Source organism: Riemerella columbina DSM 16469, from assembly GCF_000374405.1.
In the GTDB taxonomy this organism is placed as follows: domain Bacteria; phylum Bacteroidota; class Bacteroidia; order Flavobacteriales; family Weeksellaceae; genus Riemerella; species Riemerella columbina.
The window spans coordinates 1-47,533 of record NZ_KB894224.1; the positions used below are offsets into that span (position 1 = coordinate 1).

At 35.6% G+C, this 47,533-nt stretch carries 44 protein-coding genes, 2 tRNA genes and 1 pseudogene; 27 read left to right on the top strand and 20 right to left on the bottom strand.

Annotated elements, in window-relative coordinates:
* Positions 1 to 131: pseudogene (locus tag C237_RS14490) on the top strand (IS1595 family transposase); the annotation flags it as partial.
* A gap of 44 nt (positions 132 to 175) precedes the next feature.
* Here C237_RS14490 and C237_RS0103675 read toward each other — a convergent pair.
* The 13 genes from C237_RS0103675 to C237_RS0103740 all read right to left on the bottom strand — a co-directional run bounded on the left by C237_RS0103675 (position 176) and on the right by C237_RS0103740 (position 11,913).
* Positions 176 to 1,054: a helix-turn-helix domain-containing protein gene (locus C237_RS0103675; RefSeq protein ID WP_018675144.1), complete on the bottom strand. Its 879-nt coding sequence runs from the start codon at positions 1,052 to 1,054 to the stop codon at positions 176 to 178.
* A gap of 66 nt (positions 1,055 to 1,120) precedes the next feature.
* A complete protein-coding gene (locus C237_RS0103680) occupies positions 1,121 to 3,151 on the bottom strand; it encodes a TonB-dependent receptor (protein ID WP_018675145.1) in 2,031 nt (676 codons plus the stop codon).
* A 29-nt stretch (positions 3,152 to 3,180) separates the two neighbouring features.
* A complete protein-coding gene (locus C237_RS0103685; protein WP_018675146.1) occupies positions 3,181 to 4,074 on the bottom strand; it encodes an urea transporter in 894 nt (297 codons plus the stop codon).
* A 25-nt stretch (positions 4,075 to 4,099) separates the two neighbouring features.
* Positions 4,100 to 4,777: an urease accessory protein UreH domain-containing protein gene (locus tag C237_RS0103690; RefSeq protein ID WP_245539696.1), complete on the bottom strand. Its 678-nt coding sequence runs from the start codon at positions 4,775 to 4,777 to the stop codon at positions 4,100 to 4,102.
* A gap of 27 nt (positions 4,778 to 4,804) precedes the next feature.
* Entirely contained in the window at positions 4,805 to 5,587 is a 783-nt protein-coding gene (locus tag C237_RS0103695; protein ID WP_018675148.1) for an urease accessory protein UreD, read from the bottom strand.
* Positions 5,588 to 6,229: an urease accessory protein UreG gene (gene ureG / locus C237_RS0103700; RefSeq protein WP_018675149.1), complete on the bottom strand. Its 642-nt coding sequence runs from the start codon at positions 6,227 to 6,229 to the stop codon at positions 5,588 to 5,590.
* 33 nt (positions 6,230 to 6,262) lie between these two features.
* A complete protein-coding gene (locus C237_RS0103705) occupies positions 6,263 to 6,952 on the bottom strand; it encodes an urease accessory protein UreF (protein ID WP_018675150.1) in 690 nt (229 codons plus the stop codon).
* A gap of 8 nt (positions 6,953 to 6,960) precedes the next feature.
* Entirely contained in the window at positions 6,961 to 7,473 is a 513-nt protein-coding gene (ureE, locus tag C237_RS0103710; protein WP_018675151.1) for an urease accessory protein UreE, read from the bottom strand.
* Positions 7,473 to 8,099, bottom strand: a complete 627-nt coding sequence (locus tag C237_RS0103715) for a hypothetical protein (protein ID WP_018675152.1) — start codon at positions 8,097 to 8,099, stop codon at positions 7,473 to 7,475. The genes ureE and C237_RS0103715 overlap by 1 nt, the downstream gene beginning before the upstream one ends.
* A gap of 60 nt (positions 8,100 to 8,159) precedes the next feature.
* Entirely contained in the window at positions 8,160 to 9,881 is a 1,722-nt protein-coding gene (gene ureC / locus C237_RS0103720; protein WP_018675153.1) for an urease subunit alpha, read from the bottom strand.
* A gap of 1 nt (position 9,882) precedes the next feature.
* Positions 9,883 to 10,251 carry an urease subunit beta gene (gene ureB / locus C237_RS0103725; protein ID WP_018675154.1) on the bottom strand — a complete coding sequence of 123 codons (369 nt, stop codon included), beginning with the start codon at positions 10,249 to 10,251 and terminating at the stop codon, positions 9,883 to 9,885.
* A 20-nt stretch (positions 10,252 to 10,271) separates the two neighbouring features.
* A complete protein-coding gene (ureA, locus tag C237_RS0103730) occupies positions 10,272 to 10,574 on the bottom strand; it encodes an urease subunit gamma (RefSeq protein WP_018675155.1) in 303 nt (100 codons plus the stop codon).
* Positions 10,575 to 11,160: 586 nt separating this feature from the next.
* Positions 11,161 to 11,913 carry a glycosyltransferase family 2 protein gene (locus tag C237_RS0103740; RefSeq protein WP_018675157.1) on the bottom strand — a complete coding sequence of 251 codons (753 nt, stop codon included), beginning with the start codon at positions 11,911 to 11,913 and terminating at the stop codon, positions 11,161 to 11,163.
* A 575-nt stretch (positions 11,914 to 12,488) separates the two neighbouring features.
* Between C237_RS0103740 and C237_RS0103745 the strand changes: the two genes are divergently transcribed.
* From C237_RS0103745 to C237_RS0103810, 13 genes are all read left to right on the top strand, one after another.
* Entirely contained in the window at positions 12,489 to 12,947 is a 459-nt protein-coding gene (locus C237_RS0103745) for a hypothetical protein (protein ID WP_018675158.1), read from the top strand.
* Positions 12,948 to 12,961: 14 nt separating this feature from the next.
* Positions 12,962 to 14,029 (top strand): hypothetical protein, encoded by a 1,068-nt coding sequence (locus tag C237_RS13880; protein WP_018675159.1) that lies wholly within the window; start codon positions 12,962 to 12,964, stop codon positions 14,027 to 14,029.
* Positions 14,030 to 14,150: 121 nt separating this feature from the next.
* Positions 14,151 to 14,543, top strand: a complete 393-nt coding sequence (locus tag C237_RS0103755; protein WP_018675160.1) for an HU family DNA-binding protein — start codon at positions 14,151 to 14,153, stop codon at positions 14,541 to 14,543.
* A 739-nt stretch (positions 14,544 to 15,282) separates the two neighbouring features.
* Entirely contained in the window at positions 15,283 to 18,108 is a 2,826-nt protein-coding gene (gene leuS / locus C237_RS0103760; RefSeq protein ID WP_018675162.1) for a leucine--tRNA ligase, read from the top strand.
* Positions 18,109 to 18,371: 263 nt separating this feature from the next.
* On the top strand, positions 18,372 to 19,238 hold the full coding sequence (locus tag C237_RS0103770) for a MotA/TolQ/ExbB proton channel family protein (protein ID WP_018675163.1): 867 nt from the start codon (positions 18,372 to 18,374) through the stop codon (positions 19,236 to 19,238).
* 80 nt (positions 19,239 to 19,318) lie between these two features.
* The gene (locus C237_RS0103775; protein WP_018675164.1) at positions 19,319 to 19,918 is read left to right on the top strand and encodes an ExbD/TolR family protein; all 600 of its coding nucleotides are present in this window, start codon (positions 19,319 to 19,321) and stop codon (positions 19,916 to 19,918) included.
* A gap of 8 nt (positions 19,919 to 19,926) precedes the next feature.
* A complete protein-coding gene (locus C237_RS0103780; RefSeq protein WP_018675165.1) occupies positions 19,927 to 20,475 on the top strand; it encodes a biopolymer transporter ExbD in 549 nt (182 codons plus the stop codon).
* A gap of 27 nt (positions 20,476 to 20,502) precedes the next feature.
* Positions 20,503 to 21,351 (top strand): energy transducer TonB, encoded by an 849-nt coding sequence (locus C237_RS0103785; RefSeq protein WP_018675166.1) that lies wholly within the window; start codon positions 20,503 to 20,505, stop codon positions 21,349 to 21,351.
* Positions 21,352 to 21,422: 71 nt separating this feature from the next.
* Positions 21,423 to 21,617: a DUF308 domain-containing protein gene (locus C237_RS0103790; protein WP_018675167.1), complete on the top strand. Its 195-nt coding sequence runs from the start codon at positions 21,423 to 21,425 to the stop codon at positions 21,615 to 21,617.
* Entirely contained in the window at positions 21,610 to 22,482 is an 873-nt protein-coding gene (locus C237_RS0103795) for a PstS family phosphate ABC transporter substrate-binding protein (protein WP_018675168.1), read from the top strand. Before C237_RS0103790 ends, C237_RS0103795 begins: the two co-directional genes overlap by 8 nt.
* A 68-nt stretch (positions 22,483 to 22,550) precedes the next feature.
* Positions 22,551 to 24,197, top strand: a complete 1,647-nt coding sequence (locus tag C237_RS0103800; RefSeq protein ID WP_018675169.1) for a tetratricopeptide repeat protein — start codon at positions 22,551 to 22,553, stop codon at positions 24,195 to 24,197.
* Between the two features lie 83 nt (positions 24,198 to 24,280).
* Positions 24,281 to 25,003 (top strand): bacillithiol biosynthesis deacetylase BshB1, encoded by a 723-nt coding sequence (bshB1, locus tag C237_RS0103805; RefSeq protein WP_018675170.1) that lies wholly within the window; start codon positions 24,281 to 24,283, stop codon positions 25,001 to 25,003.
* 37 nt (positions 25,004 to 25,040) lie between these two features.
* Positions 25,041 to 25,114: transfer RNA gene (locus tag C237_RS0103810), tRNA-His, on the top strand.
* 412 nt (positions 25,115 to 25,526) lie between these two features.
* Here the strand turns inward: C237_RS0103810 and C237_RS0103815 are convergent.
* The 5 genes from C237_RS0103815 to C237_RS0103835 form a co-directional block, all read right to left on the bottom strand.
* Positions 25,527 to 28,682: an efflux RND transporter permease subunit gene (locus tag C237_RS0103815; protein WP_018675171.1), complete on the bottom strand. Its 3,156-nt coding sequence runs from the start codon at positions 28,680 to 28,682 to the stop codon at positions 25,527 to 25,529.
* Between the two features lie 48 nt (positions 28,683 to 28,730).
* Positions 28,731 to 29,786, bottom strand: a complete 1,056-nt coding sequence (locus C237_RS0103820; protein WP_018675172.1) for an efflux RND transporter periplasmic adaptor subunit — start codon at positions 29,784 to 29,786, stop codon at positions 28,731 to 28,733.
* A gap of 12 nt (positions 29,787 to 29,798) precedes the next feature.
* Positions 29,799 to 31,148, bottom strand: coding sequence for a TolC family protein (locus C237_RS0103825; protein ID WP_018675173.1), 1,350 nt, complete (start codon positions 31,146 to 31,148; stop codon positions 29,799 to 29,801).
* 9 nt (positions 31,149 to 31,157) lie between these two features.
* The gene (locus C237_RS13600; protein ID WP_018675174.1) at positions 31,158 to 31,622 is read right to left on the bottom strand and encodes a hypothetical protein; all 465 of its coding nucleotides are present in this window, start codon (positions 31,620 to 31,622) and stop codon (positions 31,158 to 31,160) included.
* Positions 31,623 to 31,908: 286 nt separating this feature from the next.
* Positions 31,909 to 34,056 carry an outer membrane beta-barrel family protein gene (locus tag C237_RS0103835; protein WP_018675176.1) on the bottom strand — a complete coding sequence of 716 codons (2,148 nt, stop codon included), beginning with the start codon at positions 34,054 to 34,056 and terminating at the stop codon, positions 31,909 to 31,911.
* Between the two features lie 118 nt (positions 34,057 to 34,174).
* Here C237_RS0103835 and C237_RS0103840 point away from each other — a divergent pair, with 118 nt between their 5' ends.
* From C237_RS0103840 to nusG, 10 genes are all read left to right on the top strand, one after another.
* Positions 34,175 to 35,482 (top strand): sensor histidine kinase, encoded by a 1,308-nt coding sequence (locus C237_RS0103840; protein ID WP_018675177.1) that lies wholly within the window; start codon positions 34,175 to 34,177, stop codon positions 35,480 to 35,482.
* Positions 35,479 to 36,162, top strand: a complete 684-nt coding sequence (locus tag C237_RS0103845) for a response regulator transcription factor (protein WP_018675178.1) — start codon at positions 35,479 to 35,481, stop codon at positions 36,160 to 36,162. Before C237_RS0103840 ends, C237_RS0103845 begins: the two co-directional genes overlap by 4 nt.
* Before the next feature lie 18 nt (positions 36,163 to 36,180).
* A complete protein-coding gene (locus C237_RS0103850) occupies positions 36,181 to 36,591 on the top strand; it encodes a DUF2752 domain-containing protein (RefSeq protein ID WP_018675179.1) in 411 nt (136 codons plus the stop codon).
* A gap of 55 nt (positions 36,592 to 36,646) precedes the next feature.
* Positions 36,647 to 38,275 carry an acyl-CoA carboxylase subunit beta gene (locus tag C237_RS0103855; protein ID WP_018675180.1) on the top strand — a complete coding sequence of 543 codons (1,629 nt, stop codon included), beginning with the start codon at positions 36,647 to 36,649 and terminating at the stop codon, positions 38,273 to 38,275.
* Between the two features lie 40 nt (positions 38,276 to 38,315).
* Positions 38,316 to 38,942: a hypothetical protein gene (locus C237_RS0103860; RefSeq protein WP_018675181.1), complete on the top strand. Its 627-nt coding sequence runs from the start codon at positions 38,316 to 38,318 to the stop codon at positions 38,940 to 38,942.
* Between the two features lie 120 nt (positions 38,943 to 39,062).
* Positions 39,063 to 42,200, top strand: coding sequence for a UvrD-helicase domain-containing protein (locus tag C237_RS0103865; RefSeq protein ID WP_018675182.1), 3,138 nt, complete (start codon positions 39,063 to 39,065; stop codon positions 42,198 to 42,200).
* Positions 42,201 to 42,429: 229 nt separating this feature from the next.
* The gene (gene tuf / locus C237_RS0103870; protein WP_018675183.1) at positions 42,430 to 43,617 is read left to right on the top strand and encodes an elongation factor Tu; all 1,188 of its coding nucleotides are present in this window, start codon (positions 42,430 to 42,432) and stop codon (positions 43,615 to 43,617) included.
* A 63-nt stretch (positions 43,618 to 43,680) separates the two neighbouring features.
* Positions 43,681 to 43,751, top strand: a tRNA-Trp gene (locus C237_RS0103875).
* Positions 43,752 to 43,764: 13 nt separating this feature from the next.
* On the top strand, positions 43,765 to 43,968 hold the full coding sequence (gene secE / locus C237_RS0103880; RefSeq protein WP_018675184.1) for a preprotein translocase subunit SecE: 204 nt from the start codon (positions 43,765 to 43,767) through the stop codon (positions 43,966 to 43,968).
* Positions 43,969 to 43,990: 22 nt separating this feature from the next.
* Positions 43,991 to 44,533 (top strand): transcription termination/antitermination protein NusG, encoded by a 543-nt coding sequence (nusG, locus tag C237_RS0103885; RefSeq protein WP_018675185.1) that lies wholly within the window; start codon positions 43,991 to 43,993, stop codon positions 44,531 to 44,533.
* A gap of 54 nt (positions 44,534 to 44,587) precedes the next feature.
* On the opposite strand, the gene C237_RS13885 is transcribed toward nusG, so the two are convergent.
* A complete protein-coding gene (locus C237_RS13885; protein ID WP_018675186.1) occupies positions 44,588 to 44,989 on the bottom strand; it encodes a hypothetical protein in 402 nt (133 codons plus the stop codon).
* A gap of 106 nt (positions 44,990 to 45,095) precedes the next feature.
* On the opposite strand from C237_RS13885, the gene C237_RS0103895 reads away from it, so the two are divergent.
* The 3 genes from C237_RS0103895 to C237_RS12865 are packed head-to-tail and all read left to right on the top strand — an operon-like array spanning position 45,096 to position 47,339.
* A complete protein-coding gene (locus C237_RS0103895; protein ID WP_156809712.1) occupies positions 45,096 to 45,287 on the top strand; it encodes a hypothetical protein in 192 nt (63 codons plus the stop codon).
* 30 nt (positions 45,288 to 45,317) lie between these two features.
* Positions 45,318 to 46,958 (top strand): hypothetical protein, encoded by a 1,641-nt coding sequence (locus C237_RS0103900; RefSeq protein WP_018675188.1) that lies wholly within the window; start codon positions 45,318 to 45,320, stop codon positions 46,956 to 46,958.
* A 15-nt stretch (positions 46,959 to 46,973) separates the two neighbouring features.
* A complete protein-coding gene (locus tag C237_RS12865) occupies positions 46,974 to 47,339 on the top strand; it encodes a hypothetical protein (protein WP_245539697.1) in 366 nt (121 codons plus the stop codon).
* Here the strand turns inward: C237_RS12865 and C237_RS14190 are convergent.
* The coding region (locus C237_RS14190; RefSeq protein WP_185095099.1) for a transposase at positions 47,298 to 47,533 on the bottom strand (236 nt) is incomplete at its 5' end. The genes C237_RS12865 and C237_RS14190 overlap by 42 nt on opposite strands.

Sequence of the window (47,533 nt, forward strand, 5' to 3'; positions counted from 1 at the left end):
GTAATTACCACAAAATCAAAGGCAAATATCTTCAATTATACTTAAATGAATTTGTATACAAGCTAAACAGGCGATATTTTGGAGAACGATTATTCGATAGGGTGATTATAGCTGCTATAACAGGAAATTAGGTATAAAAACGGATATTCAATTAAAAAAATAAATGAAATTCACACTATTTTAATTTTTCACTTCGATAATCTTTTGGAGATTTTCCAACAACTTTTTTAAATACTTGGGAAAAGTGAGAAGGTGTTTGAAAATTTAGTTCATAAGCTATTTCAGCAATTGTTTTATCAGTTTGGAGGAGGTATTTACTATGATCAATATCTATCTCGTTTATCCACTGTTTTGGGCTTTTACCAGTTATTTTTTTTAGACATTTATTAAGGTAGTTTTCAGTTACCCCAATTTTATTAGCATAAAAAAAAACTTTTTTTTCATCCGTATGAAAATCATATAAAAGATTTCTAAATTGAAATGCGATATCCATAGTTCTAGTAGTTTCTTTTGGGGCTTCACTGGTTTGATTTAATATTTTAAGTAAAATAATTTTTAAAAAAGAAATTGTAATATTTTGATCTTCTTGAATTAATTCAAATTCCATTAGATTTAGTATTTTTATAATTTTTAAAAAATCAATTTCGCTATTTTTAATATAGGGAGCAATAAAAAATAATTTGGAAGGATTAATAGAAAAACTGGGGTTGCTGTATACCTCATTCTCATAGACAAGAAAGTAACCTTTTACTTCAGGATCAATCTCTAAGGTCGCAGTGATAGAACCTTGTCGGATATAAAGAATTTCCCCTTTTTTTACTAGAAAATCTTCTCCGTCCAAATGTTGCTTAATAGTTCCTTTTGTAACAAAAATAATAAAGTTGAAGGTAGTGCGATAGGGTTTGACAGGAATTAAGATATTTCTTAGGTAAAATTCTAATCGGTAGAGTTGTACAATAGCTTGATTATTCAATATTTCTTCTGAGATATTGGGTAAGAACAATTGTTTGTACTCTAAATTAGAAATTAAAGGAATATCTTTTTTTTCTTTCATTATTAAGATTTCATTTTTTTAGATGAGAAAGCACCAAAAGAATTTCTGGTGCCTTCAATGGTTAGGTTAAAATTTAAAATAAACACTTCCTTTGATAAAAAATGGTGTACCAGGAGTGTATGCTAGGTCTGTTATAGATTGTGGTTCTCCTCTAAGTTGTGTTTCTGTAGCAAATTGGGCTTCATTCCATTTCACATTGAAAAGGTTTTGTATTTGCATACTAGTACCCCAACGATCTTTCTCATAAGACAGAAGTAAATCATTCACGAAATATGACTTCGTTTTTATACTATTATCTTCGACTGCAGGATTCTCTCCCATCATTCGGTATTGCAAGTTTGCTGAAAATCCATTTAGGAAATCCCAACCAATACCTCCTGTACTTACCCAAACGGGAGCCAATGGAATAAGATTCTCTCCTTCAGGTTCATCAGTGAACTTTGCATTAGCATAACTGATATCTGCATTTAAGTATAGTTGCTCGTTAGGTTGATAGCGAATACCTAAGTCCATCCCCAATCTTCGAGTGCTTCCAGAGGGTTCTACTACTGCCTCATCTCCTACATATACAAACTCTTGCTGTAGATAGGTGTACCAAAGTGACGGAGTGATGATAAGACTTTGAGTGGGTTTTAATCGTACTCCAAAATCAGCACCGATACTATAAGGCAAAATTTCCTTTCCATCTTGAGCAATGACTACTCGGATATCATTTGAATGGAAACCCATACCTGATTTTAGAAACCACAATGTGCTAAGATTCGGTTGGTACGATAAATCTAATTTTGGACTTAGAATTCCTTTGCTTTCTGATTTTGCAACTGGTAAATCGTTATGAAGTTGGTCTTGTAGATTAAATATAAAGTAATCAGCTCTCAATGATGGATTAATCGTCCAATTATTATTTTTCCAAAGGAAATTGATATATGAATGCAGATTGGTTTCTTTACCAAATACATCCGATAATTTTCCTAAGAGTTCTTTGCGCTGATAAACGCGATTAAGTTGGAGTGTAAAAATATCATCATGCCGGAATCCCGCACCAGCTGTCCAAGTAGTATTCTCATTATTCTTAATCCATTTACTTTCTCCTCCAAAAATATTTCTTCCATCAGTCTGCTGAATCTCATCTCCTTTATCTGGATTTTCAAGAAAAAAAGTAAAATTTGAATACAAATTAAATTTGTAACGGCTATACCATAAATTGCTTTCTAAATATTCTCCGGACGACAGAGAGTGCTTGTATTGTAGCATGGCATTAATGCGTGAAGTACTCCCTCCTTCGGTAGGGTCGATACTTCCGAAGCGACCGATGATACCTTTTTCTACAGCTCGTGTAGGAATCTGCCCAGAGGCATTCCAAGAGGAGTTAAATACAGAAAATTGTAAATTGAGATATTGATGGTCGCTAATCCACTCATTGTATTTTCCAAAAACATTGACCCGATTGAAATCTTGTTTCACATCAAATGGACCATCGGTATAGTTATATTCTGAAGCGATATAGGCATAGCGACGAGCTTCCTCGTTATTGATAAGGTTCAGTTGGGTATAAAGTCGCTTGGTGTTAAAACTTCCTATCTCCATTTTTACCATACTGTTTTTTATAGAGTTATAGGTATGAAAATCAACATATCCCGCAGTGTTAAAATCCCCTTTTTCAGCATAATAACTTCCTTTTCCAAAATCAATATTATCTACCGTTTCTGGGATAATGAAATGCAAGTCAGAATAGCCCTGCCCATGAGCGTGAGAAACTATATTTACAGGCATTCCATCAGCATATACAGCCACATCCGTACCATGGTCTGAGTCGAAACCTCTTAAAAATAATTGTTCAGCTTTTCCACCACCTGCGTGTTGAGCTATAAAAAGTCCAGGAACTTTTCTTAGCAAATCTTGTGAAGTATTTACAGGAATCTTTTTCAAATCAATTTTTGCAATTTGTTTGGTAAAACTATTGCCTGTTAATACAACTTCTTTCAGGTGAACTGTTTTGTCTTTAGTCTGTAAACTGTCCTTTTTCTCCTGAGCTGAGATAGTGTTATTAAGTATTGAAGCAAAAAGTAAGGAACTAATTAAAATTTCTCGTTTCATTAATTATGATAAATAAGTTAGTAATTAAATTATTTTTCTGTTTTAGCAATGGGAATAAATTTTTGTAAAATAAGTGTAAGCCATGTGCCTGCTACGAAAGGAAAAGTGAATACCCCTCCGAAGGCATCTAAAATACCTGTATCAACCATAGCTATATCTAGTCCCCATGTGATGAGTACGGAAATCAAAACCCATACACCATCGATTTTTTTGATTCCTGCGAAAACGATGGCAGAAAGCACCAAATTGAAGCTAAAAAGCCCTAAATGTACACTCTCGGGAGCTTCCCCATAATGGTGAGAAAGAGAGGCCCCAAGAAGAGAGGCAAGAAGTCCATAAAGTGCCGCGATAGGGCTATTGATAAAAACCGCAACAAATATAATTAATCCTGATAAAAATCCTCCTTGAAAAATAACCTCCCCAAAACCATTAGTAGAGGTGGAAAAGTCATCTAAATCATCCAAAGGTGGGGCTGATGTTAATACATCTGAGGCTCCAATTTGAGTATATTTGTGGAGTAAAAATACACATATCCAAGTAACTAAGATAAAAGGTAGGGTAAAAACAGGGATTTTTTTTATGATAAAAAAATGCTGAATTATAGCAGCGATACTCCCACCAATCACAACCAACACCCAAATAAGCCATGTAGCTTGAAACAAGAAGGTTAGAGCCACTCCGACAAGGGCTGCACTAAACCCGTATAACCCTTGCTGAATTTGATTTTCATCATATTTTAGCAATTTTGCTGTTAGCGTACCAGAGGCAGTGGCTACGATGGCTCCTACGCCCATTTGCCAACTTCCAAGAAAAATTCCTACTAAGAATAAGATTCCTGTAAGAGTATTTTCTTGTAGCATAATCTGAGAGATTCCTTTTAGCGTACTGTCTAGAAAAGGAAGTTTTTTAAATAGATTTTCCATAGTTTAATATTCATTAGTTATAAAATTACCAGCTTAAAAATACCACCCCAATACCGCAAAGAGTTACTACTGCACCACTCACTACATTCATATAGCGTTCGAACTTATCTGTTTTGACTAAACTGTAACCGTACCTTCCTAATAATACCATAATAAGCATTGTAAGTATCGTTGTTAAGGTAAACACCACAATAAGAGTCACAATTTCTGTTACGGAGTGTTTAGTTCCTGAATAAAATAATAGAGGTATCAAAGGTTCACTTGGACCCATTACAAAAATGGCAAACATCACCAACGGAGTTACTTTCACTCTATTTTGAGGGAGAACCATTTCATCATGATTATGCTCATATACATAAATATCGTCTCCCATTACATCAAAGTGCTTATGAGTTTTATTTCTGTACATCTGTACAATAGCATAGATGAGGTATCCTATTCCAAAAATCAGCAAAAACCAACCTGAAAGATTCCCTTGTATATCCTGAAACCATGATATTTTATCCATCTGCCAACCTAAAAACACTCCTATAAGTCCTAATATTACAGAACTTAGAATATGTCCAAAGCCGCATAGAACTACCCAAAATATGGTCTTAGCTTGGCTCCATTTTTTGGATCGAGAGAGCACAATAAAAGGTAGATAGTGGTCAGGTCCTGAAGCAGTATGTATAAAACTGATAGAAATGGCTGTTATTATCAATGCCCATAAAGTTGAATCCATAATTTTCTATTTTTTATTCCAAAGTAATTCTTGAATTTTTAGAAAAAACTCATACATCTGTTCCCCCCCTTGACCTAAGGCTCTTACTACAAAACCTCCATCAATTAGCGAGACCCCTATTTGCATATTTTCCCATAAGGTTGATTCCTGATGAATCTGTTCCACCCATTCCGAAGGTTGATCCTCAGAATTTGAAGTAAAGAAAACAAGGGTTCCTTGGTGGGTATATTCCTCTAAAATACCGATACTATCAATAGGAATTTCTGCAGGGCGAAGTACAATATTGTCTTTCAATACCATTTTATTGTGATGCCAGATTTCCATAGCATTTTGAAAATGATTAAATTTAAAGAGTTCTCCGTGATGTTTTCTCCCGCAGGTAATGATTTCAGAGATAAGAACCCGACTTCTGTCTCCCACATGGATATTAGTTTTACTTTTAAAGGTGGAATTCTCATGAGGAACTACAGGATGAGGCACATACGCAAAGAAGGCATCATCTTCTACACTAATCTGTAATTGCTGAGTAGCCTCGGCATCCATATTAAAAAGTCTCTGATACGATTGGGATTGTACTTGTAGCCATGCTTGGTTCTCAACAGTCATCTTCAGATCGTAACAATCCCCACTCAAGATTCCAGGAGAGGAACTCATAATCATAAGGTATAACTTATTATCATTCATTCTTTGTCCTACTGGAACTACTCTAAAGGGGAGTGTAAGAAACACATCTTTTAGATATGACTTTTCATTTTTATATCCCGCTACAATATCCAATTTACACTTCATCTATCGTACCAATTTAGGTTCTTCAACCTCTTCTAATAGGGCATATTTTTTAATCCAACCAATCACAGAATCTACCCCTTCATCAGTTTTTAAATTAGTAAAAACAAAGGGTTGTCCTTCACGCATTTTTCGGGCATCTCGTTCCATTACTTCTAAGCTGGCTCCTACATAAGGCGCAAGATCTATCTTGTTGATTACCAATAGATCTGATCGTGTAATACCAGGACCTCCTTTTCTTGGGATTTTCTCTCCTTCTGCCACATCTATAATGAAAATAGTAACATCTGCCAAATCTGGACTAAAGGTAGCAGATAGGTTATCACCACCGCTTTCTATGAGGATTAATTCAATATCAGGAAAACGGTTTACTAACTCATCTACGGCTTCAAGATTCATACTTGCGTCTTCTCTAATAGCTGTGTGAGGACATCCTCCAGTTTCTACACCGATGATTCGTTCTTGAGGCAAAAGGCTATTTTTAGCCATAAATTCGGCATCTTCCTTGGTATAGATATCGTTAGTGATTACCCCTAAGTTGTAATCTTTAAGCATATGACGACTCAAACGCTCTAAAAGTGCTGTTTTACCAGAACCTACGGGTCCTGCTACTCCAACTTTTATATATTTTCTTTCTGAATTCATTTGTTTATTTTTTTTTAAGTTTAAAATTATTTTTTAGGACATATAGAGTCTTGAGTAGAGTCTTTCGTGTTGCATACATCGAATATCGAAAGCAGGGTTACAAAGACCTACTAAATCTCTATCTAGATCAAGGGTTTCTTCGGTAGTTTTTTGAATGATAGGCTGTAATCGGAATAAAATGTCCTGTCCATCCAATTGCCCTAAAGGAACTAGTTTGACCGCATTGGTAATCATTCCGACGGCTGAGGTATAGTAAAAAGCAAAAAGAGCTTCTTGTAGAGGAATTCCCATTAACTGTGAAAACATCCCAAATACTATGCAATAGTTGGTATCGGTTGTTTTCTTCTTAACGGATTCTTCATACTTTAACATCAAATCAAATTCTTTCTGTCTTCGGAATATTTTGATCACCCGAAGCCCTAATTTCTGGCTTGCCTCTCGAATCTCTCTAGGACATTTCAAGGCAGTACATTCTTGGTCTAAATCAAGAAGTGTTTGTAAATCATTCTTTTCTGTAGCTTCATAAGCCAATCGAACAAAAGCTCCATCGTTATATTTCAGATTGAACTCTATCATATTTTTAACGAAAGTCTCTGCTGTCGGTACATTTTTTACAATTCGTCTCTGCACATAAGTTTCCAGACCATTGGAATGGGTATATCCTCCAATGGGAAGGGTAGGGTCTGCTAGGTGAAGTAAACTCCCTAAAAATGATGTTTGCATAGTTTTTATTATTTTGATGATGCTAGATGTAGAATTTTTGTAAACAATGAAGTTCCACTATTGCTATTTCCGTGCTGATGGGGTTCTACATTAGATTTCAATAAATTCAACAATTTTACCGTTTCTTTTCTGGGTTGATATCCACTAGCTTCTAACCAGCGAAACATCGGGTGTTCAAAAGGCATTAGTACTTGATCGTTTTGAATAAAAAGAGGCATATGCTTGTTGCCTATTTCGTAGCATACCGTCCCCATTTCTAGCATAGATTTGGGGGTAAGCACAATGGCATCTGTAGGAAGTACATTGATGACAACAGCAGTTTGATCATCCATATAGAGAATATCACCTTCGTAGAGACGCTGTCCTTCTTTTAAAAATTTTATGGCGATATCTTTTCCACTACGGGTTTTCTTTCTTTGGATTCGTTTAGGGGTTTCAAACCACTGCAGATCCAAGTAGTCGATTTCCCTTGATTGAATATCTGTATGGGCAACATTGCCAATAGCTTCGTTAATAATCATTATTTATTTTTTCTAAGATTAAAGGTTTTAGAAATCCCAGTTCCGAATGTAGCACCACTTAGTCCAGCTACTTTGTCATTTGTCCATCCTTCGTTATTTTTGATAGATAATAGAGAAAGTTCTCCAAATTTAAATTTTAGAGCCCAACCATTACCCAACAAAATACCTAACATAGGATAAGCTCTAAGGCGATAACCTGTATAATTCTGATACTGGGCTTCTCCCCAAACATAGTGAGCATCTACTTGGGCAGTGAGTAAGAAATACGAACCTAACATCACTGAAGGACTGTACCAAATACCAAATTCATTCTGATGCTGGGTTTGTTTTCCATTAGTAGAGTCTTGAGAAAAGGCGTAGTTTACACCTATTAAATCATTATTGTTAATAAAATACCCGACACCAATAGGGATTCCTGCTCCAGGACTTGTACTAAAATTGCTGTGACTACCTTTCGGGGTATTGGTCTTTGAATAATCTAAGGAACCATATACCAATATATTTCCCTTAGGACCTAGCTCATCTGAATTTAAACGGTGTCCTAAGAATTGGGCATTAGAGTATTGAGAGGTAACCAAAGACAGAAGCATTAGCCCTATTATTTTAATATGATTTGTTAATTTCATTGGAATTATTTTGTAAAATAGAGCTCAGAGGAATTCCTCCGAGCTCTGTGGTTACTTATTTTAGAACAAGAAATACAATTGGCTAAGAGGTAATTTTTCTGCTGGTTCGCAGGTTACCCATTCTCCATCTACAGTTACTTTGTAATTTTCAGGATTTACCTCTATTGTAGGGGTCTTGTCATTATGAATCAAGTCCGATTTAGAGATGTTACGACAATTACTAACGGGAAGTACCATTTTTTGTAATCCGTATGAGGCAATTGAGCCATTGTCAATTGATGCTTGAGAAACAAAAGTAGCACAGATGCCAAATTTAGCTTTTCCATGAGCTCCAAACATATTTCTATAGATAATTGGCTGAGGTGTTGGAATAGAAGCATTTGGGTCTCCCATTTTACTTGCGATGACAAAACCTCCTTTTACAATCATCTCTGGTTTAGCTCCAAATAAAGCAGGTTTCCAAATTACCAAATCTGCAATTTTACCTACTTCGATAGAGCCTACATAGTTAGAGATTCCATGGGCAATAGCGGGGTTGATCGTGTATTTAGCAACATATCTCTTTACACGGAAGTTGTCATTTTCTTTTCCTTTATCCTCATCAAGTTCCCCCCTTTGGTCATGCATTTTGCTTGCAGTCTGCCAGGTTCTTGTGATAACTTCTCCAGGTCTTCCCATTGCTTGAGAGTCAGAACTCATAATACTGAATACTCCCATATCATGTAAAATATCTTCTGCTGCAATTGTTTCAGGTCGGATACGAGAATCTGCAAAAGCAACATCCTCAGGAATATTTTTACTCAAATGGTGGCACACCATTAACATATCTAGATGCTCATCTATGGTATTTACTGTATAAGGACGCGTAGGATTGGTAGAGGCTGGTAGTACATTGGGATACATTGCTGCTTTGATAATATCAGGTGCGTGACCTCCTCCTGCGCCTTCAGTGTGGAAGGTGTGAATTACACGCCCATCAATGGCTTTCATAGTGTCTTCTAAGAACCCTGCTTCATTTAATGTATCGGTATGAATCGCTACTTGTACATCGTATTGGTCAGCTACTTTTAATGCAGCATCAATTGTAGCAGGTGTAGCACCCCAGTCTTCATGTATTTTTACTCCTAAGGCTCCTGCTTCCACTTGCTCAGAAATAGGCTCAGTAGCAGAGCAGTTTCCTTTACCGAAGAATCCTAAATTCATTGGGTATTCCTCGGCAGCTTCTAACATTTTTTGAATATTAAATTTTCCAGGTGTACAAGTGGTGGCATTGGTTCCATCATTAGGACCAGTACCTCCACCAATCATTGTGGTAATACCGCTATATAACGCGGTTTCTATTTGTTGTGGACAGATATAGTGGATATGTGTGTCAATACCACCTGCGGTTACAATGTAACCATTACCGCCGTGTACTTCTGTAGAAGCTCCAATAACCATACCAGGGGTTACGCCATCCATTGTGTCGGGATTACCTGCCTTACCAATTCCTACAATTTTTCCGTCCTTGATCCCAATATCAGCCTTTACGATTCCCCAGTGATCGACAATCGTTGCACCTGTGATACAAAGATCTAAAACACCTTCATCTCTTTTAGCAGTTACATTTTGTCCCATACCATCACGAACCGTTTTTCCACCCCCAAAGATGGCTTCATCTCCGTAATGAACATAATCTTTTTCAATCTCAATGATGAGGTTGGTATCGCCCAATCTAATTTTATCTCCTGTTGTAGGACCTAATATATTGGCGTATTGTTTTCTATCTACTTTCAAACTCATTTTATAAGGTTTTAAAATTTAATCTTTTTCCTTTTTTGAGGCTTTCTTGTTTTTTAGAATCGGAACTAATCTCCCCATTTACCAAATTGTTGAAACCCATAATTTTTTTGTTTCCTCCAATTTCTACCAATTCCACTTCTTTTTCTTCTCCAGGCTCAAATCGTACTGCTGTACTTGCTACGATATTAAGGCGCATTCCAAATGCTTTTTCACGATCGAATTGCATGGCTTTGTTTACTTCAAAAAAGTGATAATGGGAGCCTACTTGTATAGGGCGGTCACCAGTATTGGTAACTTTTATTTTTGTAGTGGCTCTACCTTCGTTACAAATGATAGTACCTTCTTTTACGATAATTTCTCCAGGAATCATTGTTTTTGGATTTTTTAAGGTTAGCGAATAGGGTTATGAACAGTTACGAGTTTAGTTCCATCTGGGAAGGTGGCTTCAATTTGTACCTCGTGAATCATCTCAGGTACTCCAGGCATCACATCTTCTCGGGTTAGAACTTTGGCTCCATCTTGCATCAGTTGAGCAACTGATTTACCATCTCTAGCACCCTCTAATAGGTAACTACTAATTAAAGCAATAGACTCAGGATAGTTTAGTTTTACTCCTCGGTCTTTTCTTTTTTGTGCTAATTCTCCTGCAAAATGCAACATTAGCTTCTCGGTTTCTCTGGGTGTTAAATGCATATTCGTAAATATTTATTATTGATTAATGAATAGTTATACCCCTTACTTAAATAGGTAAGGGTTATTATTATGTTATAAAACTGGTTTTGGATTCTAATTTCTTGGTCTAACTATATAAAATAATATGAAGAAATGTTAAATATCTATGCTTTTTACAATAGATATCTATGAACTTACAACAGTTCAAGAAAATTTTTAGAATGTTTGTTATTGTAGTCTGTTGTGATATAAATTCAAACTTATTTTTTGTGTGATAAGAAAGAGATAGTAATGATTTATTTTTATTTTTAAAGCTAAACTCTTCGGCTTCAATTTCTTTTATATTATCAAAAATATTGACTTTTTTATGTGCTTTTTTCTCTATTTTATTAACGATGAAATGGTTAACTGGTTGATGGTTTTTGAAACTATATGAATTAAACTTACAGAATATTACACACGCTAATGTAAAAAATACAAAAGTTATAATAGGTTTTAATATGTAATATTTCTTCGTCATTATATATTACAAATTTACAACAGTGATATTTATTAGTTATGTCTTAAATAAAGTAATATCTATTCAAAATCGTTACACATCTAAAAATTAATTAAACCACTTGGAGTACTTAATAAAACCATTGATTGCCCAGTGGGTGGTGTAGTACAAGGATTTGAGCGTAGAAAATTTCATATAATCTTTGTAAACCAAGTATTGGTCTTTGATAATGCTGGTTTTCTTTCTAGAAACGCTCTGGCTATGCATACGGTATTTCGCCATAGTTTTGGGTAGTGGCTTACCTTCGGGGATTTTTTTGAGCAGGTTGAGCCACATCACATGGTCTTCTCTTTTGGTGCCTTCGGGAAAGTATTCTTTGCCTACCCTTTGGCTATCGTACATGGACGAAAGTAGCGACAAGCGACAGGTTTTAAGCAGGTTGTTAAAAGTGACGATGGTATCTGCTTTGAAGTCTTCGATTTGAGGTTCTAGTTGCTCGTTGCAGCGAGCGTAGTTGGAATAGGCGAGCTCAGCAGATTCTCGTTTCATAAAACCGACCATTTCTTCCAGAAATTCAGGTGTCCAGTAATCGTCGGCATCCAGAAAGGTGATGAACCGTCCAGAGGCTTTTTCTAATGCTAAGTTTCTAGCGCGCCCCGCACCATGGTTATCTTTGGATTCTATTAAGAGGATACGAGGGTCGGCATATTGTTTAATAATATCTACCGAATGGTCGGCAGAATAGTCGTCCGAAATAATCCATTCCCAATCTTGAAAAGTCTGTGCCAATACCGATTCTATGGTTTGAGCCAAGAATTTTGATGCGTTGTAACATGGGGTAATGATAGAGACCTCTGCCATAGACATTAATTTTTGCAAAGATAGAGAATTTATAGAGATTAGAGCTTAGATGTTAGAGTTTAGAATTGTAGAATGTACTAATGTAAGATGTACCAATGTAAAAAGTATTAATGTAAAGGTGTAAAGATGTACCGATGTAAAATGTATAAATGTACCAGTGATATAGAGATTAGAGGCTAGAAATTAGAATTTAGACAAGAACAGCAATAGGCAGTAGGCTTTAAGCAGTAAGCTACTCAAAACTCTTAACTCAAAAACTTTTAACTCTTCATTTTTAATTTAAAATCTATCATTTAGCATTTATAATTCTTCTAAAATTTAATTTCTAAATCCTCTTGCACAATAAAAAAATTATTGTACCTTTGTCGCCGTTATGACACGCAATATCAGCAACATAATTTTTTTTCAAAAAAACTACCCAAATAATTTGGTGGTTTCAGAAAATTGTGTAAACACACACACACACACACACACACACACACACACACACACAGGTTAATTCCTGCGTAGCGCGCGTATTATACAACTTTTTTTCGAAAAAAGAGATTAGAGGTGAGAGCTTAGAACTTAGTTTTTTGACGGCTATATGCCGTAGGCTAAAGGCTTTAGGCAATCACTTGATATTTGCTTTAGGCAGTAAGCAGAAAGCGACAAGCCACTCAAAACTTAAAATTTATCACTCCTTACTCGCTTTAGGCTTTAAGCCGAATGCAGGAACTCACTTATCACTTAACCCTTTTCACTTTTACCTTGCTGAAAGCCTAAAGCTTGAAGCTTACTGCTTATATGCAGCCCTTTCTTTGGCATTCCTTGCCATGGGCTGTAGCCCTGTCCTCATTTTCTTTAAGTTGTGTGTTATATATCTGGGGGCAGGGCGTTTTTTATGTGCTTTAAGCCGTAAGCCGAAGGCAGTAGGCAAAAGGCTTAGAGCTTTATGCAATAACTCATTACTTGCCACTGGCAATTTAAAACAATTGGTGCAATTCTTAGTTGCAGGCTTTAATCCTGTAGCTACTAGACAAATAAATTATTAACAAATTTAAATTTTATGAAAAAAATGATGAAACAATGGAGTGTGTTAGCCTTTTTAGGCTTAACCACAGCAGCATTGGCCCAAGAGGGGCGTGTAGGGATTAACACCACGGCGCCCAAAGCCACTTTGGAAGTGAAATCCAGTACGGCAAATGCCAACGCCACTACTAACGAGGGGATTATAGCACCAAAACTAACCAAAGCGCGCATTGCTCAGATAGCGGCACCTCAAGAGGGAACTTTGGTGTATGCTCTCAATACTACTTATAGCGGCACCAATAGTAAAGTAGCAAAAATTACCGAAAAAGGTTACTATTTCTACAACGGTACCGAGTGGGTAAAAGTACGAGATACCAACATTTACACGGAAAACGGCACGCTCTCTACCGACCGCATTGTAAACTTAGACAACAAAACCCTAACCTTTAGCGGTACTAATGCTCGGATAAAAGTCCCTAATATGCAGGAACAGACTTCTTCTATGGAAAATGTATCAAATGTAGTAATATCATCAATAGATGGAACACTGAGAAAGCGAACTGGATTTTGGAGATTGGGAGATGGTCCCATGCCTTCTGTTAAGGATATAAATGTTAGAAAATATATTTTAGATATAGGGGAAATTAATGTAGAAGCAGATGTTGTGAAAGTCAGAACTCAGTTTGAATTTGCCTGTGGAAATGATGCAAATCAAAGCCCTAAAACCTATAGGCATACATATCAAGGCCAGATAACAATCCCTAAAAGTGATTGGACATGGGTTTCTTTAAATAATCAGGAAGGTGTTCGTATCGATAATAATGGTTATTTGATTTTCTCTAAGCTGGAGAAAGGTATTGACAAAGACAATGTAGCTAAAAAATATTCTATGAAGAATGATGGAATATACCAACAATGTTGTTATAACAAAGATGAGAATTATAGTTCTGTATTTTGGCTATCTAGTACAAATGGAATACAAAATGGTGATATTAAGGGTGGTCGTGTTTTTGAAAATGAGTACAACCCTAGAGATCAACAATGTAAACAAAGTATGATTTATTTCAGTAGGCAAATAAGAGCAATTGAGTATGATATGAAATAGAAACTCTATATAAAAAAGGAGGGGTAATTATCAGATTTTATTAGTCAAGGTTGCCCCCCCTTTCTTGAAAGGGGAAAATAATACAAAATAAAAAGTTTAATTTTTTAAGAATTATAGAAACATGCCAGTAAAATACAATGTAGTGGAGCGTAAGAATCCGCAAAAGAGACAGGAGCCCGGCAAGTGGTATGCCAATGCCAAGGCAGATGGGGAGCTTACCCTTAAAGAAATAGCCGAGGAGATTTCTGGCGGCTCTACCACGGTGAGCGATACCGATGTTTTGGCAGTGCTTAATGAGATGATAAAGACCTGTACCCGCCATTTATCAGAGGGTAAAGTGGTGAAGTTTGGGGACTTTGGGAATTTCCAAGTCAGCCTTACCAGTGCCGGTGCAGAGACTAAGGATAAGTTTAATGACAGCCTAATTAAGGGGAACAAGATACAGTTTCGCCCAGGCGAGGCACTTCGCAAGATGCTCAAAACCGTGAAATACGAAAAATATAGCAAGAAGTAGAGTGTAACTTTTTATAAGTTCAGAGGGGGGAAGCCGTATGGGGCTATCCCCCTCTTTTTTTAGTATTATATATAAGGTATAAAATCTATGGGGTAGAAGATGAAAGCTTTTGCGTGGATTGATGGGATAGTTTGCGTGCGCCGATGGGAGCGTTCCCGTCGTGCGACGGGAACGCTCGCGTAGAGAGCTGCTTGCTTTTAGCCTTGGTCGGTAAAAAATTAGAGAGACATCACCGCTTTTTTATAGACTTCCAAACAACGCAGTCGGCTGGTTTTTACCTCCACCATAGGCTCGGGATATTGGGTAGTGCCAAACTTTTCGGTTATGAGTTACGCATAACCACGCAGTTTAGCAATATCACTTTTAATTTAAAATCTATAATTTGGCATTTATAATTCACTTAACACTTTTAACTCGACTAATTTATTGTTCTAACTAACAGATTCTGAAACAAGTTCAGGGTGACACGCTGAATAAATTTTGCCAAAGGCTATAAGCAACAGGCAGAAAGCCGTAAGCCACTCACCACTCAAAACTTTTAACTCTTCACTTTTAATTTATAATCTATAATTTAGCATTTATAATTCACTTAAAACTCATCACTCAACACTTTTAACTTCATTTACCCCTCCAAATTAAATGGTGGTTAGAAAAAATAGGGTTGAAACTCGTTATTTTGCAATCAAAGACTTAAATTTGTGGTTCGGAATGTTTAAAAGAATTAAATCTTATCAATTATATGTTTTATAATCATCAAGAAATAGAAAAGAAATGGCAAAAGTTTTGGAAGGATCACGAAACTTTTAAAGCAGAATATCCATCTGATAAACCTAAATATTATGTCCTTGATATGTTTCCTTATCCTTCTGGTGCGGGATTGCATGTGGGGCATCCACTAGGCTATATTGCGTCGGATATCTATGCGAGATTTAAAAGACACCAAGGTTACAATGTATTGCACCCCGTAGGCTACGACTCTTTTGGTCTTCCTGCCGAGCAATATGCGATACAAACAGGGCAACACCCTGCGATAACCACAGAACATAATATTACAAGATACGAAGAGCAGTTACGCAAAATTGGTTTTTCATTTGATTGGAGCCGAGAGGTACGCACTTCTGACCCATCTTACTACCGCTGGACCCAGTGGATTTTTATAGAATTGTTTCATTCTTGGTACAATAAAGCGACAAACCGTGCCGAATCTATTGATACCTTAGTTTCTCATTTTGAAAAACAGGGTACAAAAAACCTAGATGCCGAGCAAACCGAAGCTTTAGAGTTTACTGCTGAAATCTGGAATCGTGCGTCTGAAAAAGATAAACAAGATATTCTACTTAATTATAGAATGGCGTATCGTGCCGAAACTACGGTGAATTGGTGCCCTGCTTTGGGAACGGTATTGGCTAATGATGAGGTAAAAGATGGTAAATCTGAGCGTGGCGGATATCCTGTATTCCAAAAGAAAATGATGCAATGGAGTATGAGAATTACCGCTTATTCGGAAAGATTACTACAAGGTTTGCAAACTTTGGATTGGCCACAGCCACTTAAAGATAGTCAAGACTATTGGATAGGAAAATCACAAGGGGCGTTAGTAAAGTTTAAAGTTAAAGGCGAAGAACACCAAGATTTAGATGATATTTCGGTATTTACGACCAGACCCGATACTATTTTTGGTGTGGGCTTTCTTACTTTAGCACCAGAGCATGAGTTGGTAGACAAGATTACGACTCCAGAACAAAAAGAAGCGGTAGAAGCCTATGTAAAAGAAACAGCAAAACGCTCGGAACGCGATAGAATGGCAGATGTTAAAACCATTTCGGGAGTTTTTACGGGCGCCTATGCTGAGCATCCTATCACGGGAAAAGCAGTACCGATTTGGATTGGTGATTATGTATTGGCAGGCTATGGAACTGGTGCAGTAATGGCAGTGCCTGCAGGCGATGAAAGAGATTATGCCTTTGCTAAATATTTTGATATGCCGATTCAGAATATTTTTAACCAAGATATCTCTGAGAATGCTTATTATGCTAAAGAAGGGATGGTGTATGAAAATTCGGAATACTTAAATGGCTTATCTGATTTTAAAGAGGCGTCTAATCAAGTCATCGAAGATTTAGAGCAAAGAGGTAAGGGGGGTAGAAAAATTAACTACCGACAAAGAGATGCGATTTTCTCTCGCCAAAGATATTGGGGGGAGCCTGTACCTATATATTATAAGGATGGTATGCCTTATACTTTGCCAATTTCTGTATTGCCTTTAGAGTTGCCAGAAGTAGAAAAATATTTACCGACAGAAGATGGCGACCCACCATTAGGCAACGCTAAAGATTTTGCTTGGGACGAAACACAGCAAAAACTCGTTTCCGTAGATTTAATAGACAATAAAACTGTTTTCCCTTTAGAATTATCTACCATGCCAGGTTGGGCAGGAAGTTCTTGGTATTTCCTAAGGTATATGGATGCTCATAATGATGGGGCATTCTGTGCTAAGGAAAAATCAGACTATTGGGGACAAGTAGATTTGTATATTGGAGGTAGTGAACATGCTACGGGACATTTATTATATGCACGATTCTGGAATTTATTTTTAAAGGACAGAGGTTTTATCTCTCATGAAGAGCCTTTCCAGAAACTGATCAATCAAGGGATGATTTTGGGAATGAGTGCTTATGTCTTTAGGGTAGATGGCACCAACCAGTATGTATCTAAAAATCTAGCTAAGGATTATAAGACACAAAAAATTCATGTAGATGTGTCCTTATTAAAAGGAACGACAGACGAATTGGATATTGACGCCTTTAAACAATGGCGTGCAGAATTTGCTGATGCAGAATTTATCTTAGAAGATGGAAAATATATCACCGAGCGTGAAGTAGAAAAAATGTCGAAGTCGAAATATAATGTGGTTAATCCAGATGATATTTGTGAGGAGTACGGTGCCGATTGTTTAAGGCTTTACGAAATGTTTTTAGGTCCATTGGAGCAATCTAAACCTTGGAATACGCAAGGGCTTAGTGGCGTCTATGGCTTTTTGAAGAAATTCTATAATTTATATTTTAATGAGGATTCGTTTGAAGTATCCGATGAAGAACCTACTAAGGCAGAATATAAGATATTGCATACTTTGATTAAGAAAGTTTTGTTTGATATTGAGAACTTTTCATTTAATACTTCGGTGTCTTCATTTATGATTGCCGTGAACGAATTACAAAAAGCCAAATGCAATAAAAGAGCGATTTTGGAGCCTTTAGCGGTATTGGTATCGCCTTATGCACCACATATTTGCGAAGAATTGTGGGCGTTATTAGGACATACGACTTCTATTGAATTTGCCCCATTTCCAGCCCTTAATGAAGACTATTTAAAAGAGGATGAAATAGAATATCCTGTCAGCTTTAATGGTAAGATGAGATTTAAGATGCCTCTGTCCGCAGATCTTAAAAAAGAAGATATTGAGAAAATTGCATTGGCAGATGAACGCGTGAAGCAACAAATTGGAGATAATATGGTGAAAAAAATCATCGTTGTGCCAAAGAAAATCATCAATATTGTATTCTAATCGTCTTTAAAATCTATTTTTTAATATAAATTTAACATTTAATAGATTCAAAAAAAAGTAAAATAAATTTTTTATAAAATATAAGAAGGGTTTGTAATCTAAAATAATATGATAAAAATTATAAAAAAAATATTTACCAGACAATTTTAACGGCGGCGTTCTTGGGTTAGAATTTAGGCTTTTTAAAAATATTATTTGGTTTTTTAATTTTTTTAACTTTACTTTACAACCTGAAAAAATTAACAATTTAATTTAAGTTTAATATGGAAATGAATGTTTCAAACAAGGAAGAGCAAGTAATTGCTAGACAAAAGAGTGGGTTAAACCCAGCAATCGTACTACCTATATTGTATGTAGTTGCATTAAGTATTTACATCTTTATTTTAGGTAACCCAGGTAACTTTAAAGAAGATGCAAGAATCGCTGGTCAAGCATCAGTGGCGTTTGCAGATCTACCATCTAAAGAATTACATCCAGAATCTTTTATGGGAATTATCTACATGGGAGGACCAGTAGTACATGTTTTGATTTTATTTATGATTACCGTGATCGTTTTCTCATTCGAGCGTTTCTTCGTGATTAAGAAAGCACAAGGAAAAGGAAACTTGGATAACTTCGTACTTGAAATCAGAAGACTTCTTAACCAAAACAAAATCGACGAGGCTATCGTAAGATGCGACGAGCAACAAGGATCTGTTGGTAATGTGGTAAAAGAAGGTTTAGTAACTTACAAAGCTCTTGCTCATGACACTACTATGGATAAAGAGCAAAAAATGATTGCCCTAAACAAAGCTTTAGAAGAAGCAACTACTTTAGAAATGCCAATGCTTGAAAAGAATATGATGATTCTTTCAACTTTAGGTACTGTAGCAACATTAGTAGCGTTATTAGGTACAGTAATCGGGATGATTAAAGCTTTCTTTGCTTTAGGTTCTGGTGGAGGTACGCCTGACGCTGCAGCATTATCTATCGGTATTTCCGAAGCCTTGATTAATACGGCATTAGGTATTGGTACATCTGCAATCGCGATTATCCTTTACAACTTCTTTACATCTAAAATTGATGGATTAACTTACAAGATTGACGAAATCGGTATGTCTATCCAACAATCATTCGCAGAGTTCCACTAATCTGGAAATCTCAAAAGGAATGATAATTGCAATATAGATATTGCAGTGTAATAGAAGTTTAATTAAAAAATATAAGAACAATGGCGAGAGTCAAACCAAAAAGACACGGGGTAGTAACGGATATGACTGCGATGTGTGATGTTGCTTTCCTACTACTAACCTTCTTTATCTTGACCACTCAGTTTAAGAAACCTGATGTGGAACAGATAAAACCGCCATCTTCTATCTCTGAAACCTTGTTGCCAGATGCGAGTCTTATGACCGTAAATGTAACAAAGGATGGTAAATTCTACTTTCAACCCGTAGAAAATGGTACTGAAAGAATGCAGATACTTGAAAATATGGGTAAAAAATATGGACTGTCTTTTACCGACAAGGAAAAAGTAGCATTTACTAAAGTTCAGGCAGTAGGGGTTCCAATGGCTCAGTTAAAGAGTTTTTTGAACCTTAAGGAAGATGAGCAAAAAGCATTTAAAAGTCCTACGGGAGTGCCGTTGGATAGTACGAATAGACAGTTAATTGACTGGGTGGAGCAAAGTCTACTGGTTAATGGTGATTATAAGTTAGCCGTTAAGGGTGACGGGGAAACTAATTACCCAGAAATTAAAGAACTATTTGAAGGATTGAGAGATATTAATAAAACCAATTTTTGGTTAATTACAACACAAGAAGGTAAATAATAATAGAAATGGCAGAAGTACAAGTACAAGATAAAGGCGACAAGGGCGGCAAAGTCCGTTCCAAGAAGCAGTCTACGCGAGTAGACATGACCCCGATGGTGGACTTAGGGTTTCTATTAATTACATTCTTTATGTTTACTACTACTTTTAGTAAACCAAATGTAATGGATTTAGGACTTCCTGCGAAACCTAAGGATGAGAATGTGAAGCCACCTAAAACAGAAATTGATTTATCTAATTCTATTTCCTTAATAGTTGGTAAAGATAATAGAATATTTTATCACCAGTTAGATCAAGAAGGTTTAAATGACCAAACCTTACAAGAAACAACTTTTGATAAAGATGGTATTACGAAAGTAATTGAGAATGCGAAGAAGAGGGCTAAAGATCAGGAAAAATTTACTGTAATTATAAAGCCCACTGATGAAGCTGTATTTAAAAATTTTGTAGATGTACTAGACGAAATGGCTGTAACTAAAAATGAGAGATATGGGGTAACCGATATTAAACCTTGGGAGAAAGCTATTTATGATAAAAAAGTCGGTAATACAAAATAATTAGTTAACCCTTAAAAATTCATAAATATGTCAGATGAAAATTTAGGGTACAATCCAACTTTGGATGAGATTGTATTTGAAAATAGAAACAAGGCTTATGGTGCTTTCGATTTAAGAAGTAGTTATAGAAGAATCTTAACTAAGGCATTCTTAATCGGTACTGCATTGTTTTGCGTGTTGGCTGCTGTTCCCTTCGTTATGATGAAGATCAAGCAAATGACCGCAGATCCTACGGTAGATGTGGAAGCTAATTTAGTGGAAATTCTTCCTGAAGAAGAGCCTATTTTAGAGCAACCAAAAGAAGAAGAACCACCGCCGCCACCGCCACCACCACAAGAGGAAGAAAAAATTGAAGTTATTCAAAATGTGGTGCCAGAGCCGGTTAAGGCACCTAAGATTGAAACACCACCACCACCCGTTTCTGTACAAAAAGAAACCACGGTTGGGGTAGTTCCTCAAGAAGGCGTTAAAAAGCCTTCTTATACACCACCGCCACCGCCACCTTCTACAGGGACTAAGGCATCAACGGTGGAAGTAAAACCTCAGGTAAGCAAAACAGAGGTTTATGAAAGTGTAGACCAATTAGCAGAATTCTCAGGAGGTGGTGAGTCTGGATTTAGAAGAGCCTTCCAAGAAAACTTTGATACATCAGTAATGGATGGTGATGAAGGTACTCTAAAAACTAATGTTACATTCGTTGTTGAAATAGATGGATCTATTACCCAAGTAAAGGCTACAGGTTCTAACTCTACATTCAACAAAGAAGCGGAAAGAGCAATTAAATCTATCCGTGCGAAATGGAAACCAGGTAAGAAAAATGGTGAACCTGTTCGTTCTAGATTTAGAATGCCAGTAACAATGAATTTTGATTATTAGTATTTTTAAAATTCTGTTAAATTTATATAAAGAGAAGCGAAAGCTTCTCTTTTTTTATTATATTTGTTGCTATGTTTAATTATTTATCTATTTTCGCAGGTATTATTTATATCGTCTTAGGCGTAGTGGTATTAGTCTATAAATTTTTTGTAATTCCGCTAGAAGACTATGTAGCGTATCCATTAGGTATTTTGATGATTGTTTATGGAATCTTTAGAATCGTTAGAGCCATTTATAAAATTAAAAAAGAACGAAATAATGTATAAATATTCATTTTTATTTTATTTTATTATTGCGACCATGCTTTTTTCTTGTAAAAAAGGTGAAGAAGCCCAAAATCCGCAAAAAGGAAATATTGTTTTAGAATCTGATGAGTCTTTTAAAAATGTAACAGAGGCCTTGTCAGAACGCTATATGGCGTTTTATCCAGAAGCTAAAATCGATGTGGAATATAAAAAAGAGGATTCTGCACTTATCGATTTACTGGAGAATCGTGCACAGGTTATTGTGATGTCTAGACCTTTATCTGAAAAAGAGCAGAAACTTTATGAAAAAAAAATAGGGATGGATTACCAGCCAGCTAAATTTGCTGGCGATGCGGTGGTTTTTGTAGTGCCTAAAAATTCCAGCCGTGAGTACCTATCTATGCAAGAAATTGATAAATTATTAAATTCCGATACTAAAGATTTAATCTTTGATGGAACCAATGCGAGTAATCTTAATTTTGTAGCTCAAATGCTTCATAAAAAACCGTCGGATTTGAAATTTTCAGTTATAAGAGGTAATGAGAATATCATTAAAAATTTACATCAATATCCCAATAAAATAGGGGTGATTAGTTTAAATACCATCAGTAGGGAATATTCAAAAGAAATTCAGACACTTAAAGATCAAATTAAAATTCTATCGATTAGGACTCAAGATGGTAAAGCACATACGCCAGATTTGGCTAATATTAGAGATATGAGCTATCCCTTTACTCGAATTTTATATTTTTTGACCAATGAAGGCTTTTTTGGTGTAGGGAATGGTTTCATTAGGTTTTCGTGTACTCAATTGGGGCAAATTGTAGTGTCAAAACAAGGACTTCAACCTTATAACATTTATAAGCGAGAGGTACAAATGAGATAATTTTGGAATAATAATTGTTTAACAATCGTATAAATCATTCAATTAATTTAAAAATGAAATATAATATAATGAGAAAAAAAGTTGTGTTAGGAGTAGCGGTAGCGGCCCTAAGTTTGAATTTCGTAAATGCCCAAACCGTAGAAGAGGGGCTTCAAAATATGGATGCGCATAAGTATGCTAAAGCTAAAGAAGTTTTTAATCAATTGATACAAAAAGATCCATCTTCTGAAAATTATTTTTATATGGGTAATATTTATCTTACTCAATATGAACCTAATTTTGATAAGGCTAAAGAATACTTTGATAAAGGACTAGCAAAAGATAGAAGAGCGTATTTGGATAAGATTGGTTTGGCTACTATTAAATTAGGAAAAGGTAACAAAGCAGCCATTAATGAGATTAAAGAAATTGTTGAAGACTCAAGAGGTAAAGATGCGGAAGTTCTTTTCAGAGCAGGGGAAGCTTTAACGATGTTTGAAAATCATAATGCTCCTGATCTAGCAATTGATTATATCAACCAAGCTATAGAAAGAGCAGGAAAAAAAGGTAAGGTGCCTGCTAACTATTACTATTCTCTAGGGGATGCTTATCGTCTAAAAAAAGATGCGGGCAACGCTATGAACGCCTATGATAATGCGGCAATGGTAGCGAGAAATAAAGCGTCTGTATTTACCAGAATGGCTACACTTTGGATGGCAGCTAACCAATGGAAGTTAGCGGTAGAAAATTTAAATAAATCTTTGGCCGTAGATAAAACTTATGCGCCAGCTTATAAAGCATTAGCCAACTATAACATTAGATATCAAAAGCATGATGAAGCGGCAATTAACTTATTGAACTATCTTAAATATGCTGATGAAGATCCAGTAACTTTATTAGAAGTTTCAAAATTGTATTTTGCTAATGGTAACTATAAAGAATCTGAAGAAGTTTTAGCTAAAGTTTTTGATAAAGTAGATGATCCTATTAAATACAAACTTAGAGCATACTTATTGTATAGTGAGCATAAATATGACGAAGCGAAGAAAAATTTGGATCAATTTATTTCTCAGGTTGATGCGTCTAGAGTTCAGCCTGCTGATCAAGGCTTATTAGGCTTAATCTATGCAGGCCAAGCATACCAGTCCGAAGATGCAACGACAAAAGATAATCTCAAAAGAATGTCTCAAGAAAAAATTGCTTTAGCAAAGGCAGCAAAGGATCAAACTATGCAATGGGACGTAGAACTAGCAAAAATCAATAGTGGAGGAGGCGATTTGAAAGCGGCAGCAGAATCTGGACCTACAAGCCCAGAAGTAAATGCACTAAAGGCACAAGTAGCGGCAGATCCAAAAAACAGTGATAATATCTATAAATTAGCGATGGCTTATCAGGATGTTAAAAACTGGAATGGAGCGGCTTATGCATGGCAACAAATGATAAATTTACTACCAAATTGGGCACCAGCGTATTATAGCCAAGGTTACGCTTATCAGCAAGCAGGCAATAATGATTTAGCTAAGATGGCTTACCAATCATTTATAGATACTTTGGACAAGCAATCGGCTGAGGAGCGTGCTAAGAATCAAGAAACTTTAGCGTATGCTTATTTTGCAGTGGCTTACTTGGAAAAAGATTCTAATGTGGCTAAAGCTAAAGATTATGTATCTAAATCTTTGCAATTGAAACCAGACTATAAAGATGCTCAAAATCTTTCTCAGTCTTTGAATAAATAATATTTTCACAATACTATTCTTACTCCTTAGTCATTTGGCTAAGGAGTTTTTCTTATACTTTTTAAAATGCTTATCTTTGCTATATGAAAGTAGATATTTTAGCCATTGGCGCACATCCAGATGATGTGGAATTAGGTTGTGGCGGTACCCTTGCCAAATTAATTTCGGAAGGGAAAACAGCAGCGATTGTAGATTTGACCCAAGGGGAGCTAGGCACCCGAGGCACTAAAGACACCCGATACAACGAAGCAGCTAATGCCTCCAAAATATTGGGCATCCAGCATAGAGAAAATCTTAAAATGAAAGATGGTTTTCTTGTCAATTCCGAAGAATACCAAATGCGTATTGTAAAAATGATTAGAAAATACCGTCCAGAAATTGTGTTTGCTAATGCCATTGAGGACCGCCATCCCGATCATGCCAAAGCCTGCAAGTTAATTTCTGATGCTTGTTTTTTATCTGGATTGGTCAAAATTGAAACTCAATTGGAAGATGGCACTTTACAAGAGGCGTGGCGCCCGAAGCATATTTTTAATTATATCCAATGGAAAAATATTACTCCAGATTTTGTGGTGGATATTACAGATTTTATGGATAAAAAGAAAGAGGCCTGTTTGGCATATAAGACCCAATTTTACGATCCAAAATCCGAAGAACCCATGACGCCTATTGCGACAAAGGATTTTTTAGAGAGTTTGACATATCGAGCTCAAGACCTTGGGCGGCTTTCTGGTGTCACTTATGCGGAGGGCTTTACCACAGAGAAGTTGATCGCATTTAAAAATTTTGATTCAATAATTTTGTAAGTATTAAAAATAGTTTTATATTTGCACCCACAAAACGGTGGTTGTAGCTCAGTTGGTTAGAGCGTCGGATTGTGGTTCCGAAGGTCGCCGGTTCGAGACCGGTCATCCACCCTACAAAAGGTTACTTAGCAATAAGTAGCCTTTTTTGTTTTTTTATATTATTGAAAAAAGTTTTGAGTGATGAGTTTTGAGTAATAAGGGGGGCGGCTTACGGCATAAAGCCTACTGCCTATTGCAATTTAAAATGTTAAATTATAGATTATAAATGGAGGTAAAAGTGTTGAGTGAAGATGTTTAAGTTTGCTTGTTGCTTATAGCCTAATGCCTAAAGCATCTAGTCAATAAAAGCGTGTCACGCTGAACTTGTTTCAGCGTCTGTTTATATTAGGATGATAAATCAGTTGGGGGGGGAAGTTTTGATTGATAAGTTATTAGTTTGCCTAAAGCATAAAGTATTAAAGTTCCAAAATAAAAAGCCGATTTATAACTGCTATAAATCGGCTTTTTGAGTTTAAGAATTTTTTTAAAACTCTACTTCATCTTCGGGATGTAGATGTTCGTAGTCTGCTACCATTAGGGCGTCGTAGTCTTTTTTGTCGTGCTTAGAGAATTTTTCTTCTAATTTTACCACGATATAGTAAACTACGGGCACAATCACTAAGGTAAGGAATAAGGAGGAAAGTAGCCCTCCAATGATGACAATCGCCAATCCATTATTCATTTCCGATGCCGCTCCAGACGCCATCGCAATAGGCAACATACCAAATACCATGGCAATTGTGGTCATTAAAATAGGTCTTAATCTGGCATGGTTAGCTTGTAGTAAAGCATTGGTAATGGTTTCGCCGTGCTGTAATCTATGGTTGGCAAAGTCTACCAAGAGAATCGCATTCTTCGCTACCAATCCAATCAACATAATGATACCTAATATGGTAAAGATATTTAAACTTTGATTGGTTAATGCTAACGCCCATAATGCTCCAATAAAGGATAATGGGATAGAGAACAAGACAATGAATGGTTTTACAAAATCATCGTAAAGTACCACCATAATCATATAAACAAGCAAAATAGCGGCAAGCAATGCGTAACCTAAAGTACCAAACCCTTCGCTTTGGTTTGCCATATTACCTATCCATTTCCATTTAACCCCTGCTGGTTTTTGCATACTTTCCATGTCTTTCGTTAGTTCATCGGCAATAGCTCCAGTACTTCTACCCACATTCTGAGCATTTACTGTAACCGATGGTGAACGGTCGTAGCGTTCCAAAATGGCTGGCCCCGAAGAGTACTCAATATTGGTAAACTGAGCCAATTGGATTTTCTGACCTTGGTTATTGATGAAAGCCACATTTCTTACATCATCGATGCTGTTTCGGTTGGTTTCATCTAAAATAATATTCATATCGTACTCGTTGTTACCTGTACGGAATTTATTATCGGTATTTCCACTAAAGGCAATTCTCAGAGTTTGTCCCACCGTGGCTACATTAAGTCCTAGTGCTGTCATTTTATCTCGATCTACCGAAACCGAAATTTCTGGGCTTCCTTCTTCTACACTCAGTTTTATTTCCGTTGCCCCTTCTATGGTTCTCAGTTTATTTTCTATGGCTTTAGCATAGTCCATCGCGTCTTTTAGGGTATTTCCAGTTACTACCATTTGGATAGATGCATTATCGGCACCGAGTAATCCCATAGGTACAGTAGTCACTTTAGCACCTACCAACACTTTTTCGAGTTCGCGTTTTATTTTAGCCGCAAAAATATTACTGGCTTCATCACGCTTGGATTTATCCACTAATTTTACATTAATTTCGGATTTATTCGGTGTAGATTGTGCAGCACCTAGACCACTACTGGACTGTCCCACAGTAGTAATCATAGTTTCCACGAAAGGATTTTTCGCTAAATATTGCTCGGCTTTTCTCGTCATTTGATTGGTTTGCTCTATTGAAACATCTTTTGGCATTTCAAGTTGAACTAAAAACTCACCTTTGTCTGTTTTTGGGAAAAAGTCTGCCCCAATATAGCCCATCATTAAAAGCACGATAGAGCTTGCAAATAATAAAGCCGTTACGATAAAGGTTTTTATTTTATTTCTAAGGCACCATTCTAATAGATTAGACATAAAGTTGGTGAACTTCGTTAAGCCATCTTCAAACTTATAAATTACTTTTCCTAAAAGAGAAGTTTTACTAATCAATTCTAATTTACCAAATCTTGAAAATAACCAAGGCACTACGGTAAAGGATACCAATAAAGATAATAATGTAGAAATCACCACCGTAACACAGAACTGACGGATAATGTTCGGTACCATACCAGAACTTAACGCGATAGGTAAGAATACCACTACAATCACCATCGTAATTGCGGCTACGGTAAATCCAATTTCTTTAGACCCGTCGTAAGCGGCACGCACTTTATTTTTACCCATTTCCATATGGCGGTGGATATTTTCAATCACTACAATAGCATCGTCCACTAGGATACCTACCACTAAAGATAAGGCGAGTAAACTCATTAAGTTTAAGGAATAACCAAAAATGAGCATTCCAATAAAAGTGGCAATCAATGAAGTTGGGATAGACACCATTACAATCACTGCATTTCTAAAGCTATGAAGGAAAAATAACATCACAAAGGCTACTAAGGCAACCGCAATCAGTAAGTCGTGGGTTACGGAATCTGCCGCAGCTAATGTAAATATCGAAGTATCATTCGCTAGGTTGATTTTAATATTTTGGTCTTTGTATTGCGTTTCTATATCCTGCATTTTTTTCTGTACCAATTCACTTACTGTTACGGCGTTCGCATCGGTTTGTTTTTGGACTTGAAGTAAAAGGGTATTCTGCTGGTTAATTCGTGCAATTTTCTCTACTTTTTTCTGAGTGTCTTGAACTTCTGCTACATCCGAAAGGCGAATATTAATACCATTTTGAGAGGCAATCGTTAAGTTTCTAAGTTGGTCTATGGAAGCAATTTTACCCGAAAGACGAATCAATGTAGAATTGCTACGCGTCTGAAGGTTTCCCGTAGGGAAGTCCATATTCGAGGTAGTAATGATCTGCACCACTTGTGGAATGGTAAGTCCATAGCCTTCTAATTTTTCTTGATTTAGGTTGATGCGGATTTCGCGTTCTTGCCCACCGATAACATTTACTTTTGCTACCCCTGGGATTCTAGAAAATTCTGGCTGAATCTTTTGGTCTATCAAATCATAAAGTTCACTTTCCGAAAGGTTGGCAGTAATTCCCATGCTAACCACTGGCAAATCTGATAACGAGAATTGTGTTAACGATGGTTCTTTTGCATCATCTGGTAAATCCGAACGAATGGCATTGATTTTTCTTTGGGCATCGTTCATGGCGTAATTGACATCTACATCTTGATTAAATTCAATGATGACCGCCGAAAGACTTTCATAAGATTTGGCTTGGATACTTTTTACACCCTCTAGAGAAGATACAGCGTCTTCAATTTTTTTAGAAACCGTATTTTCTACTTCGGAAGGCGAAGCTCCTGGATATATGGTAGATATAGTGACCACTTTAATTTCCATTTTTGGGATTAGCTCGTAGTTCAGTTGTTTGTAACTGAATAGCCCACCCAAAATGAGTAGTACGAGCATCACAATCACGAGGCTGGGTCTTTTTATGGATACTTCTGCTAATTTCATAATTATGTTTTGTTCAAAATTGTTTTATAATAAAGTTTTAAATTGAGGTTACTTTATTACTTTTACTTTGGTTTTATCAACAAGGTTGATTTGTCCACTGGTGACTACAATATCACCTTCTTTTAATCCACCAGTTACGGCTACTTTATCACCATAGTTGGTGCCACTTTGGATTTTGGTTAGGTAGGCTACATTATCTCTTACCACAAACACCAAATTATCATTAATTCCGCCTACAAAGGCTTCTCTAGGAATCGTCAACACATCGCCATCACCACTGGTTTTGAATATAGCGGTGCCATACATTCCTGCTTTCAGTTGTTTAGTCGCATTGGCAATGGTAATTTCCACAGGAAATTTTAAGGCGCCATTAGAGCTTGGTGCAATAAAGGTGATGCGTCCATCTATGTTGCCATCAATTACACTTGGTTTTACTGCCACTGTATTTCCGATGGATAGTTGAGACACTAGAGACTCATCTACATCTACTTTTAGTTTGAGTGAAGAAATATCTACGACTTGGACAATCGGCGTCCCTGCACCGATCACACTTCCGAGTTCCACCATTTTTTTGTTTACCATACCACTGATTTTGGATACCACTCTCGTGTCGCCAGATTGTAATCTAGCCGATTGTACTTGGGCGCGGGCATTTTTTACTTGAAGTCTAGCTTGGTCGAGTTGTAGGGCAGTAACTCCCCCCGTTTTATAAGCGGCTTCGTATCTGCTAAGGGCAGAGAGGGCTTGGTCTAAGTTGGCTTGGGCATTGTTTACACTAACATTCAGTTGGTCACCTTTTAACTTGGCAATCACTTGTCCTGCTTTTACATAACTGCCTTCTTTTACATAGAGTGCCACTAATTGTCCGCCCATTTCCGCTGCAATATCGGCTTGTTTATTAGGTAAGAAAGTCCCATTAACGCTAAAGTCCCCACCGATGTGCTCTTTAGACACTTTGGCGACACGCACTGCAACATCGGCATTCTTTTTCGCTACGATGTCTACTTTCTCTTGGTTATTCTTTTTATTCTTTTGTAAGATAAAAAAGAAGCCTATCGCCGCAGCTACTACTACAATGATGGATATAATTGTTTTCTTATTCATATTTTTAAGTTTTTAGTTTTGATTTAAAGTTCTGAGTTTTCCTTGGGATTTTAAAAGTTCTATTTCTGCTAATTTATAATCCAGTTTAGATTTGGTTAAATTATTTTTTGCTTCGGCAAGGTCTTTTTCGGCATCTAAGATATCGTTCAGTGTGGCTAAACCATATTGATAGTTAGAGCGGGTGTTAGAAAGCACTTCTTCGGCTAACTTTACATTACTTTCTTGATTTTTAATGGTGATAAGCCCATTGGTAAGTTGGGTTTTAGCATTGTTGTAGGCTAAATCTAACCCCAATTGGGTTTCTTTTAAATCGGCTTTAGCTTTTTCTATTTCTATTAAATCTTTTTCAACTTTAGACTTAATGGCAAATCCATTAAAAATAGGAATGTTGATGCTTAGGGCAATAGAAGATAAATCTGACCAAAAGACCCCGTTGTCCTTACCATTCCAAAATGGAAATTTTTCCCCTTGTCCTAGCCAACCATAGTTAGCGACTAGTGCAGCGGAAGGATAGTATTCTGCTTCAGAGGCTTTTTTCTTCCAGTTAAGTAATTCTAGTTGTTTATTTAATAATTTTAGTTCGGTTCTTTCAGAAAAATTAGGTGTGTTTTCAGCCACTAAAATAGAAGGTTCAAAGGTGCCTTCAGGAAGTTCAATATCCTGTTGCATGGGCATGCCAATCATAAATTTTAAGGCATTTTCACTGAGTTGTACAGCATTGATGAGTTGTTGCTCATTGGCTTTTAGATTATTTACCGCTACGGAAGTTCTATCGTAATCAATTTTTTTCGCCAAACCTGCATCGTACAATCCTTTAATGATATTAATAGTCTGCTGGGCGATATTCAGATTATCTTTTAAATTATTCAGCATTTGCTGAGATTGATATACTTGGTAATATGCCTCAGCTACTTTTTGGATGATTTGTTCCTCTGTTAGCTGTGCATTAATAAAGTAAAATTCCTTAGTCGACTTAGCGGCTTTTAGTCCTGTAAACACCGATTGATTAAACAAAACTTGCTGCAACTGTACCATATTACTCGATTGCCATCTTTGCCCAAAAGAAACTTCTATTTTTTGCCCTGGAGCACCAAACATTTCCCCTGGTAGAAGGCTTTTTTGTAGTAGAGGGTTATAGGCTGTGTTGCTGGTTACAGAGATTTTAGGCAGCGCATTGGCTCTTACTTCTGCAATTTCAGTATCGCCTTTTCGGATGTTTAGTCGAGCTTTTTCGGCATCGGCTTTATTTTCTATGGCGTAGTCGATAGCTTGGGACAGGGTAAGCACGCGGGTTTGCTGTGCTGAGAGAGTCCCTTGTACAAATAAGGCGAGTAGCCCTATGATTTTAATGTATCTGTTCATATATTTGGGTTAAAAATTTTTCTTGGTTTGATTAAGTTTTTCAAGACCTTTTGGGGTTACTATGGCATTGAGATAAAAGATGATGATGCGTTGACAAAATTCGCTTCTGGATAGATTGTCCTCACTATCAAATAGCGGAGAATGGTCAAAGGCAAACATCAGTTCAAGAAAATATTTGCTGTACAATTTTTCATCAAAATCGGTTTTATATAATCCTAAATTTCTACCTTTTTCAATATTTGAAATCAACACTTCAGAAATGGTATTGTAAATGTCCAGAAGATGTTGATTGTAGGTGTCTGGATAATATTTGATGAGTTGTTTTATAAATATACTCTTGCTACTTTCGGAAATTTTTTCCATTTCAGAATTCCCGATGAGCATACTATCAATAGGGTCTGGATATTTTTTTTCGCCCTCTTTTAATTTAATTAATAAATCATCCAGCAAGTATTTCAATACTTCATCTAGCAACGTTTCTTTATTGCTATAATGCTGATACAGTGTTTTTTAGATATAGAAAATGCCTTAGCAATGTCGTCCATTGTTAAGGTTTTAGCACCATTTTCTAAAAACAGCTGGGTTACTTTGTCTAAAAAAATATTTTTTTCACTCATAATTCGGGTGCAAAATTAAACAAAAAAACTTAAAAACAAAAAAAGTTTCCAAGTTTTTACATGGGAATTTTATGGTAAAAAAAGTTAGCCTCTTTAATTAAAAAAAGCTAACCATCAATCTATGATCTATCGAGTTTATATTTCTACATTCTATTTTTCTCTTCGATGTCTTTAATTGTTTTGGTAGATTTTAATTTATGATTTCCAAATCGATGGGTCAGTTTTAAACTCAAACTTTGTGTGTCTTGATAATCTATAAAGTAATTATCTTGATTGGCGTACTTGGTTCTAAAAGTGGCTTTGTCTGTCCTAAATAGATCATTAACATAAAGACTGACTTCTAACTTTTTATCAAAAAACTTTCGGTTGGTCGCTAAATAAATATTGTGAGACGCACTTGCAGTCATATTTCCTTGAATCATGCCAGAGCTATACATATGCCCCAATTCAAGTTGCCAATCACTGGTTTTATCCAAAGTAAAAGTGCTGGAAATTTGAGTTCTGATTGACAATAAATGGTTTAGATAAATCTTTTGGTCAAGCCCCAAAAAATAGTTTTCATTATAAATTCCCGAGCTATAAACGCTGATATCCCAAAAAGAAGTAGGATGAAAAGTTTTATTAAATTCCATACCAAACGCTTGGTCTTTTTCTAAATTAGTATAGTGATATATCATCATTTTAGTAGCAGGGTTTTGATAAGATATTTCCATGGAAGGCGATATATTTTTATAATAAAACCCTTCGATATTCCAATTTTTATAAGTGTAGTTAAGATTAAAATGATGTGAAATGGTAGGCTTTAAATTCGGGTCGCCTTGGAAATAAGAAAATAAATTGAAATAAGATTTAGCAGGGTTTAAATATTGATAAGACGGACGACTGATGCGCTTGCTATAAGAAAATCCTAATTGATGTTTTGTTGGCGAAGTATATTGGATATACAAGGTGGGAAACCATTTCCAATAATGTTGTTGGTTGGTGGCATTTCGAGGTTGAGCCACGCCTTTTAATCCCGTGTATTCTGTTCTTAGTCCTGCTTTTAATTGCCAAGATTGCCATTCGTATTGTGCAGAGAGATAAGCCGCAAAGTTATGTTCTTTATAATCAAAATCGTTGCTTTTTTGTGGATGATGTACCAAAGTTTTTCCTTGAGTTTCTTGAAAATCCAATAATGCGTTGGTATGTACAAAACTATATTTACTACCCGTTTCTATGGTTAGGGCATTGGGTTTAAACTCGAAATCCACTTGGGTAGAGTAAAGATTAATACGAGCATCATCATCGGTGCTAAAATGATTTGTAGAAGCAGGTTGATTTTTAAAATTAAGAAAAGTTTCAATATCACTAAATGCATTCTTTCGATTGTTAATCCAATGATTTCGCCACGAAAATTTGTTGTTTTTATTCCATTTCTTATCCAGCTGGGTACTCAAACTTTGGCTGAAATATTTAGAGTAATGATCGTTTAGGGTTCTATAATTAGACACGGGCTGGTTTCCTCCATTTTCATAAATATAGGTAGGGACATCATACAAACCATAAACATTAGGAGAATGAGACAAGTGATAGTTGAGACTTAGCGTTGTCAAGCTATCCACCTCATAGTCGGTATTAAGATAGAAAGAGCGGGTTGGCTTCTGTGTATCTTTGCGATTTAGATTACTTTTCCAAGATTCATTAGCTTCTACATAATTTACCACATCTATATTTTCACGGAAGTAGTCACCAAAATTAGAATTGAATCCAGTAGATAATGTCCAACGGTTCTTTTTAAATTCGTGGCGTGTGCCTACATTTCCTTTGGCGTAGGTGGCTTGGGTATATCCTGTATAAACAGAGCCGCGATAACCTTTCTTTTTTATATTTTTCATTTTGATATTGATAATGGCGCTACCAGAGGCTTCGTATTTGGCTGGTGGATTACTGATGACTTCTACCGTTTGCATTTCCGAACCAGGTGTGTTTTCTAGGTAGTTTCTCAGTTCATCTGCGGTCATCATTATTTTTTTATCATTAATGGTTACTATAATATTTTGATTACCTTTAATGCTAAGATGGTTTCCTACGGCTGTAATCCCAGGTGTTTTCTTTAGAATTTCCCACGCATTTAGCGAAGCTAAGTTGGAATGTTCTACATTAAACTCCATACGGTCTATCTTTCTCTTAGTGATAGGATTTTTCTTGGTTAGTACCACTTCTTGTATGCTATCTACTTTTGTGGAGTCTTGAATTTGCGTCCATCCCATTAAAGGGAGGCTAATGCTAAGTAAAATAATAATCTTCTTCATTGGTTTTAACTTTTATTAGAGCAAAAATGAGGATTGTACTAAAGAATTTCGGTTAATAAAAGGTTAATGAAGGGTTAATATAACAATAGACTAAAGCGGAAGTTTTATATTTGCTCGTATGAAACTGAAGCATCGAACTTATTTCATATTATTTAGCGTTTTCTTTGTATTGTTATTGACGGTACAAGGCTATTATGTTTATAACCTCTGGAAATTAAAAGAAGGGGAATTACATAAAGAAATATCTGGTAAATTAAAAGACTTAGACAATATAAATTCTTTAAATTTGGTTGAGTTGAGTCGAGACAGTGAACTCACAAAATTAATTAGCGATTATAATATAGGAAAAACGAGTCTTAAAGAAATTAAATATTTTTTTAGCCAAAAAGAAAAAATAGGACAACCTAAAATACAACGCTATATAGATAGTCTTTTTGCCAATAGCGATTTTAAAGTGGGGGTTCACAAATTTTATTCTAAGATTTACTATGGGAAGGAGCATCAGTTACTCTTTAATAACCCGATGACGATTTACCAAACCCAACCACCAGTAAATAAAGGAACTATTTTTTATTCAGGTAGTTACAAAACAGAATACACTTCCCAAAGCGATGAAGTTACAAAAGACAATTATGAGATATACATAGAAGCCTATAGTTGTTCGGTGTATAAAATTTTTAATCTTAATGAAATTTTACTTCGTAGGTTATTGCCACCTATACTATTATCGTTTATGATTTTGGTAGCGGTATTGGTGTTATTTTTTCTTACGATAAGAAATTTTGAACGCCAAACTAAAGCCATTGCTGTACTTCATGATACGGTGGACACCATTTCTCATGAATTTAAAACCCCTGTTTCTACCATGAAGTTTGCCACGAAATTATTGCATACCCAGCAGCCAAATGACCATACATTACTACTTAATAGACAAGTTTTAAAACTGGAGTATTTACTGGGAAGATTGCATCAAGACCATTCCGAGCATCAACCTTTTTCAATAGAGAATACGCAATTGTTTTTAAATGATTTTATTGCAACACATCCTAATATTAAAATGGAGTATCATATAGGTAGTTCATTTCAGTTGTCGCTCTCTCAAAATGAATTTGAAATCCTTTTATCTAACTTACTAGACAACGCTATAAAGTATGGAGGAACTTATATAAAAGTGATTATAAATAAACTTTCTCAAAATGAAGTCTATATCAGTGTAAAAGATAATGGTAGAGGGATTTCGAAAGACCATCAAGATAATATTTTTGATAAATTCTATCGCGTATCCGAAGGAAATATACATACAACTAAAGGTTTGGGCATGGGGCTATATATTGTAAAACAATTGGTTAATCAATACCATGGCGAAATAGAAGTCCATAGTCATCACAAAGGGACAGAGTTTAAAATTAAATTCAAAAACTTATGAAATACAAAGTCTTATTAGTAGAAGATGATGAGGATTTTGGGCATGTGCTAAAGCAATATTTGGAGCTTAGCAATTTTGAAGTGTCTTGGTATCAAAATCCAGAAGAGGTGGCGCTGCTATTTTCGCATTGGGAATTTCATATAGGGATTTTAGATGTGATGATGCCGAAGATAGATGGTTTTACTTTAGCCCAAACGATTTTAAAAGAAAAGCCACAGTTTCCATTATTATTTTTAACCGCTAAAAATCAAAAAATTGATCGTATCACTGGACTCAAAATTGGTGCTGAAGATTATTTAGCCAAACCTTGCGAACCCGAAGAATTGGTACTGAGATTAAATAATATCCTTAAGCGCAGCCGATGGTCTAATCCCCAAGAGCCTATCGCGTTGGGTAGTTATACCTTACACCCCGAAACTTATATTTTAGAACACGCTCAACACTCCACTCGATTGACTAAAAAGGAAATACGATTGTTATTATTTTTGCTAAAACACAACCATAGTTTGGTGTCAAAAGAGGATATTCTCAATCAACTTTGGGAAGAAACCGATTATTTTTCTGGAAGAAGTTTAGATGTATTTATCAGTAGAATAAGAAAATATTTTCAGCACGAGCCTAAAACCTCAATAGATTCTGTAAGAGGCGTGGGATATCAGGTAGAGATTTTTACGGAATAAATTAGTACATTAGTCCAAGTGAAAAATTATAAATATAAAAAAACACTTTGGGTTTTAGACATAAGTATTGCACTTGCAATAGTGTTATGGCTCTACCGAGTATACAATCCCGCTGTTGAGACTTTTTTCCCTGCGTGTCCTAGTTATACTTGGTTTAAAATCTATTGTCCATTCTGTGGCGGTCAGCGGGCATTGCATCAATTGTTAAATTTCAATTTTATAGCGGCATTGCTGTATAATCCTTTGTTTATTATATCCTTACCGTTTGTATTCATTTGGCTCTACAATCTTTTATTTCAAAAAAATATAGGGCAGTCTATTACTAAATACCGTTATTTTTTAGAAATTATTTTATTGGTCTTGTTGGTATTTACGGTGTTAAGAAATTTGAATTGCGAAGCCGTTTTATTTTTAAGACCATTGCCGTAAAACATTTTTTATTTTAGTAAAAAATAGTATCTTTAGGCACTTAAAACAGCGAACTATGGATTTACAGTTTAATAAAAACGAAGATATTAATAAACTCAAACTATCGGAAATCAATCAAATTCTAGGTAAGATTAAAGAAGGCGGCGGAAAGAAGAGGCTAGAAAAAATCAGAAGTCAGGGAAAGATGACGGCGCGCGAGCGTATCGACTATCTTTTAGATGATAATAAAGACAGTATTGAAATTGGCGCATTTGCAGGATATGAAATGTATGAGGAACATGGCGGTTGTCCAGCAGGCGGTGTGGTGATAAAAATGGGCTATGTATCGGGCAGACAATGTTTAGTGGTTGCCAATGATGCTTCAGTAAAAGCAGGGGCATGGTTTCCTATTACGGGAAAAAAGAATTTAAGAGCCCAAGAAATAGCGATGGAAAATAAACTGCCCATTATCTACTTAGTGGATTCTGCGGGGGTGTATTTACCAATGCAAGACGAAATTTTCCCAGATAAAGAGCACTTTGGGCGTATTTTCCGAAACAATGCTAAGATGAGTGCGATGGGCATTATCCAAATTTCTGCGGTAATGGGTAGCTGTGTAGCAGGAGGTGCTTATTTACCTATTATGAGTGATGAAGCGATGATTGTAGATAAAACAGGCTCTATCTTTTTAGCAGGGAGTTATCTTGTAAAAGCGGCGATTGGGGAAAGTATTGATAATGAAACTTTAGGTGGCGCTACTACCCATTGTTCTATTTCTGGTGTTACGGATTATAAAGCGAAAGACGATAAAGATGCCCTCGACCGTATTAAAAATATTATGAAATCTATTGGCGATTATGATAAAGCAGGCTTTGATAGAATAGAAAGTGCCCCACCAAAAGAGAATCCAGAACATATCTTTGGTATTATTCCAGCCTCTCGTACGGAGCAATACGATACACACGAAATCATTAAATGCTTAGTCGATAATTCTGAATATGAGGAATACAAAGCCGACTATGGTAAATCTATTATCTGTGCCACGGCGAGGATAGATGGCTGGAGTGTAGGGATTGTAGCCAACCAAAGAAAATTAGTAAAAAGTGGCAAAGGCGAGATGCAATTCGGGGGGGTAATTTACTCGGATTCTGCGGATAAAGCCACACGATTTATTGCTAATTGCAACCAAAGAAAAATTCCATTGGTGTTTTTACAAGATGTAACGGGCTTTATGGTAGGTTCTAAATCAGAGCATGGCGGGATTATTAAAGATGGGGCTAAAATGGTTAATGCGGTATCAAATTCAGTAGTGCCTAAGTTTACGATTATTACAGGAAATTCTTATGGGGCAGGAAATTATGCCATGTGTGGAAAGGCTTACGACCCAAGATTAATAGTAGCATGGCCTTGGGCAGATTTGGCCGTTATGGGAGGCGCTCAGGCAGCAAAAGTATTGGTTCAAATTCAAGAAAGTACTCTTAAAAAACAAGGTAAAGAAATTACCGAAGAAGAGCATCAAAAAATATTAAATGACACTTCTAAAAAATATAAAAAACAAACCGAAGCAACTTATGCTGCTGCAAGAATATGGACAGATGCCATCATCAATCCGCTAGAGACCAGAACATGGATTTCTATGGGAATAGAGGCGGCGAACCATGCACCAATTACAGAGCGTTTCAATATGGGCGTGCTTCAAGTGTAAAAATTTTTGTAAATTTGTAGTTTAATCAAAAACTAAAACAATGAAAAAGTGGACACTATTATCGACTTTATTTTGTGCTTTATTATTTAATGCACAATGTACAATTAATGGAAAAAGCACGCTAAATATTGGTGAAACAGCTAATTACTCTGTGGATACAGAACTAGCACAATGTACAGATTGTCACCTATGGACTTATGCGGGTAATGGGATTAACCTAGAAGGGGACACAAGAAAAAATACAGTTACGGTTAGAGGGACTAATGGCGGTCGTGCTGTGGTATCAGTAACTTACCTATCTTCTATGGGTATTTCTCAATGTAGCAAGAACATTGATGTATTAGCATCTGGGGGGTATGCCGATAACAATGCAGGAAATACAAATCCTAGTCAAGTGAATTGTGATGTGCAGGTGGCTAATTTTAAAGAGGTAAAAGTAGACGATGGCGTGGTGAGTTTCTTTCCACAGGGTGATAATGGTAATTTTAATTATGAATGGACAGCCCTCTATGTGGATGGCAGTACCAAAACTTCTAAAGATAAAGTACCACAATTTACTTTTACACCAAATGTAGGAATATTAAAAATCAGTGCAAAAATTACCTCGAATATTTGCTATAAAACATTAAGCAAAACTTATGATGTAAATTATTGGAAGTCTTTTTAATAGTTTAATTTTTTCATTAGTATATTAGTCCTCAATAGAATATCTGTTGAGGATTTTTTTATTGAATGAGTTTAGATTTTAGAGAGATATTGTTTAAATTGCACTATTATTTTTTATCCTATGAAATATTCTTATAATGCCATCAGTGCCTCGGCAGGGTCGGGGAAAACCTATACCTTAGCTATGCGGGTACTTGCCATTTGTCTTAAAACGCCTAACTATAAGGAAATCCAACATATATTAGCATTGACTTTTACCAACAAAGCCGCTAATGAAATGAAAGAGCGTATTCTCTCTTGGCTTGAAAGTTTTACCAAAGACGACTATCAAAATAATGGTGAATTAAAATCCATTCAGAAGTTTTTAGCGAGTCAAGGTACGCGTTTGAGTTTAGAGGATTTACATCATAGGGCAAAAAAGGTGTTGGATTATATTTTACATCATTATTCTGTACTCAATATCAGTACGATAGATAAATTTAATTCTAAGCTGGTTCGTAGTTTTTCCTATGAATTGGGTTTAGCGCAAAATTTTAATCTAGAAATCAATAACGAACCTTATTTGATAGAAGCAGTAGAGCAATTGCTAGATAAAATTGGGGAAGACCAAAAAGTGTCGGATGCGTTTATGGATTTTGTGACTTATAACTTGGAACAGGAGGAACGCATCAATGTGAATGAAACGCTATACAGTAGAGCTAAAACTTTTGTAAATGATGTCCACTACGAAGAACTCAAAAAAAATGAAAACTTCGACTGGGCAGCGTATGAGCAGTTGAAAACTCAATTAAGAAAAGAAATCGAGCAATATAAAACGGAAAGTAAAGCCTTAGTCGCACAAACTTTAGAATTAATAAAGACTCAAGGCTTAGAGATTAAAGATTTTCAAGGAGGTGGACAGTCTGGACTGGGCAAATTTTTTAATGATGTATTGATGTATTATCAAGGCTTAAGAGATGGTTTCCCCATCCCTGCTGATGAAGAAAAAGCTTTAGAACGCTACCAAAAAGGGACCGCGTCCAAAGATGGTGCTATCATTGCAGCCGTAGAGGAAATTTTACCCCAATTATTGGACGCCCGACAGCAACTAATCACTTATTATATAGAGTCTGAGAAAAGAGATAAAGTGCTAAAGGAACTATTGCCTTTAAAAATCAATAAAGAAATTAGCGAACAATTGGCATTGATTGAAGCAGAAGATGATTTGGTATTGCTCTCTAAGTTTAATATTTTAATTAAAGAAAATCTAAGGACAGAGCCATCGGCTTTTATATATGAAAAAATAGGAACTAAATTTCATCACTATTTTTTTGATGAATTTCAAGATACTTCCAAATTGCAATGGGAAAATATTTTACCGCTAAGAGACCATGCGATTTATTCGGAAAATCACAGTTTTACTCTGGTGGGCGACCCTAAGCAAAGCATCTATCGTTTCCGTGGGGGCGATAGTGAACAGATGCTGGATATTATCAATAAAACAGAGCCACTTGGAGTAGAAATTAATATAGAAAATTTGGAGTACAATTGGCGAAGTGCAAAGAATATTGTGGATTTTAATAATCAGTTGTATGCTTTTATGGCGAAGGATTTATCGCCAGAGCATCATACGCTTTTTGCTGAACATGGAAGACAAACGCCTCAAAAGACGAATTTATTAGGTCGGGTTAAAGTAAACTTAATTGAATACGACCGTTCTAACTCAGTTTATTTTGATAGTGTAGCAGAGCAGATGCTGATGAATATTAAAGAATGTCTAGCAAATGGCTTTAACTTTTCGGATATCTGTATTTTGTGTCGTACCAAATCTGAGATTCAAGAATTATCGTTGAGGTTGGGGAAAGAACAATTAGAATATAAAGGCGAGATGGTTTTCCTTAAAACCCTTTCTGAAAAGGGATTGACATTAGATTTATCCAAAACCCTTTTAGCGGTGATGGATTATTTACGCTGGGAAAACGACCGCGATAACCGACAATATTTGGTGAGACTATTGTACCATTTGAATGATTTGGGACGCATTACAATTCAGAATTTTACGGAAGAAACCCTTTCGATTTTAGAGCATTCTTCGGATTCCGAAGTTTTAAAAATTTTAGACACGCAATTTGGAATACCATTTAGTGCCGAGCATGTGCTCAATTTTAACTTATATAATAGGATAGAACATTTGGTGAAGGTTTGTTCCGTAGAGGATAAGGAAACCGATTATCTTTTAAATTTCTTAGAAGAAGTTTATGCCTTTACTCAAAATGGGGGACGAAACATTAAGGATTTCATCACTTATTGGGATGAGGAAATTCGTTACCACTCGATACAAACTTCTGAAAATATTGATGCCGTTAAAATGATGACCATACACTCAGCGAAAGGGCTGGAATACCCCGTTGTATTCTTGCCGATGAAAAACTCGCATAAAGATGGCATGTTCCAAGAATGGTTTTCGGTAGATTATGAGGACTTGAAGTCGGTGAATCTGAGCCAATTTAAAAAAGAATTGATTCCTTATGATGAAACCTTGCAGCAATTTTCAGAGGAAAATATCTATCGAAATAAAATCGACCGTTTCTGTGTGCAATATGTGGCGACTACTAGACCCGTAGAGCAATTGTTTCTTTACCTTCAAAAACCTAGTAAGCCAGAACATAATAAACTAGAACTTTTAGATTTTGTACAACAATGTTCATCAGAAGACCATTTTGATATATATCCAGAAGTAGAAGGCTCATATAAAAAGCAATTGACCGAAAATCATACTTCAGAAGATTTACAAAAGGAACATATCGCTGCCTTTGGCGATAGAACTCCACATAAAGAGGCTATAAAAATTGCAACCCCTTCAAAACATTATCAAAATAAGAATGAAAAAGTGAAGCAGGGGATTTTTATTCACGAAATACTGTCTCAAATTTTAACGAAAGATGATATTAAAAAAGTGCTTAACACCTATTTAATCGAAGGACAAATCAGTAGAGCGGATTACGAGCAAATAAAGCATCAGATAAAAGCGGTGGTAGAACATCCTCAATATGCACCATACTTTGAAGAAGTGGATGAGGTAATTAATGAAAGGGATGTTTTGTATAATGGAGCGTTCTATCGTCCAGATAGAATTGTAAGAAAAGGCGAGGGGTATTATATTATAGATTTTAAAACTGGTGGCGAAGTCAAAAAGAACGAAACTCAGATAGGACATTATAAAACGATTTTAGAATCTATGGGTAAAACAGTTTTGGCAACAGAGATTATTTATCTTTAGTTTAGAATATGGTTTTATAGCTGATGGTATGGGATGGTATTTTTGATTTATGGAAATAAATTTGTATCTTTGTAGTCCTCTTTCATATCGTGAATATAAAAGTGCTAATTAGCAAAAAATCACTATCAAAATGATAAATTTTGATAAAAATATTTTTGTTATAAAAAAAATCACTATATTTGCAGACCGAAAAAGGTTAAATATATTAGTAAATTAAATAATTAAAATCATGGCAAAGGAAACGTTTAATCGTAACAAACCGCATTTGAACATTGGTACCATTGGTCACGTTGACCACGGTAAAACTACTTTGACTGCCGCTATTTCTAAAGTATTGTCAGACAAAGGTCTTGCACAAGTAAAAGATTTCTCTTCTATTGACTCTGCTCCAGAGGAAAAAGAAAGAGGTATTACTATCAACACTGCTCACATTGAGTATGAAACTGAAAACAGACACTACGCTCACGTAGACTGTCCTGGTCACGCTGACTATGTAAAGAACATGGTAACTGGTGCTGCGCAGATGGATGGTGCTATCTTAGTAGTAGCTGCTACTGATGGTCCTATGCCTCAAACAAGAGAGCATATCTTATTATGTCGTCAGGTAAATGTACCTAGAATTGTTGTTTTCATGAACAAAGTAGATATGGTAGATGACCCAGAATTATTAGAACTTGTAGAATTAGAGGTTAGAGATCTTCTTTCTACTTATGAATACGATGGTGATAACTCTCCAGTAATTCAAGGTTCTGCTTTAGGTGCACTTAATGGTGAAGCTAAATGGGTAGAAACTGTTGATGCTTTAATGGATGCAGTAGATACTTGGATTGAGCAACCAGTAAGAGATCAGGATAAGCCATTCTTGATGCCAATTGAAGATGTATTCTCTATTACAGGTAGAGGTACTGTAGCAACTGGTAGAATTGAATCAGGTGTAATCAACAGTGGTGAGCCAGTAGATATCGTAGGTATGGGAGATGAAAAATTAACATCTACTGTAACTGGGGTTGAAATGTTTAGAAAAATCTTAGATAGAGGTGAAGCTGGAGATAATGTAGGATTACTTCTTAGAGGTATTGAAAAGACTGATATCAAGAGAGGTATGGTTATCGCTAAGCAAGGTTCTGTAACTCCACACAAAAAATTCAAAGCAGAGGTTTATATCCTTTCTAAAGAAGAAGGTGGTCGTCACACACCGTTCCATAACAAATACCGTCCTCAGTTCTATGTAAGAACAACTGACGTTACAGGTGAGATCTTCTTACCAGAAGGTGTAGAAATGGTAATGCCAGGTGATAACTTAACTATTACTGTAGAATTACTTCAACCAATTGCTCTTAACGTAGGTCTTAGATTTGCGATCAGAGAAGGTGGTAGAACTGTAGGTGCTGGTCAGGTTACTGAAATCTTAGACTAAGATCTATAAATTATAACTTAAAGCTTCCGTATGGATTCTATTCTTCGGGAGCTTTAATTAACTACGGGCATCGTCCAATGGTAGGATACCGGTCTCCAAAACCGTTGATCTGGGTTCGAATCCTAGTGCCCGTGCAAATTTAATCAAATGAGTTTAGTAAGTTTTTTAAAAGATTCTTATATTGAGTTTAAAGATAAAGTAGAGTGGCCTAAATGGCCAAGTTTACAGTCTTCTACTGCGATTGTAGCTATTTCTACGCTTATACTATCCATATTTACATTTGGTGTAGATACTTTTTTCAGTAGATTAATCAATAATACTTTTAGTATACTTATCAACTTGTTTAATTAATACAATAAAAATAATTCTCCCAATGAGTGATCTTAAATGGTATGTGCTGAAAGCGATTAGTGGTCAAGAAAATAAAGTAAAGACCTATATAGAGAATGAAATCCAAAGACTGAATATGGGGGATTTTGTTTCTCAAATCGTGATTCCTATGGAAAAAATAATCCAGATGAGGAATGGTAAGCGCGTTCAAAAAGAGAAACCTTATTACCCAGGCTATCTCATGGTAGAAGCTAACTTAACAGGTGAGGTGCCTCATGTTATCAAAAATATTCCAGGAGTTATTTCATTCTTAAGCCTTACAAAAGGTGGTGATCCTGTGCCAATGAGAAAATCTGAGGTCAATCGTATGCTAGGAAGAATGGATGAATTATCCGAATTTGCATCCGATATCGAAATTCCATTTACTGTTGGTGAGAGTGTAAAAGTTATTGATGGTCCTTTCAATGGATTTAATGGGACGATTGAAAAGATTAATGAAGATAAAAAGAAATTAGAAGTAATGGTATTGATCTTCGGAAGAAAATCACCGTTAGAATTAAGTTATATGCAAGTAGAAAAAGTTTAATTTTACTTCAATATTTTATAATAAAAGAGATTGCAAAAGCAGTCTCTTTTTTCTTTAATGATATTTTTGTTTTTCTATATACTCTTTGAGGCTGTCAATTTCTTGTCTTAACAGTCTATTCTCCTCCAGAATCGCGACTTGTTTACGTAAAAGGTTAATTTCGGTATTGTTACTTGGTGCTTCTGATGATGAAAACTTTTGTGTAAAGTCGTTTTCATCTTGTTTAAACATTTTGCCTTTTCCAGTTTTAATCCAAACTTTATTTATATTTTTATCAATATTTGATAGGTTGTTAATAAATTTATCAGACAATGGAACTCTTCCATTTAAAATCTGTGAAAATGAAGATTTTTTGTATCCCATTATTTCTGCTATTTCTTTTTCGCTATCACCATAATCAGAAAAAATGAGCCATTTAATCATTTTCTTAACTCTCCATAACTCTTCTGTTTGCATACTAAATAAAATAATATTAAAAAAGTTTATATTTTATTTGTTTTTAATATAAACTTGGTTTATATTTGTGCCGTATAAAGGAACTAGAACGACAATTCCCAAAAGTATGAAAAAAAGAAACAACTACAATATAATAGTAGTTAAAAAAACAGCCGAAATATTTGGGTTTTCAGATAGATATATAAGAGCATGTCTTAAAGGCGATCGAAAAGGTATAATGGCTGACCAGATTATTAAACAGTATAAAGTATTTGTTTTAGAAATAGATAAATTAGTAGAAAATATAAAAAATCAATAAATTATTGAATATTATAAAAAAGTAAACATTATGAAGAAAAATTTATTAACATTATGTATTGCAGTTGCAACCGTATTTCCAGTTACAACATTAGCACAACAGGAGGTTGATAATTTGACTGTTAAAAAAGGGAATGAATTATCTAGGGAGTATTTGCGACCATCTATAAGCACACTTTATTTTACAGATGGAAGCAATGAAGCCAATCAAATTGTAAAATATTTACAATATATGGGTTCTGAGCAATTTGATGTAAATTCCTTAAAACAAACATTTGCCGAGGCTAATGCTTCAAATAGAGAGCAAGTGGATGAAATATTAAGAAATTGGAAAGTAGGAAATCAAATAATGCAAAATTGGTTTCCAGAATTTATAAATGAACAAGAAGGCTATTCCTTAAAAGTGTTAGAAAATCGTGGAAAATATGCGGCTACAGATGCTGATGTTCTAAGAGACGAAGCTAGCTATAGAAATTCAACTCTCAATAATTTAGGGGAAAAGTTAATTGATCGATCTTATATACAGGTGTACTATATTTATAGAGGCAAAACCAGTTTAGGAGATATTGTTCTAAGTGAAATGACAAAAAATAATAGGGTAGGGGTGAAAACCTATATATATAAATTAGATTTCAATGATGGAGTAAGAACTGATTTTTATGAGAATTATTTTAATAAACCTAATGGAATAGAAATGGCAGCGTTCCCATTAACCTTTGTATTGGAGCATGAAAAAAAAATTTCTATTTCTAAAGATGATGGTGGGAATGAAAATTATGCAACTACTGCAGGAAAAATCTTTAGTAAGATGGAGTATGAATTATCTAACAAAGTTAATGATTTCAAAGTTCGAACAGCGGTAATGCAAACTTCCCCTATTAGAGTTAAAATAGGTCGAAAAGAAGGAGTAAAGACTGATGATCGTTATGATGTAATGGAGTTAGTACTGAATCGAGAAGGTCATGAAGTGGCTCGGCGCAAGGCGGTAGTAAGAGTAGGAAATTATATAGCGGATAATCGCTCAGTAGCAACAGGTAGTACTACTGATATGACTAAGTTTTATAAATTTTTAGGAGGAAGTGTAAAAGAGGGGATGACGCTTGTAAAAAAAGGAGAATTAGGATTTAGTGTTTCTCCTTATGCGTCTCTATCGGGTATTGGAATGATGTTAGATTATAGAACAAAATTAATTCCAAGTTTTTTTGTTTATTTAAAAGGAGATTTACCAGTTGGAGAAGATAGTAAAGGGAAAAAAGGGATCAACTACATTTACTCTAAATTTACCTTTGATGGAAATGAAATAAAAGGAAGTGAGAAAGATGCTCATACACTTTTTAGAGCGGGATTTGGAGTAATGAAAGAATTTTATTTTGCTCGTAACTTAGTTGTGGGGGCAGGCGTAGGAGCAGGTCGTTTATTTGCAACTGAATCTGAGAATAATCAAAAGCTTGATTTTAAAGTGTTATATGGTGAAGCTATTGGACGTTTCGGTATACAGTTCTCTCCAAACTTCCAATTATTTGCACAAGCAGACTATAACTATTATTTTGGGGAAGGGATAGAGTACGGTATCAGCGGTTATGGTAAAACCGTTACACTCTATGATGGTGAATATTTTAATAAACAGCTAAGCCAGTTAGGTATAGGAGTAGGAGCTAAAATATCATTCTAAAAAAGTAAATGTATAATGAAAAAAATGACAATTATATCAGGATTGGTAATGCTTTCAATGGCATTCCAATCTTGCTCTACAAGCCAGGTTTCGTATGAATATGAAATGGTATGTATGGGGGTAGGTTCTCAGGGATCTAATTTAGTGAAAGTTTATTCCTATGCTTCTACTATGAATGAGGCAATTAAACAAGTGAAACGAGATGCCGTCCATGGAATTTTATTTAAAGGAATTTTAGGAGGTAACGGGTGTTCGTCTCAGCCTCCTATTGTAAGTTCATTAGAATTAGAAAATAATAGAAAATTTTTTGATAATTTTTTTGAATATCCGTTTTTATACCTAATTTCCTGTTATAGCAGCTATAATCACCCTATCGAATAATCGTTCTCCAAAATATCGCCTATTTAGCTTGTATACAAATTCATTTAAGTATAATTGAAGATATTTGCCTTTGATTTTGTGGTAATTACCTAATAAATTTCGTTTCGCATTACTTATAAATATATGAACCCATCGCAATGTCTCCTTTGTGGTTTCTTTGCTTGATTTTTCAGTCACATATATTTCAACATAAT

What these genes read in the sequence shown, in the direction of transcription:
- C237_RS0103675 (WP_018675144.1), bottom strand. Translation starts at nt 1,054, where the DNA reads ATGAAAGAAAAAAAAGATATTCCTTTAATTTCTAATTTAGAGTACAAA.
- C237_RS0103680 (WP_018675145.1), bottom strand. Translation starts at nt 3,151, where the DNA reads ATGAAACGAGAAATTTTAATTAGTTCCTTACTTTTTGCTTCAATACTT.
- C237_RS0103685 (WP_018675146.1), bottom strand. Translation starts at nt 4,074, where the DNA reads ATGGAAAATCTATTTAAAAAACTTCCTTTTCTAGACAGTACGCTAAAA.
- C237_RS0103695 (WP_018675148.1), bottom strand. Translation starts at nt 5,587, where the DNA reads ATGAAGTGTAAATTGGATATTGTAGCGGGATATAAAAATGAAAAGTCA.
- ureG (WP_018675149.1), bottom strand. Translation starts at nt 6,229, where the DNA reads ATGAATTCAGAAAGAAAATATATAAAAGTTGGAGTAGCAGGACCCGTA.
- C237_RS0103705 (WP_018675150.1), bottom strand. Translation starts at nt 6,952, where the DNA reads ATGCAAACATCATTTTTAGGGAGTTTACTTCACCTAGCAGACCCTACC.
- ureE (WP_018675151.1), bottom strand. Translation starts at nt 7,473, where the DNA reads ATGATTATTAACGAAGCTATTGGCAATGTTGCCCATACAGATATTCAA.
- C237_RS0103715 (WP_018675152.1), bottom strand. Translation starts at nt 8,099, where the DNA reads ATGAAATTAACAAATCATATTAAAATAATAGGGCTAATGCTTCTGTCT.
- ureC (WP_018675153.1), bottom strand. Translation starts at nt 9,881, where the DNA reads ATGAGTTTGAAAGTAGATAGAAAACAATACGCCAATATATTAGGTCCT.
- ureB (WP_018675154.1), bottom strand. Translation starts at nt 10,251, where the DNA reads ATGATTCCTGGAGAAATTATCGTAAAAGAAGGTACTATCATTTGTAAC.
- ureA (WP_018675155.1), bottom strand. Translation starts at nt 10,574, where the DNA reads ATGCATTTAACACCCAGAGAAACCGAGAAGCTAATGTTGCATTTTGCA.
- C237_RS0103740 (WP_018675157.1), bottom strand. Translation starts at nt 11,913, where the DNA reads ATGGCAGAGGTCTCTATCATTACCCCATGTTACAACGCATCAAAATTC.
- C237_RS13880 (WP_018675159.1), top strand. Translation starts at nt 12,962, where the DNA reads ATGAAAAAAATGATGAAACAATGGAGTGTGTTAGCCTTTTTAGGCTTA.
- C237_RS0103755 (WP_018675160.1), top strand. Translation starts at nt 14,151, where the DNA reads ATGCCAGTAAAATACAATGTAGTGGAGCGTAAGAATCCGCAAAAGAGA.
- leuS (WP_018675162.1), top strand. Translation starts at nt 15,283, where the DNA reads ATGTTTTATAATCATCAAGAAATAGAAAAGAAATGGCAAAAGTTTTGG.
- C237_RS0103770 (WP_018675163.1), top strand. Translation starts at nt 18,372, where the DNA reads ATGGAAATGAATGTTTCAAACAAGGAAGAGCAAGTAATTGCTAGACAA.
- C237_RS0103775 (WP_018675164.1), top strand. Translation starts at nt 19,319, where the DNA reads ATGGCGAGAGTCAAACCAAAAAGACACGGGGTAGTAACGGATATGACT.
- C237_RS0103780 (WP_018675165.1), top strand. Translation starts at nt 19,927, where the DNA reads ATGGCAGAAGTACAAGTACAAGATAAAGGCGACAAGGGCGGCAAAGTC.
- C237_RS0103785 (WP_018675166.1), top strand. Translation starts at nt 20,503, where the DNA reads ATGTCAGATGAAAATTTAGGGTACAATCCAACTTTGGATGAGATTGTA.
- C237_RS0103790 (WP_018675167.1), top strand. Translation starts at nt 21,423, where the DNA reads ATGTTTAATTATTTATCTATTTTCGCAGGTATTATTTATATCGTCTTA.
- C237_RS0103795 (WP_018675168.1), top strand. Translation starts at nt 21,610, where the DNA reads ATGTATAAATATTCATTTTTATTTTATTTTATTATTGCGACCATGCTT.
- C237_RS0103800 (WP_018675169.1), top strand. Translation starts at nt 22,551, where the DNA reads ATGAGAAAAAAAGTTGTGTTAGGAGTAGCGGTAGCGGCCCTAAGTTTG.
- bshB1 (WP_018675170.1), top strand. Translation starts at nt 24,281, where the DNA reads ATGAAAGTAGATATTTTAGCCATTGGCGCACATCCAGATGATGTGGAA.
- C237_RS0103815 (WP_018675171.1), bottom strand. Translation starts at nt 28,682, where the DNA reads ATGAAATTAGCAGAAGTATCCATAAAAAGACCCAGCCTCGTGATTGTG.
- C237_RS0103820 (WP_018675172.1), bottom strand. Translation starts at nt 29,786, where the DNA reads ATGAATAAGAAAACAATTATATCCATCATTGTAGTAGTAGCTGCGGCG.
- C237_RS0103825 (WP_018675173.1), bottom strand. Translation starts at nt 31,148, where the DNA reads ATGAACAGATACATTAAAATCATAGGGCTACTCGCCTTATTTGTACAA.
- C237_RS0103835 (WP_018675176.1), bottom strand. Translation starts at nt 34,056, where the DNA reads ATGAAGAAGATTATTATTTTACTTAGCATTAGCCTCCCTTTAATGGGA.
- C237_RS0103840 (WP_018675177.1), top strand. Translation starts at nt 34,175, where the DNA reads ATGAAACTGAAGCATCGAACTTATTTCATATTATTTAGCGTTTTCTTT.
- C237_RS0103845 (WP_018675178.1), top strand. Translation starts at nt 35,479, where the DNA reads ATGAAATACAAAGTCTTATTAGTAGAAGATGATGAGGATTTTGGGCAT.
- C237_RS0103855 (WP_018675180.1), top strand. Translation starts at nt 36,647, where the DNA reads ATGGATTTACAGTTTAATAAAAACGAAGATATTAATAAACTCAAACTA.
- C237_RS0103860 (WP_018675181.1), top strand. Translation starts at nt 38,316, where the DNA reads ATGAAAAAGTGGACACTATTATCGACTTTATTTTGTGCTTTATTATTT.
- C237_RS0103865 (WP_018675182.1), top strand. Translation starts at nt 39,063, where the DNA reads ATGAAATATTCTTATAATGCCATCAGTGCCTCGGCAGGGTCGGGGAAA.
- tuf (WP_018675183.1), top strand. Translation starts at nt 42,430, where the DNA reads ATGGCAAAGGAAACGTTTAATCGTAACAAACCGCATTTGAACATTGGT.
- secE (WP_018675184.1), top strand. Translation starts at nt 43,765, where the DNA reads ATGAGTTTAGTAAGTTTTTTAAAAGATTCTTATATTGAGTTTAAAGAT.
- nusG (WP_018675185.1), top strand. Translation starts at nt 43,991, where the DNA reads ATGAGTGATCTTAAATGGTATGTGCTGAAAGCGATTAGTGGTCAAGAA.
- C237_RS13885 (WP_018675186.1), bottom strand. Translation starts at nt 44,989, where the DNA reads ATGCAAACAGAAGAGTTATGGAGAGTTAAGAAAATGATTAAATGGCTC.
- C237_RS0103895 (WP_156809712.1), top strand. Translation starts at nt 45,096, where the DNA reads ATGAAAAAAAGAAACAACTACAATATAATAGTAGTTAAAAAAACAGCC.
- C237_RS0103900 (WP_018675188.1), top strand. Translation starts at nt 45,318, where the DNA reads ATGAAGAAAAATTTATTAACATTATGTATTGCAGTTGCAACCGTATTT.
- C237_RS12865 (WP_245539697.1), top strand. Translation starts at nt 46,974, where the DNA reads ATGAAAAAAATGACAATTATATCAGGATTGGTAATGCTTTCAATGGCA.